The organism is Pseudomonas brassicacearum, assembly GCF_003732225.1.
In the GTDB taxonomy this organism is placed as follows: Bacteria; Pseudomonadota; Gammaproteobacteria; order Pseudomonadales; family Pseudomonadaceae; genus Aquipseudomonas; species Aquipseudomonas brassicacearum_E.
Genome location: NZ_MOBJ01000016.1, coordinates 57672 through 115342, shown reverse-complemented (window position 1 = coordinate 115342; position 57671 = coordinate 57672). Strand labels below are relative to the sequence as shown.

Here is a 57671-nt window from a genome sequence, read left to right as displayed (position 1 = left end):
ATCTGGCCGAATCCGAACTGTGGCGGGTTGCACCGGGTGCGACGGGGCGGTTTATCGCCGAGGACCCGATGCACCCGGCAGTGGCGGTCGAGCTGACGGAAGTCGACACCAATGGTGCGGCGGTGGTCGAACAGGAAGCGTTGACCTCCGACCACCACGGACCGATCGCCGTACGCCGCGATCAGAGCCAGCGCGCCGAGCCCGTGCAGGCGCAATACGCGGTGCGGCTCAAGGTGCTCGACGGCATTGTCACCCCGGTGCAGCCATTGCGCGGCGTGGTGGTATTGCAGGGGCGCAGTGAATCATTGCTGGGCACCGCCTGGCGCCGATTGGCGGCGTTGGGCGTGAGGGAGAGTGGTTTTTAGAGCAAGGAGAATCACGATGCTGAACAACAAAGCCAATACCGCCGACGGTTTGGTGGTGCGCCCGTCGCGGACGACTGACGGGCCGTTTCTGGAAAGCCTCTATCATGCGGCTCGCCCCGATCTGCAATGGATCGACGGCGAGCGCGAGCTGGTCGAGGAGGTCATCGCCCAGCAGTTTCAGGTGCAGGAGCAGGGCTCCGGGGAACGCTTCCCCAACGCGATGCACTATGTGGTCGAGAAGCTCGACACCCCGATTGGTGCCTTGAGCGCCGAGTTTGGCAGTAATGAAATTCGCGTCCTGTACCTGGCGTTCATTCCGGCGGCCCGAGGCAAGGGCTATGGCCGTACGGTGCTGCAAGGTGTGCAAAAAGCCGCCGAACAGGTGCGTTGCCCGGTGGCGACGGTGGTCTGGGCCAGCAACCCTCATGCGCGCCAGCATTATCTGGCGCTGGGGTTTCAGGTAGAAGAACAGAATCCGGCGGCCGAGCGGCTGGTCTGGTATCCCGGCCAGCCGCAGACCCTGGTCAGTTGAAGGTGATGTAGAAATACGCCCGACTTGCGTCGCGTCCCAGAGTCAGTGTGCGCGATACAAATATGCCTTCGATACGGCCCAGCTCTGGCAAGTCGATAGCACAGAGTCCATCGACGAACGAGGTGGGCTGCGCACTGCTCAAGGTCACGCCAAAAGGCATTCGGCTGTCCTCTGACAAGCGTGCCCTTGGTACGTCCTCTACCGATTCGACGATCACCGGCAGTTCGCTGCCATCCTCCAGATACAGCGCGCTGGGTTTTTCCACTAGCTGCCGGAAATGGTTGCTGTTGACCTGTTGCTGCATGGCCTGGCTCCAGAAAAGTAAAGGACCGGGGCCTTGGGCCCCGGTAGCACGTTCAGTTGCGAGACGGGAAAAGACCGTTGAGGCACATGCTGAAATTCAACACCAGGAACGGGTTCATCGTGTCCATGGGCACGCCGCCGCCGATGGGCGCTACGGAGACGGCGACGTTGACGGTGCCGCCAACGCTGGTGCTGACACCTTGCAGTGGCACGGGCGCAGTGCCCTGTGTGGTGGAGTAAATATTGGCCGTGCCCGGGCCGCCGCTGGAGGCACCGATAAAGGCATTGGCCGTTGAGGGTACGCTCAGGGGGGTGGCAGCAACACTGGCCAGGTTGACGGTGGTGGTGGCGGTCAGGTTAGGAGTGCCGACGGCCGTCGCCGTGGGCGTGTGGATGGGCAGGTTGCTCAGGGTGGCGGCGGTTTGTTCGGCGCCGGAGGCGGTGCCGATCACCCGTGGAGTGAGGTTCAGGCCCAAACCCTGGCACAGAGGCAGGCGACCGCGCAGGTCCGGCAGCATGAAGTTTGTCGAGCCGTTGCCGCCGTAATTGGTGCCGAGCAAGGCGAACAGCGCCTGGAACTGGCCGACTTGCATGGTCTGCCCGTTGCACAACGCCCAGCCACTGGGTGGATAGTTGAAAGCGAAGGTCTGGATGGTTCCGGTAAACACTTCCATGGTTGTTATCCCTGTGTTTTTTGGAGGAGGCCGGCTTGTCCGCCGACCACCGATCAGCGTAGCCGCTAAGACGAATGCCGCTACATTGCGTGCGTGCAGGGAATGGGGCAGCATCCACACCCAGTTCAAGGTCCAAGCCTTATAGGGCCTTTCGATCACCCAGGGGGATAGATGGAATACCGTAGAGAAACAGAGCTTGCCGGCAAGCCTGATGAGCGCTCTGCGCGCACTCGGCTGACGGCCTCGGCGCGTCTGTTTCAGTGGCTGACCGAGTATGGGATCTGGCCAATTCTGGCGCTGGCGACGTTTGTGCGGTTTTACGACCTGACGGCGGCGGCGATTTGGGGCGATGAAGGCTCCAGCCTGCTGATGAGCCAGTACGATCTGGCCGGGATCTGGTTCCATGCAGCCCGTGATGTGCATCCACCGCTCTACTTCATGGTGCTACACGGTTGGATCGAGCTGTTCGGCGACGGCATTCTCTCGATTCGCAGCCTGAGTGCGCTGCCGGGAATCGCCACGGTGGCACTGGGCATCTGGCTGGTACGGTTGATCGCCAATCCACGGGTGGCGTTGCTGGCGGGGTTGCTGTTGGCGCTATTCCCTTCGGCGGTGCGTTACAGCCAGGAAGTGCGGATGTATTCGCTGCTGGGCGTGTTGTTGCTTGGCGCGACGATTGCGCTGGTGTATTGGATCAAACAGCCCCAGCGCGCACGGTATCTGGTGATCTATGCACTACTGATGGCCGCCGCGTTTTACACCCACTATTTCACAGCGCTGTGCGTGATTGCCCACTGGTTGTACTTGCTGGTGCTGCGTGTGCAGCCGGGCAACCCAACGCGGCACATCAGCCGCCCGGGTTGGTGGCTGACCAACGCGGCGATCGTGCTGCTGTTTCTGCCGTGGGTCCCGCAGCTGCTGAATCTGGTTCAGCACATGCCGGAACTCAAGGCCAGCGGCGATGTGGGCTGGGAGGATCCGGTCATCCTCAGCTCCCTGCCGTCCATGGTCTGGACTTTCATGATCCAGGGCGATGATGACTTCCTGCCCAGGCTGGTGTTTTTCGCACTGCCGGTGCTGTTGCTGGGCGTCATCGTGTGGACGGTGCTGCGTGACCGGAGCGCCTACCGCTGGAGTGCCTTGCTGGCGATTTACACGGTGGTGCCGCTGGTCCTGGTTTTCCTGGTGTCGTTCATTTCACCGGTATTCATCGAACGCTACGTGACAGCCTTCGCGTTAGGCCTGCCACTGATCATTGCGCTGAGTGTCAATGGCCTGAAAAAAGGCTTCCGAGTACTGGCCCTGGGATTACTCCTGCTGTTTGTCGGTGTTGAAGGGGTAGGCCTGAAAAACAACGCGACCGTCGATCCGAATGACCAGATCAACGTGACGGTCGAATTCATCAATCAGCATTACGAGCCAGGTGATCAGGTCGTCATCAGCGATCTGCTCTGGTACATGCCGTACGTTTACTACGATCGCACCGTCGTCCAGCCGCGGCTCTTTACCCCGGTCTTGGCCAACGGCACGTCCAGTCGGCCGAATGCCTATGGTTTCGGTACTCTGGTTGAAGAGGCAGCCGACAAGATCTACCTCGATCACCTCACCGATCTGCCGCCCGGCACGAGCCGTGTGTGGCTGTTCAGCACCGCTGACCAGCCTGATGAGTTCGCGCCTCTGCCCGCCGGTTGGCAGGAAATCACAGAAAAAGTCGCAGGCAATGCGCGGGCGCGGTTGTTTGTTATCAACAGTCCCAAAAAATAAGGTGTAGGGGTACGGCGAAGAACTTCGGTACCCGCAAATCGGAAGATCAAAAGATCGCAGGCTACGCCAGCTCCTACGATGGATTTGTGTCGAACCCAATCGGGTGATCGACCCAAATCCGAGCTGCCGTAGGCTGCGATCTTTTGACGTTCAAGGCATCAAATGAAGGTATCTATCAGCTTAAACGTTTCACTTCGCCCGCTTTTGTTACAACCGTACCTTTCGCAGGGTTTTTGCTCCGATTTGATATCAAAACACCACTAGTCGGATCCAAGTTCGTAGGCTACGCTTTGTCCTACAAAGGACTGACGACTACGGTGAAGGGATTGCAGAAGTTCCACTTTATCTCCGGCTTGCCGCGCTCAGGCTCGACCCTGCTTTCTGCGATCCTGTTGCAGAACCCGCGGTTTCACGCCGGTATGACCAGCCCCGTCGGATCGCTGTTCTCCAGTGTCCTGGAGCAATGCAGTGCCGGCAGCGAATTTGGCGCGGTGATCGACACTCCGCTACGCCGTCGTCTATTGCGCGGTCTGTTCGACTCCTTCTATGCCGATCAGGCAGATACACCCGTTATCTTCGATACCAATCGCCAATGGTGCTCGCGTCAGCCTGCGCTACGGGAACTGTTTCCCAAGGCCAAAACCATTGCCTGTGTGCGCAATGTCGCCTGGGTGATGGACAGCCTTGAGCGTCTGTACCGCGCTAACCCCTTCGAGAACACCAAACTGTTCAACGACGAAATCGAGCGCAATACCGTTTACAGCCGTTGCGAAACCCTGGCGCAGCGCAATCGTCTGGTGGGGTTTGCCTGGACGGCGTTGAAAGAGGCTTATTACGGCGAAAACGCCGACTCGCTGCTGATCGTCGATTACGACCTGCTGAGCCAGGCCCCTGACCGGGTCATGCGGTTGATCTACGATTTCATCGGCGAACCCTGGTTCGAGCACGATTTCAACAACCTCGCCTATGACGCGCCGGAATTCGATCAGGCGCTTGGGGTATCGGGGCTGCACAAGGTCAAACGCTCGGTCGCACTGGAGCCTCGGCGCACGATCCTGCCGCCGGACCTGTTCGACAAATACGCAGAGTTGTCCTTTTGGCACGATGGCTCAGCCAGTGCTGCCAATGTTATCCGTATGAAAGCCGACGCCGCGATCAGTTGATCGCGGCGTTTTTTATTTGCGCAGTCATAAAAGTTCGAGTCCGGGTGAGCCGCATGTGGTGGAGCAAAGGCAAGTCGCAGGTCACGGAGGGCGCACGCGTCCTGGCATCGCCAATGATCATGTCCCTGGAACCGCGAATGCTGTTCGACGGTGCAGTGGCGGCCACGGTTGCCGATACCGCCGCCCAAGCTGACAGCCACGCCACGGCGGACGCTGCCAAGGCACCGGTTGCCGACCACCCGGTGGCCAGCAAGGACACCCACGGCCAGACGGACAACACGTCAGCGGCTACGCCCGCGCCTGCTGCGACGCCCACCGCCGTACCCGGCCAGAGCGTGGTGTTCGTCGACTCGCGCATCAAGGACGCCGATAGCCTGCTCAAAGGCGTGGCACCCGGCACCGAGGTGGTCCAGCTCGACCCGACCAAGGATGGTTTGCAGCAAATCGCTGATTATCTGGATACCCATCACGGCGTGAGTACCGTGGAAATCATCGCCCACGGCAATAGCGGCGACTTGTGGCTGGGCGACACTTACCTGTCGGCCGATAACGTGGCGGCTCGCAGCGCGGTGCTGGCGCGCATCGGCAATGACATGAACGTCGGCGGTGACATTCTGATCTACGCCTGCAACACCGCCGCAGGTGACAAGGGCATCAGCTTTGTCGACTCGCTGGCGCAACTTACCGGGCGCGATATCGCCGCGTCGAACAACCGTACCGGTGTGAGCGGTGACTGGGATCTGGAAATCGCCACCGGCACCATCGAGAGCCATAACGTGCTGTCGGCCCAGTCCATGGCTGCGTATCAGTACAGCCTGGCGACCCTGACGGTCACCAACAACGGTGACAGCGGGGTCGGCTCATTGCGTCAGGCGCTGAGCGATGCCGTGGTGGGTGACACGGTGACGTTCAGCACCACCATGACGGTCAATCTGAACGCGCAACTGACCATTACCAAGAACGTCACTGTGGAAGGTGACCTGAACCACGACGGCATTGCCGATGTGACCCTCAACGGTCAGTACAAGACCCGGGTGCTTCAGGTCGCTTCCGGGGTCACTGCGACCCTCGACGGGCTGATCATCAAACAAGGCCTGGTGGCCGGCAATGGTGCTGCCGCCGGTACGGACGGCACGGCGGCCATGGGCGGCGGTATTTTCAACGCCGGCAACCTGACCCTCAAGAACGTCACCGTGACCAGCAACGCCGCTTCGGGTGGCGGTGGCGGTGGCGGGGTTACCTCACCTTACGTCGGTGGCGCGGTCGGCGGCGGCGGCGGCGGTGGCGGTGCATTGGGCGGGCAAGCCGGCGGTCATGGTGGCACCTCCGGTTTCGGAACGGGTGTGTACGGCGGTACGAGCGGTAGTGCCAACACGGGCGGTAACGGTGGCGGGTACAACCCCAACTACATGGGCGGTCGCGGCGGTAGCAGCAGCGGTGGCGCGGGCGGCGCGGGGGCTGCCAACTACAGCAGCGGTGGCGCGGGCGGTACGGCGAACAACGGCACGATTTCCATCGGCGGTGGCGGTGGCGGCTCCGGTTGGGATAAGCCCGGCAGGGCCGGGGCGTCGGCTGCCGGTGGTATTTACAACGCCAGTAGCGGCACCCTGACAGTCATTGGCACCTCGGTGATTTCCGGCAACATCGCCGCCGGTGGTGGCGGTGGTGGCGGTGGTGGCCTGGGCGGTTCCGCCGACTCCGGTGGTGCGGCCGGTAAAGGCGTCGGTGCGATCTGGAACAAAGGCACGGTATTGATGACCGCCGCCAACTTCGCGGCGCTGTCCGGTAACGTCGGTGGCAGTGGCTCCGGCGGTCCGGCGCAGGGCGGCGGTAGTACCGGTGCCAGCGTGGCGGCCGTGAACAATATCTTCAACGACGGCGGCACCGTGAACACCGCCTATGCACCGGCACCGAGCGCTACCATCGCGGTGGCGAACAGCGCCCTGCACATTGGCCAGACTTCGCTGGTGACCATTACCTTCACTGAGGCGGTGACCGGTTTCACCAACGCCGACCTGACGATTGCCAACGGCACGCTGAGCGCGGTGAGCAGCAGCGATGGCGGGGTGACCTGGACGGCGACGCTCACCCCGGCCAGCGCCATTACTGACACCACTAACCTGATCACCCTGGATAACACCGGGGTCCAGAGTGTGTCGCTGGGCACAGCCGGGGTTGGCACCAGCACGTCCAACAATTACACCATCGACACCGTACGGCCGACGGCGACCATCGTGTTCACCGATACCGCACTGAAAATCGGCGACACCTCACTGGTCACCTTCACGTTCTCTGAAGCTGTGAGCGGTTTCACCAACGCCGACCTGACGATTGCCAACGGCACGTTGACGGCGGTCAGCAGCAGTAATGGCGGGATCACCTGGACCGGGACATTCACCCCGACCGCGAGCATCACCGACACCACCAACCTGATCACCCTGGACAACACCGGGATCGCCGACCTGGCCGGTAATGCGGGCACCGGCACCACCGATTCGAACAACTATGCCATCGATACGGTGCGCCCGACCGCGACCATTGTGGTGGCTGACAGTACCCTTACGGCCGGCGAAACCTCGCTGGTGACCATTACCTTTTCCGAAGCGGTGAGTGGTTTTACCAACGCCGACCTGAGCATCGCCAATGGCACGTTGAGTCCGGTGACAAGCAGCGACGGCGGTATCACCTGGACCGCCACGTTCACCCCGACTGACGGGGTGTCGGATGCCACCAACCTGATCACTCTGGCCAATAACGGTGTCAGTGACCTGGCGGGCAACGCAGGCAGCGGCACCACCGATTCGGGCAATTACGTGATCAACACCGCGCACCCGACCGCGACCATTGTGGTCGCCGACAACGCTTTGACCATCGGTGAAACCTCGCTGGTGACCATCACCTTCAGCGAGGCAGTGACTGGCTTCACCAACGCCGACCTGACGATTGCCAACGGCACGCTGACTGCGGTCAGCAGCAGCGATGGCGGTATCACCTGGACGGCAACCTTCACCCCGACCAACGCCATCACCGATGCGACGAATCTGATCACCCTGGACAATACCGGTGTACAAAACGCGGTGGGCAATATCGGCCTGGGTACGTCCAGCTCCAATAACTACGCCATCGACACTGTTCGGCCGACGGCCACCATCGTGGTCGCGGATAACGCACTGAAGATCGGTGACACCTCTCTGGTGACCATCACCTTTAGCGAGGCGGTGACCGGCTTCACCAACGCCGACCTGACGATTGCCAACGGAACGCTGACCGCGGTCAGCAGCAGCGATGGCGGCATTACCTGGACCGCGACCTTTACGCCGAGCGCCAGCACCACGGATGCGACCAACCTGATCACCCTGGACAACACCGGCGTGTCCGACCTGGCTGGCAACGCCGGGAGCGGCAGTATCGACTCGAACAACTTCGCCATCGACACTCAGCGCCCGACCGCCACGATTGTGCTGGCCGACTCGACGCTGGCCGCCGGTGAAACCTCGCTGGTGACCATCACCTTCAGCGAGGCGGTGACCGGCTTCACCAACGCCGACCTGACGATTCCCAACGGCACGCTGACCGCTGTGAGCAGCAGTGATGGCGGTATCACCTGGACGGCGACTTTTACCCCGACCGCGGGCATCAACGATACGACCAACCTGATCACCCTGGCCAACGCCGGCGTGGCTGACCTGGTCGGCAATGCGGGCAGCGGCACCACCAACTCCGGTAACTTCACCATCGATACCGTGCGGCCGACCGCGACCATCGTCGTTGCCGACAACGCGCTGAAGATCGGCGACACCTCACTGGTCACCATCACCTTCAGCCAGGCAGTGACCGGTTTCACCAACGCCGACCTGACGATTGCCAACGGCACGCTAACGGCTGTGAGCAGCAGCGATGGCGGTGTGACCTGGACAGCGACCTTTACCCCGAGCAACGCCATTACTGACGCCACCAACCTGATCACCCTGGACAACACCGGCGTGCAGAACGGTTCCGGCAACGTCGGCAGCGGCACCACCAACTCGAACAACTACGCCATCGACACCCAGCGTCCGACGGCCACCATCGTGGTGACGGACACTGCGTTGGGGATCGGTCAGACTTCGTTGGTGACCATCACCTTCAGTGAAGCGGTGACCGGTTTTACCAACGCCGATCTGACAATCGACAACGGTACGCTGAGCGCGGTGAGCAGCAGCGATGGCGGCGTGACCTGGACCGCCACACTGACTCCGGTGAATGGCGTCACTCACAGCGGCAATGTGATCACTCTGGACAATACCGGGATTGCCGACCTGTCCGGCAACGCCGGTACCGCGACCACCGATTCCAATACTTACGCTATCGATAGTCAGCGCCCGACCGCCACCATCGTGCTGGCCGACTCGACGCTGGCCGCCGGTGAAACCTCGCTGGTGACCATCACCTTCAGCGAGGCGGTGACCGGCTTCACCAACGCCGACCTGACGATTCCCAACGGCACGCTGACCGCTGTGAGCAGCAGTGATGGCGGGATCACCTGGACCGCCACGTTCACCCCGAGCGCAGGCATCAACGACACGACTAACCTGATCACCCTGGCCAACGCCGGCGTGGCTGACCTGGCCGGTAACGCGGGCAGCGGCACCACCAGTTCCGGCAACTTCACCATCGATACCGTGCGTCCGACCGCGACCATTGTGGTCGCCGACAACGCCTTGAAAATCGGTGATACCTCGCTGGTGACCATCACCTTCAGCGAGGCGGTGAGCGGTTTCAGCAACGCTGACCTGACGATTGCCAACGGCACCCTAACGGCTGTGAGCAGCAGTGATGGCGGTGTGACCTGGACGGCGACTTTTACCCCGACCAACGCCATTACCGACGCCACCAACCTGATCACCCTGGACAATACCGGCGTGCAGAACGGTTCCGGAAACGTCGGCAGCGGCAGCACCGATTCGAACAACTACGCGATCGACACCGTGCGCCCGACGGCGACCATCGTGGTGACGGACACTGCGTTGGGGATCGGTGACACCTCGCTGGTGACCATCACCTTCTCCGAGGCGGTGACCGGTTTTACCAACGCCGACCTGACGATTGCCAACGGCACGCTGACCGCCGTGAGCAGCAGTGATGGCGGTATCACCTGGACTGCGACCTTCACTCCGAGCGCCAGCACCACCGATGCGGCGAACCTGATCACCCTGGACAACACCGGCGTGGCCGACCTGTCCGGCAACGCCGGGAGCGGCAGCACCGATTCCAACAACTTCGCCATCGATACTGTGCGCCCGACCGCCACGATCGTACTGGCCGATTCGACGCTGGCAGCCGGTGAAACCTCGCTGGTGACCATCACCTTCTCCGAGGCGGTGACCGGTTTCACCAACGCCGACCTGACGATCCCCAACGGCACGCTGACAGCGGTCAGCAGCAGTGATGGCGGCATTACCTGGACGGCCACCTTCACGCCAACCAACGGCATAAAAGACACCACCAACCTGATCACCCTGGCCAACACCGGCGTGGCTGACCTGATTGGCAACGCCGGGACCGGCACCACCGACTCGGGCAACTTCACCATCGACACCCAGCGCCCGACCGCGACAATCGTGGTGGCCGACAACGCACTCAAGGTGGGCGAGACGTCGTCGGTGACCATCACCTTCTCCGAGGCAGTCAGCGGTTTTACCAACGCCGACCTGACCATCGCCAACGGCACACTGACGAGCGTCAGCTCCAGCGATGGTGGCATCACCTGGACCGCGACCTTTACCCCGTCCGCGAATATCACCGACACCACCAACCTGATCACCCTGGACAACAGCGGGGTGCAGAACGCCTCTGGCAATGCCGGTGTGGGCACCACCGACTCGAACAACTACGCCATCGACACGCAACGTCCAACCGCAACCATTGTGGTGGCCAATCCGCTGCTGGGTATTGGCCAGACTTCATTGGTGACTATCACCTTCAGTGAGACGGTCAGTGGCTTCACGCTGTCCGACCTCAGCGTGGCCAATGGCACGCTGTCCAATCTGCTGAGCAGCGACGGCGGCAGGACCTGGACTGCGACCCTGACGCCGACCGCGAATATCAACGACGCCACCAACCAGATCATGCTCAACACCGCCAATGTGCTGGACAGCGCCGGTAACGCGGGCAGTACCGTTGCCCTGTCCAACAACTATGTGCTCGATGCCGACCGTCCCACCGGGACCATCGTCGTCGCCAAGCCGCTGTTGGGCATCGGCCAGACTTCACTGGTGACCATCACCTTCAGCGAAGCGGTGAGCGGTTTTGACCTGTCCGATCTGAGCGTGACCAACGGCACGTTGTCCAACCTGGCCAGCAGTGACGGAGGCAAGACCTGGACCGCGAAGTTCACGCCGACGGCGAACGTGACCGACCCCACCAACCTGATTGTGCTCGACAGCAGTAATGTCAACGACGCTGCAGGCAATGCCGGAACGGGACTGGCCATCTCCAACAACTATGCCCTGGACAGTGATCGCCCCACCGCGACCATCGTCATCGACAACCCGAACCTGGGCGTTGGCCAGACCTCGCAGGTGACCTTCACCTTCAGCGAAGCGGTGAAGCATTTCGATTTGTCCGACATCAGTGTGGCCAATGGCACCCTCACCAACCTGAGCAGCAGCAACGGCGGCAAGACCTGGACCGCTACCCTGACCCCGACGGCCAATATCAACGATGCGACCAACTTCATCGGGCTGGACAGCAGTAATGTGACCGACCGCGCCGGTAACACCGGCACTGGGGTCGCGATCTCCAACAATTTTGCAATCAACACGGTGCCGGTGGTGACACCTCCGACCGTCGTGGTCTCGGTCGGCGATCCGCAGTTCCGGGGCCGCGATCCGGCACCCCCGCAAACTGCGCCAGACCTGCCGTTGCAACCGATTGTCTTCACGCCGCCGACCGGCAATCTCGGTTCACCGCTGACCTTTGCACCGCTGTTCGAACAACGGGTACTGGGCGATGGCATCCGCCCACTGGGGGATATTTTCATCAATCGTGGTGCACTGAGCCCAAGCTATATCGCTCAGGTGTTCACCAGCAGCGACAGCGGCGGGAATGGTTCCAGTCACGGCTTCCTGGGCTTTGGCGGTGGTGATGGCGGGGTGTTTGGCAGCAGCACGCTGTCGAGCCTGTTCAGCCATCAATCGAACAGTGGCGACAGTTCGTTCAACGCGTTCGGCGACAGGTCGATCCAGCACGGCGGCGATGCATCACAGGGCCTGCACGGCGTATACGGTGCGCTGACCTTGGGCGAACAACTTCAACAACTTGAAAACACCGAGAAGCAGCAGATTCAGGCATTGGCTGCAGCTCTGAAACAGGTCGGCATCAGCGAAATGCAGGCCTGAATAAAAACCTGAAATTATGCAGTACCCGGGGGCAAACCAAGGATGAGAACAAGTCAGAAGCTATTCGGCGCCAGCCTGCTGGCGCTGGCCGTCAGCGGATGTGCAGTCACCAGTGAACCGATTGAACGCAGCGTCAGCGAGCAGCGCGCCAAAAGCGATTTGGCGAGCATGTACAAGGATCAGGAACCCCTTAGCGGCCCGCTGACGCTGCATCAGGCCATGGCCCGTGCAGTGAAGTACAACCTCGAAGGCCGGTTGAAAATCATGGAAGAGGCGTTGGCCAAGCGCCAACTCGACCTCGCCAGCTTCGACATGCTGCCGCGCATGGCCCTGGACGCCGGTTATGTAGGGCGCAACAACACCAGCGGCGCCAGCAGCCAGAGCGTGCGCACTGGCACCCAGTCCCTCGAACCCTCGACCTCTCAGGACCGCGACCGCAGAGTCGCCGACCTGACCATGGTGTGGAACGTCCTCGACTTCGGCGTCAGCTACATCAACGCCAAGCAGCAGGGCGATCAACGGCTGATCGTTCAGGAGCGCCGGCGCAAGGTCATCAACACCATCGTTCAGGACGTGCGCTCGGCTTATTGGCGGGCGGTGGCCGCCGAACGCCTGCTCAAGCAAATCGACAGCCTGATGGCGCGGGTCGATGCCGCGCGCAACAACAGTCAAAGCATGAGCGAGCAGCGCATCGGCGACCCGGTGCAGGCCTTGGGGTACCAGCGTTCGCTGATCGAAGCCACGCGCCAACTGGAAGAACAGCGGCGCGCACTGTCGTTGGCGAAAACCGAACTGGCGACCCTGATCAACCTGCCGATGGGCACCGAATTGACGTTGGCGACGCCGGAGGATTACCCGATTCCAGAGCTCAAGGTCGGCATGGCCAGCCTTGAGCAGGAAGCTCTGGCCAGCCGTCCGGAACTGCGCGAGCAGGATTATCAGACACGCATCAGCGCCGCCGAAACCCGTAAAGCCATGCTGCGGCTGCTGCCGGGGCTGGAGTTTTCCGCTGGCGGGCATTACGACAGCAACTCGTTTTTGGTCAACGACAAGTGGGCCGACTACGGGGTCAAAGTCACCTGGAACCTGTTCAACGTGATCTCCGCCCCGGCGGCCATCGACGTCGCCAAGGCCGGTGAAGAAGTGGCCAAGGCACGCCGTCAGGCGATGTCGATCGCGGTGCTGGCGCAGCTCTATGTGGCCAACGCCAACTACCGCGAAGCACTGCGCCAGTTCGAGACCAACCAGCAACTGTCGGATATCGACGGGCAGATTCTAGGCCAGTTGCGTAACCGCCATCAGGCAGCAGGTATCGGTGAGCTGGAGCTGATCCAGGGCGAACTGAACACCCTGCAAGCCGACTTGCGCCGCGACCTGTCGTACGCCGATTTGCGCAACGCTTACGGACAGATCTTCGCCAGCGCCGGGCTCGACCCGCTGCCGGACCAGGTGCAATCGACGCAAGTGCAGTCGATCGCCACGGCACTGGCCAGCCGCGAGGACGCGTGGGCCGCCGGCAACATCACCGTGCCGCCAGCCCATGCCCAGACCCAGTAATCTGCTGGCACCCACGGCCAGCATCAGCCGGGCACAACGCGAAGACCGCCACGGCCATCGCGGAGCGGCGATCCTGCTGACCGGTTTACCGGCCGCTGGCAAGTCGACCCTGGCCCAGGCGCTGCACGCCGCGTTGTTCGAGCGCGGCGTGCAAAGTCTGGTACTCGATGGCGATGGACTGCGGGTCGGGCTCAATCGCGACCTGGGGTTCGCCGACAAGGATCGCCAGGAAAACATCCGCCGCGCCAGTGAGGTCGCAGCGTTGCTGGTGGAAAACGGGCAAATCGTGATTCTGGCGATGATTGCGCCGCTGGTTGAGCTGCGAGAAATCTTCGCCCAACGCTTGGGTGAGGACTACCGCGAAGTCTGGTGCAGTGCTTCGCTCAACGTTTGCGAGCAGCGTGATCCGAAAGGTCATTACGCCCGTGCGCGCAGCGGTGAACTGCCGGGCTTCACCGGTATTTCCGCACCTTACGAGCCACCGGCCTCGGCCGCGTTGGTGCTCGACACCGGCGTGCTATCGGTGGACGCCTGCCTTGATCGCGTACTGACCTGGCTCGGCGAGTGCGCGGTGCTGCCGAACCGATGACTCGACCGGCGTTTTCCCGACTGCCGGTGACGGTGCCTCTGCCGGTGCTGTTGCAGGCGTTGGCGCAGATCAACGACAGCGACTGGCATAGTCATTTCAACCGCGACTATTACACGGGCGTCTGGAGCGGCGTAGCGCTGGTCAGCGCGGTCGACACGCTGACGGAACTCTCTCCCGGCCGTGGCGAACCGGTATTGCGTGCGCCATGGCTGCAAGACAGTCGCTGGCAACGCGCCTTGCAGGATTTACCGTTGGACATGGTCTCGGCAAGGCTGCTGAAGCTGGGCCCCGGCAGTCGCATTCACGAGCACCGCGACTACGACCTTGAGGGGCCAGCGGCCGATCTGCGGCTGCACATTCCGCTGCTCAGCCCGCCCAACGTCGACTTTCTGCTCGACGGTTTGCGTATTCCGATGAATGCCGGCGAATGCTGGTTTCTCGACCTGTCGCGACCCCACAGCGTCGACAACCGCGACAGCCGCGAGCGGGTGCATCTGGTGATCGATTGCAGGCCCGGCCCTTGGTTGGAACAGGCGATTGTCGAGGGCGTTTCAACCACGCCGGCGCCTGGCGTCGGTCATGCAGCGCAAGCGCTGGCACAGTTTCAACGGCTGCTGGAAAGCGATCCGCAGCTTTGCCGGATCTTGCAGGGCATGACTGACAACGAAGCCTTTATTGCCACCACCCTGAAGCTGGCTGCCGAGCGTGGTCTGGCGTTCTCCCGTGAGGAGTTGCGTGCGGCGATGCGCAATGGCCGTCACCAATGGAACGAACAATGGAGCGCCTGAACCTCGACGGCTGGTTGCCGATCCGCGTCTGGAAGCAGGACGGGGAGTGGCGGGTCGATTGGTGCTGGTTTGGTGATCAGCCGTTGCGTCAGCCGTTTTTTCGCGATGCAGTGGAGGAGGCGCTGCGCCTGCCATTCAACCAGGCCTTCCGGCGCCAGACTTCATTGAAAACGCTGAGTGATTGGCAGACAACCAGCCCGGGGCTGGCGCCGAGTGCATTCATTTTTCACGCCTCGCGCTGCGGCTCGACACTGATCAGCCAGATGCTGGCGCAACTCGACAACCACATCGTCATTTCCGAACCTCCGCCACTGGATGCCTTACTGCGTAGCGCACTGCCGCCGATTGAGCGCAACGCGGCCATTCGCGGATTGCTCTCGGCCTACGGTCAGTCGCGCCGAGGGATGGAACAACGGCTGGTGATCAAACTGGATGCCTGGAACATCGGTGAGCTGAAGCAGTTGCACGAGTGTTTTCCTGAAACACCCTGGCTATTTGTCTACCGCGACCCGTTGGAAATCGCCGTCTCCCACCTGCGCCGCCCGGGCATGCACATGGTGCCGGGGATGATTGGCGCCAGCGCGCTGGACGATGGGGCTGCGTTCGAGGGACAAGAAGACTTCATCGCCCGACGCGTGGGTCGGTTGCTGCACTTGGGCGCTGAATATTGCCGCGAATTTACCGGGCTGGCGGTCAATTACCGTGAGTTGCCGGGCGCCATGGACGGACGTTTGGCCAGGTTTTTTGCGTTGAATACCGAGCAGCAGACGCGGGTGTTCGGCGCCGTAAGCCAGCACGCCAAGCAACCGGCCGAGACGTTCGTGGTCGACGGCGAAGACAAGCAACGAGAAGCTTCGGCGTTGCTCAGGGCGCGGGTGAGGTACTGGGCGCGAGGGCCTTACGAGACGCTGGAGAAATCAAGGCTCGCCGCCTATCCCCTGTAGCAGCTGCCACAGGCTGCGTTCGGCCGCGCAGCGGTTGTAAACGTTCGTTCAGGTAGACCGAGTACATCGAATTGCGAGCGCTACGCACTCGAACGCAGCCTGCGGCAGCTGCTACAGGGATCAGTGTGGTTTGCCTTTAGCGCTAACACCTCAACCTTTCGACGACAAATCCGCCATGCCCTTGAGCAACTCGATCGGCAGCGGGAAGACAATGGTCGAGCTCTTGTCGCCGGCAATTGAACTCAGGGTCTGCATATAACGCAACTGCATGGCACCGGGCTGACGGCCGAGCATTTCGGCGGCTTGCATGAGTTTTTCCGAGGCCTGCAATTCGCCTTCGGCATGGATCACTTTCGCCCGTCGTTCGCGTTCGGCTTCGGCCTGTTTGGCAATGGCGCGGATCATCGACTCGTTGAGGTCGACGTGTTTGATTTCGACGTTGGCGACCTTGATCCCCCAGGCATCCGTCTGGGCGTCCAGCACCTGCTGGACGTCGAAGTTCAAGCGCTCGCGTTCGGCCAGCAGCTCATCCAATTCATGTTTACCGAGCACCGCCCGCAAGGTGGTTTGTGCCAGTTGGCTGGTGGCCATGAGGAAGTCTTCGACCTGGATGATCGCTTTCTGCGGGTCGAGCACACGGAAGTACAGCACCGCGTTGACCTTCACCGAGACGTTGTCGCGGGTGATCACGTCTTGCGGCGGTACGTCGAGCACCACCGTACGCAGATCGACCCGAACCATTTGCTGCACCACCGGAATCAACAGGATCAGCCCCGGGCCCTTGACCTGCCAAAAGCGTCCGAGCTGGAACACCACGCCGCGCTCGTATTCGCGCAGGATGCGGAAGGTCGATCCTGCCAGTGCAATCAGCAGCACCAACAGCGCGGCAAAACCCAGTTGCAGACCCATGATCATTCTCCCTGTGGCGCCGCGTCAGTCGCGGCCACTTCCAGCAGCGTTCCCTTGCGCGCCACCACCCGTACCAGTTGCCCCGGTTGCAACGGTGTGGCACTCAGTACCCGCCAACGTTCGCCTTGCAAATGCACCCAGCCGTTACAGGCACTGCCGGCCTGCAACGCCGTCACCGGCGTCACACTGCCGACTAACCCGGAATCGCCACTGACCGTTTCGCGCGGTCGGGTTTTCAGGGCATGGATCAGCAGGGCGATCAACAACAGGGCGCTGATCAGCGCAAGGCCGATAATGAGCGGCGTGGGAACATCGGTATTGCTCAGAATCACCGCACCGATCACAAACATCATAATGCCGCCCAGCCCGACCACGCCGTAGTTGGGCAGCAGCGCCTCGGCCACGATGAACGCAATACCAAATATCATCAGCCAGACGCCGAGCGGGTTGGGGACGATCAGCACGACCGTGTCCGCCGCGAAAACCGATCCGCTCAACCCCAACAACAGCGCCACTAAACAACACCAGCGAGTGTTCACTAGACCCTCCAGGAGAGTCATCCGTCTGCCAGCCACACAGTGGCCCTGTTTATAGTCTAGTTGAGCCTTTGGCTGGATGAATTTTGATCAATTTCTGGAAGTTTCCAGTGGGCAGATTTATCACCGGGTTCTGGCAGCAGGCCTATCCTTTAGAGGAGACGCCAACCTGTTTAATCATCGTCCGTCCGCCTTGCGACGGACACCGAGGTGCATCATGCGTATGGCAAGAACCGTGCAGCGCAGCCTGGAAGAGGCGCGCTGCGAATTTGACGTTGTCTCTCACCCGCACTCCGCCAGCAGCCTGGAAACCGCCCGGGTGGCGGGGATTCCTGCTGAGCGCGTGGCGAAATCGGTGATCCTCGACGACCACCACGGCCACTACCTGATGGCCGTGTTGCCGGCCAGCCGGCATCTGGACCTGACCAAAGTGCGTGGCAGTGGCGAATGGCAAGTCACCCGCGAAAGCACCCTGGCCCACCTGTTCAACGACTGTGAACGCGGCGCCGTTCCGGCCCTGGGCGAATCCTATGGCCTGGACATGGTCATCGACCCGATGCTGACCCGTCAGAAAGAGATCTACGTCGAAGCCGGCAACCACAACAACCTCGTGCACTTGAGCATGGACCAGTACCTGAAAATGGTGCCCCATGCCGAGGTTTGCGAGCTGAGTCAGTAGCCATATTGGCGGTGAATGCACCGCCGCCATCGCGGGCAAGCCACGCTCCCACAGGAACCGCCGTGTGTGGGAGCGCGGCTCGCCTGCGATGGACTGCGCGGCAGTCCCCGACCCTCTCACCAAAACCAGGAGCCCAGCCCCATGGAATCACCTACCCACAGCCTCCCCAACCTGTTCAAACAACTCGGCCTGCCCGACGACGCCGAAAGCATCGACAAATTCATCGCCACCCACTCACCCCTCAAACCCGAGCTGCACCTGGCCGACGCGTTCTTCTGGACCCAATGCCAGGCGGATTTCCTGCGCGAAGACATCCTCGAGGATTCCGATTGGGCGGAAGTGGTGGATCAGTTGGATGTGCTGTTGAGGAAGGGGCGGGGGGTGTAAAAATCCGAGGAAAAACGGCAAATCGTGCAAAAAACTGATGTGCGATGAAAAAATCTGGATGAAATCGGTGTTTGTGAATTTTTTCTGGGGTTGTTTAACAAGGAGCGATAGACCAGATTATCGGCCTGAATTGAGGTCCTAATGATGCAACGTGTTCTGGCCGACAAGGCTGTCAGCGTTTCCGAATTGAAAAAGAATCCGTCTGCCGCACTCAATGGTGCATACGGTGGACCGGTGGCAGTGCTCTGTCGCAACCGGGTGATGGGCTATATGGTTCCCGCCGAGGTGTTCGAGTCCATGGTGGAACGTTTGGACGACTTTGAGCTTGCCGAACTGGTTCGGGCTCGAAGCCATGAAACCCCGGTCTCGGTAACGCTGGATGACCTATAAGCTCGTTTCGGTGGTGGTTGTCGGCAAGCGTGAACTCAACGCCTGTGTACGAACGGGCTAAAAAACGCTAGGAAAAGTCCGTAACGGTTTTGCTCGGTTGCGAACCCTGAAACACCCCCCTATAGTTCGTTTCGTCGCCGCACATCGGCGACAGGATTTGGCGATCCTATTTATCTACGAAGCGTTAATAGCGCCCAGACTTCGTGCTTTCACCTTTTGGTGACGGCATGCTGTTCTATGGCGGCTGTACGCGGGAGACCTTCGGGTCTGCCGGTTTCGTAGATAGCCGGTTCGCCAACCTGCGTGCAGTTGCCACCCTTATTCGTTTGGCGACGGATGGGGTGGTTTCAAAAACTATCTACGAGGTATTTCAAATGCACCCATATCGACCACTGAGCACCAACCCAACCCCCGTCTGCGTTCTGGCCTACAACATCCTCGCACCAACCCATTTTCTCCACGAAACCGCCTGTAGCCGTATCCGTATCGGCACCGACCTACTGGAAACCCTCACCTCGATCACCCTTCGCGATCTCAATGACAAAGACTTCTATCGCCTGATCAACGCCGCGTATGTGTCATTGCGCGACGGGCTGGATTTGATGGAAGAGCTGCAACACCGCTTGGCTGCACAGGCGGCACAAGCGACCTAATGCGGTAACGATGCTCCGCGTCGATTCAAACTGAACGTGGAGCATCCGACGTTGAAATGCGATCCAGGGCTACTCCCGTAGCAGCTGCCGAGCCCGCGAGGCTGCGTTCGGCTGCGAAGCAGTCGTCGAATCAGGCAACGCATTCCTCCAGGTAAACCGAGGGCTCAGGATTTGCGAGGACTTCGTCCTCGAACGCAGCCTCGCGGGCTCGGCAGCTGCTACTGATCAACGCCGCGTACGTGTCATTGCGCGATGGGCTGGATTTGATGGAAGAGCTGCAACACCGTTTGGCCGCACAGGCGGCGCAAGCGACCTGATGCGATAACGATGCTCCGCGTCAGATTCACACTGAACGTGAAGCATCCGACGTTGAAATGCGTTTCGGGGCTACTCCCGTAGCAGCTGCCGAGCCCGCGAGGCTGCGTTCGGCTGCGAAGCAGTCGTCGAATCAGGCAACGCGTTCCTCCAGACAAACCGAGGGCTCAGGATTTGCGAGGACTTCGTCCTCGAACGCAGCCTCGCGGGCTCGGCAGCTGCTACGAGGTGATCCGTCAGCGCTCTTTAATTTGAGCTGCTTGAGTCCGCCGAGCAGCGAATTCAGCTTCAACTTCATCATTGCTCAGACCAATTCCGTCTCGCACCGAGCTACGTGCCACGTCGACTTTTCTTTGCAGGAAGTCGTGGTACTGCGTGGAGTCTGCGTTGTTGTGGCTATGCTCGCTTTTTGAGTCAGGGCGTTCGGTCATCGTTGATCCCTCCGTTCGATTGACGAAACCCTACAGAGATTTTCAGCATGGCAGCGGTTTTGGCGTGGCCTGCGAGATGGGTTTGATCACCAATTTGTTTCAAAACTTGACTGAATTTCCCCTCCAGTGCGATATTGATAGTTAGCAAACTAACAGTGTGCGAATTCTCCTGTGTCCCAGACCCTCGACGCCCTTCAGATGAACATCAGCAGTGCCATGGTGGTGGCCGCGCGGCATTGGCGGAAAATCTGCCAGACCACGCTGGTCAACTACGGCATTTCCGAAGCCTGCGCGGTCCCGTTGTTGATGATCGGGCGTCTGGGCGAGGGTGTGCGGCAGGTGACGGTGGCGCAGGCGGCGGGGATGGAGAGTCCGTCGCTGGTGCGTCTACTCGATCAGTTGTGCCAGGCCGGGTATGTCTGCCGCACTGAAGATCCCCTTGATCGTCGCGCCAAGTGCCTGAGCCTGACCGATACCGGCCGTGAATTGGTACAGGCGGTGGAAGTCGAGTTGGTGCGCTTGCGCCGTGTGGTGCTCGAAGGCATCGATCCGGCGGATCTGGAGGCGGCGTTGCGGGTGATTCGAGCGTTCGAGACGGCAGAGCAGCAGTTACCGGTGACCCCCTCGTGAACGGATTTTTTAGCGGCATACCGCCGGCTCGCGACTGGTTTTACGGCGTACGCACCTTCGCTGCGTCGATGATTGCGTTGTACATCGCCATGCTGATGCAAATGCCGCGTCCGTATTGGGCGATGGCCACGGTGTACATCGTTTCCAGCCCGTTCGTCGGGCCAACCAGTTCCAAGGCGTTGTACCGCGCCATCGGCACCTTGACCGGTGCGGCAGCGGCGCTGCTGTTTGTGCCGATGTTCGTCCAGAGCCCGTATGTGCTGGTGCTGGTCATCGCGCTGTGGACCGGCATCCTGCTGTTTCTGTCGATGCATTTGCGCACGGCCAATAACTACGCACTGATGCTCGCCGGTTACACCTTGCCGCTGATTTCCCTGCCGGTGGTGGATAACCCATTGGCGATATGGGATGTGGCGGAAGCGCGGACCGAAGAGATTTTTCTCGGCATCGTTTGCGCGGCGGTGGTCGGCAGTATGTTCTGGCCACGGCGGCTGGCGCCGGTGTTCGATGACGCGGTGAGCAAGTGGTTCAGCGATGCGGTGACCTACAGCCAGCGATTCCTGACCCGCAATGTGCAGCCCGACGAGGTCAGCTCACTGCGTGCGTCGATGGTTGCGACCTTCAACTCCCTCGAATTGATGATCGGCCAGTTGCCCCACGAAGGTGCGCGGCCGCAAACCGTGCGCAACACCAAGGAACTGCGCGGGCGGATGATTCACCTGCTGCCGGTGGTGGATGCGCTGGACGATGCGCTGTATGCCTTGCAGCGACGCACTCCCGAACTTGTGGATAAGTTCGCGCCGCTGCTGGCCGCGACCATTGATTGGCTTGACCGTACAGACGCTTCGGTCGAGCACTGGCAAGCGCTACGCCATCAGCTCGAAGCCCTGCAACCGAGTGCCGAAGCGCTGGACGATCGTAAGCAATTGCTGTTTTCCAACGCGCTGTATCGCCTCGGTGAATGGATCGATTTGTGGCAAGACCTGCGCAGCCTGCAAGAGGCGATTCGCTGCGAAAGCCAGGACAACTGGCGTGCGGTCTACCGCCATTGGCGGCTGGGTCGGCTGACACCTTTTCTTGATCGTGGCCTGATGCTGTATTCGGCGGCGTCGACGGTGCTGGCGATCATTGTCGCCTCGGTATTGTGGATTCTGCTCGGCTGGACCGACGGCGGCAGCGCGGTGATTCTGGCGGCGGTGGCGTGCAGCTTTTTCGCCGCGATGGACGACCCGGCACCGCAGATTTACCGGTTCTTTTTCTGGACCGCGATGTCGGTGCTGTTCGCCAGCCTTTATCTGTTTTTGATCCTGCCGAATTTGCATGACTTCCCGATGCTGGTGCTCGCATTCGCCGTGCCGTTTATCTGCGTCGGCACCCTGACCGTAAACCCGCGGTTTTACCTCGGCATGCTGCTGACCATCGTCAACACCTCGTCCTTTATCAGCATCCAGGGCGCCTACGACGCGGACTTTTTGAGCTTCGCCAATTCCAACCTCGCCGGCCCCATCGGCTTGTTGTTTGCCTTCATCTGGACCCTGGTGGCGCGCCCCTTCGGCTCGGAGCTGGCGGCCAAGCGCCTGACCCGTTTCAGCTGGCGCGACATCGTCGGCATGACCGAGCCGGCGAACCTCGCCGAACACCGACACCTGGGCGTACGGATGCTTGATCGGCTGATGCAGCATTTGCCGCGCTTGGCGATGACCGGTCAAGACACCGGAATCGCGCTGCGCGAAGTGCGCGTGGGGCTGAACCTGCTTGATTTGCTGGCGTACGCGCCACGGGTGTTGGGTGTGCCAAACGTCTTGCTGAGTCAGGTGGTGGCCGAGGTCGGCGAGTACTTCAAGGCGTGTTTGAAGGCTGGCGAGCGCTTGCCGGCCCCGGCCCCGTTGCTGATGACCATGGATCGCACCCGCCGCGCACTCAATGGCCAAGGCCTGCAAGGTGACGGTGAAACCCGCCTGCACCTGCTGCACGCCCTCGCCGGTCTGCGCCTGGCGTTGTTGCCGGGCGTGGAGTTCATCGGCAACGAGACCGATGAACCGTTTCCCCAAGGTATCGATGGAGCACCTTTATGATCGGTGATCTGGACATCAGCGGGGTGTTCCTGCCCACGTTGCTGGTGCTGATGGGTATTACGTACGTGCTGTACCTGGTGGTGCACGGGTTACTGACGCGCCTGCACTTTTATCGTCTGGTCTGGCACCGGGCATTGTTCAACGTTGGTCTTTACGCCTTGCTGCTCGGCGCCGTGGACTCACTCAGTCGATACCTGATGACATGAAAAAACCTATTTTGACCCTTGGCCGTGTGGTGTTGACCCTGTTGGTGGTGACCTTCGCGGTCGTCGTGGTCTGGCGCATGGTGATGTATTACATGTTCGCTCCGTGGACCCGCGACGGGCACATTCGCGCAGATATCGTGCAGATCGCCCCGGACGTTTCCGGTCTGATTCAGCAAGTGGAAGTGCGCGACAACCAGTTGGTGAAACGCGGCCAGGTGCTGTTCAGCATCGACCAGGACCGCTTCAAACTGGCGTTGCGCCAAGCCAAGGCGGCGGTTGCCGACCGTCAGGAAACCCTGGCTCAGGCGCAACGGGAAGCCAAGCGTAACCGTGGCCTGGGCAATCTGGTGCCGGGCGAGCAACTGGAAGAAAGCCAGTCCCGCGTTGCCCGCGCTGAAGTGGCGTTGTCCGAGGCTCAAGTGTCGGTGGACAGCGCCCAGCTCAACCTCGACCGCTCGGTGATCCGCAGCCCGGTGGACGGTTACGTCAACGACCGGGCGCCGCGTGCTCAGGAATTCGTCACCGCAGGGCGTCCGGTGTTGTCGGTGGTGGACAGCAATTCCTTCCACATCGACGGTTATTTCGAAGAAACCAAGCTCGACGGTATTCATGTCGGCCAAGGCGTTGATATCCGCGTGATTGGCGACCGTGCGCGGTTGCGTGGGCATGTCGAAAGTATCGTCGCCGGCATCGAAGACCGCGACCGTAGCAGCGGCTCCAACCTGTTGCCCAACGTTAACCCGGCGTTCAGTTGGGTGCGTCTGGCGCAGCGGATTCCGGTGCGGATTGCCTTTGATGACGTGCCGGCAGATTTCCGCATGATCGCCGGACGTACCGCGACCGTGTCGATCATCGGTGACAAGCCCGAGCAGGAGCCAGCGCAATGAAAGTGGCCGCCTGTTTAGCGACGGCCGGTCTCGGCTTGCTGCTGTCGGCCTGTCAGGTGGTCGGTCCGGATTATCAGTTGCCCAAAGAAGCAGCGGTGCACCGCGAGGACTTTCAGGGCGATCTGACCGCGCACGGCCAGAATGTGGTCTCGGCGCCAGTGCCGGGCGACTGGTGGCGGCTATACCAGGACCCGCGTCTGGATGAGCTGGTGCGCCAGGCCATGGCCACCAACACCGATTTGCGAGTGGCGGCGGCCAACCTGTCTCGCGCCCGTGCCCGAGTCGAACAAGCCGAGTCGGCGGGCGGCTGGAGCGGTGGCGTGAAGGTGGGTGCCCAGCGCTTGCAGGAGTCTGGCGAGGCGTTTCTGATACCGGAAAAGGTTCCAGTGGCCAACGTCGGTGACATCGGCATCACCACGTCCTATCAGTTCGACCTGTTTGGCACCTTGCAGCGCGGCATCGAAGCGGCGAAAGCCAATGCCGACGCGACGCAAGCCGCAGCCGATACTGCACGAATCACTCTGGTCGCCGATGTGGTGCGTGCGTATACCCAAGTCTGTGCGGCCAACGAAGAGCGCGAGATCGCCGAGCACTCACTGGACCTGCAAGGCCAGAGCACCGCGCTGATCCAGCGGCTGCGCGATGCCGGGCGCGGCGACGAAACCCAGGTCACCCGTTCGCAAACCCAGTTCAAGTCCTTGCGCGCCGATATGCCGCGCTATGAAGCCGCGCGTCAGGCCGGGCTGTTCCGTTTGTCGATGCTGTTGGCCAAACCGGTGGACCAGTTACCCGCGGGCACCAGCAACTGCCATGAACTGCCAAAGATTGCGCAATTGTTGCCGGTCGGTGACGGTGCCACCTTGCTCAAACGGCGACCGGACGTGCGTCAGGCCGAACGTCAACTGGCGGCCGCGACGGCAGACATCGGTGTCGCCACCGGTGCGCTTTACCCGGATATCAGCATCGGCGCGACCGTCGGCACCGTGGGTATTCTCGATCACCTTGGCCAACCGCAGACCAATCGCTGGGGCTTCGGCCCGTTGCTGACTTGGACGGTGCCGTCCAACGGCTCCCGGGCGCGGGTGCGCGAGGCCGAAGCGGCAACCCAAGGCGCGCTGGCGCACTTTGACGGTGTGGTATTGAACGCGATCCGCGAAACCCAGACCGGTCTGGCGCAGTATTCCGCGCTGTTACAGCGCCGCGACGCATTGGCCGATGCCGAACAATCGGCGCAGTTGGCGGCGGACCAGACGCACCGCTTCTTCCAGGCCGGCCGAGCGTCGTTCCTCGCCGATTTGCAGGCGACCCGAACCTACACCGACGTGCGTGCACAGGTGGCTGCGGCCAATACCCAGGTTGCCATGAGCCAGATCGATTTGTTCCTCGCGCTGGGCGGCGGTTGGGAAAGCGGACGAACGCAAGGTTCACAGCCGACGAAACCCTGAGGCCATTGCTATGCTTTTACATGTCGGGTCCGCGTGGGTGGATCCGGCAGTCAAGGCTCGCATTGGTCATGGGGATTCGAATAATGAAAAACCCTTATGCTCCCGGCTTCTGGTGCGCGATTGTCGCGCTGGTGCTGCTCTCGGCTACGTATTTTTATGGCGTGATGCTGGCGCACCAGCTCGATAAGGCTTTGATCTTTCTCGACAGTGCCAGTGCGCTGATCGGTGTGATGTCGATCGCGGTCGTCGCCTGGGCGTCGCTGCAAACCCAGCGGATCAAGAAAAAACAACTCGAACAAGGCAAGACCCTGGTGATGATCTGGGACACCAAGGTGGCGTTGCGTCGGGTTGAAACGGTGTTTGACCGGTATTTCTGGGGCAGTTACTGGCAGCCGGGGCGTACTTTTCAGGAAGTCATGGGCGAACTCACCGGCACCCCGCTGGAAAAGAGCCTCGAAGCCCTCAAAACCCAATGCCTGGCCCTCGACAAACAGATCACCGATGAAGGCTGGCACTGGCTGAACAATGCCCGCGAACTCTCCGACGTGGCCAACGCCATGGCCCGCGAGCGCTATCAACTGGATTTCTGCGACCCACGCTCGGAATCACCCAATGGCGCGGTGATCAATCGGGATTTTGAAGTGCTGGTCTACACATGGACCGCGCGGCTGAAAAGCTTTGATCATCAGCTGGATGAGATAGAAGTGCAGTATTCCTGATCCGATGTTGACAGGACTACCGCCATCGCGAGCAGGCTCGCTCCCACATTGGATCTGTGATCAACGCAAATCCCCTGTGGGAGCGAGCCTGCTCGCGATGGCGATCGAATGATCAACGAGAATCCCGTCCCCCGCGCTCCATAGACACTCTTTCACCTTTAATCATTGGGCCGCCCCTCGGCGCAAATGCTAATCTGCATCCCACTTTAGCGGAGTCGAGCCGCAACCCGTCGAGGGTTCAGGGAAGACGACCACATTTTCAACAACGGACATCGATCGGGTCATTCATGAATAAATCAGCAGGCGTGCTTCTGGGAATTGTCGTAGCCATCGGTGCAATCAGTGCCGGCGGTGCCTGGTACACCGGCACAAAACTGGAAGGGGTGCTGCAAACCTCGATCGCCGACGCCAACAAAGAGCTGCAAACGGCGATGGTCGGTTCCAAAGGCACGGCGACCCTGGAACTGGTGTCGCTGGATCGCCAGTTGTTCAGCAGCACCGCGCATTACCGGCTCAAAGGTCAGGGCGAAATGTTCGGCGAAAATCCTGAAGGCGTAGAGCTGCTGTTCGTTGACCACATCGAACACGGCCCGCTGCCATTCTCGCGTCTGGTTTCGCTGAAATGGCTGCCGGTCATGGCCACCAGTCACTACTCGCTGGAAAAGACCCCGCTGACTGAAAAATGGTTCGCTGCCACCAAGGACCTGTCCCCGCTCAAGGGTGTGGTCAACATCGGCTATGACCGTGCCACCAGCGGCAACATTGAACTACTGCCAGTCGACACGGCACTGGATGACAAATCCACGCTGAAGTTTTCCGGTCTGAACCTCGACGTGTCGGCCAGCGCCCAGGCACAGAAGGTCAAAGCTGACGGTTACATGGACAGCCTCACGCTGACCAGCGTTGCCGAAGATCAGTCTCCGGTGAAAGTCGAATTGAATGGCCTGACCCTGGCCAGCAACCTCAGCAAAAGCAGCTATGGCTACTACCTGGGGGAAAACGTCGTCGAGCTGACCAGCACCAAGACTACCTTTGGCGACAAACAGTCGGTGATGACCTTCAAGAACACTGAAATGAAGAGCTCCACCACTGAGTCCGGGACCAATGCGGCCGGTCGTGCTGATTACAAGATTGGCGAAATCGCCCTCAACGACAAGGCACTCGGCTCCGCGCAAATGGCCTGGAGCATGAAAAACCTCGATATCCCGTCGACGCTATCGCTGGTGCAGATCTACCAGAGCAAACTGCAACCGTACGAAGCGGCGGCCGCTGCTGCTGCCGCGGCAGGTGAACCGGCGCCCGAGTTGAACCTGACCGATGCCGAACAGGCGCAGGTCAAGGCGGGTCTGGAGACGCTGCTGGCCGCCCAGCCACAAGTCGCGCTGGAGAACTTTTCGTTCACCACCCCGAATGGCGTAAGCCGCACCAGCCTGGTAATTGACCTGACCAAGCCAACATCGATGGACCTGCCACCCGACCAGTTGGGCAAGCAAATGATTGCCCTGCTGGACTTCAATCTGAAGATCTCCAAGCCGATGATCACCGATCTGGTGAGTGTGCAGGCGCAGATGGAAGGCCAGACCGATGCCAAAGCCATTGCGGAGCAAGCCAGCGCGACCAGCGACATGGTCAGCAGCATGGCCGTCGGTACGCAACTGGCGACGCTGGATGGCAACGACATCGTTTCCAAGCTGCACTACACCAACAATCAGGTGGACTTCAACGGCCAGAAAATGACCGTCGAACAGTTCGTCGGTTTCGTGATGAGCAAGCTCAACACTGCTGGCGCACCCCAGTAAACGACCCACCGCTGGACTTAAGCGAACGCTCTAGACCGCAGGTTACAAGCTAGCGCCCGGCCCTCCGAACTTGCGGATTGGCTGGGCGTTTTGCTGTCTGGTGCCCGCAAATCAAGGCTGTAGGGTGCACGGGGGTTAAGCCGTTGTACTGAATCTGAATAAATGTTGTGTTCCTGATAGTGGTCTAACCTTGCGTGAAATACTGCGTTTGCAAAACTTTGTCGGGTGATTGCCCGACTTCCCGTTTCGAACCAGGCAAGGGGGGTATGAGACTCCGGCTCGCCATGTAAGGATGCTGACGAATGCCACGTATTGCTCGTCCTTTTATTGTTCTTGGCTTGCGCCCTCTGATTCGCGTGGCCTTGTGCAGCCAACTGCTTTGGCCGAGTCTGGCGTTCGCGGATACCGCCTACGACCAAATGATTCGCGATGCGCGTACTGGTAACTACGCACCGGTGTTGACGCTGTTACGCAACGTGCCTGCTAACCAGGTGACAACCGGCCAGGTCAGCGACCATTTGCAGATCGCCAGTTGGGCCGGTCTCGACGCCGAAGTGGTTCAGGTCTATGAAACCCAGGGGCGCAACCGGGTGCTGCCGATTCAGGCGCTGACCGCCACCGCTCGTGCCTACCGCAATCTCAAGCGCTGGGACTCTGCCACCGAGCTCTACCGCAAGGCACTGGCGCTCGAACCTGCGAATGCTGACCTGCAACTCGGCCTGGCCATGACCCAGGCTGATTCTGGAAACCCCGTCGAGGCCGTCAACCGTGCCAAGGCTCTCGTCGCGGCCAAACCTGACGATCCGGCCCGGCGCCTGGCGCTGGGCTACGCCTTGACCCGTTCCGGTGCGACCTATGACGCGTTGTTCGAATACGACCAGGCGTTCATCCGCGCCGGGAGCAAACCTGAAGTCGCCCGCGAATACGTTTTCGCCCTGCAACGCGCACGGCTGCCAGAGCCGGCTTTGCGTCTGGCCCGTCAACGTCCGGGGTTGATCGATCCGGTGACGCAGCGCCGCCTCGAAGGTGATGTGGCGGCAGAGCGCGTGCGGCTGGCGGAATTTGCCACGCGCAGTGAAAAAGAACGTTACGACATCGCCGATCGTGCCTTGAGCGACTACGACCAGTTGCTGGCGACCTGGACCCCGGATGCACAGGCTCACGACGACGTGGTTCGTTGGCGCATCGACCGCATGGGCGCACTCAAGGCCCGCGCGCGCACGGCTGAGGTCATCGGCGAATACCAGAAACTGCTCGCTGAAAACGTGAAAATTCCAACCTACGCCATGCGTTGGGTGGCGGCTTCCTATCTGGATCAACGTCAACCGGAAGTCGCCACAGACTTGTATCGTCAAGTGCTGGCCGCACCGGACGCCGACTCGGCTGACCGGGTCGAAGACACTACCGCGCTGTTCTACGCCTTGATGGAAAGCGACAAGCCGAAGGACGCACGCAGCGTCGCCGAAAACCTGGCCAAGACTCAAAACCCGCGGGTGGAGCTCAAAGGCTTGCCGATCGGCAATCCCAACGATTCATGGATGGACGCTCAACAACTGGCCGCCCAGGCGGGCATCTATAGCGGTAACTTGCCCGCTAGCCAGCAAGGCCTGGATGCCTTGGTCGAACAAGCACCGGGCAACGTCGGTTTGCGTCTGGCGCAGGCGAATGTCTACCTGGCGCGTGCCTGGCCACGCCGTGCAGAAAATCTGCTCAAGGAAACCGAGAGCATGGCGCCGCGCGATATCGGTCTGGAAGTCGCGCAGGGGCATACCGCGCAGGATTTGCAGGAGTGGCGCCAGCTCGATGCGTTGACCGATGACGTCGCTGCGCGATTCCCGGACAACCGTGCGGTGCAGCGTTTGGAGCGTCAGCGTGAGGTGCACGACATGGCCGAACTGCGCGTGTCGACCTATGGCGGCAAGAGTTACGGCGGTGGCAGCAACGGTGCCGGCGCAGTAGCTGGCAGCAAGGACTTTGGCATTGAGACCACGCTCTACAGTCCTCCCATCGATGAGGACTGGCGTGTGTTTGCAGGTGCCGGTTATGCCACCGGTGACTTCCAGGAAGGCACCGGTCGTGACCGCGTCGAACGGCTCGGTGTTGAGCGACGAACCCGCGACATGACGCTGGAAGCGGAAGTCTCCAATCACAACTTCGGCTATGGCAACAAACAGGGCGCGCGCCTGGCGATTGCCCGCGACATCAATGATGCCTGGCAGTACGGCGGCAGCCTCGACTACCTCTCGGCCAATACGCCGCTGCGGGCACTGAACAGTGACGTCACCGCCAACGGCGGCAGCGGTTTCCTGCGCTGGCGCGCCAACGAAAGCCGCGAGTGGAAACTGGCGGTCAGCCCGTCGCACTTCAGCGATGGCAACAATCGTCTCGAGGCGTTGCTGACCGGACGCGAAGGCGTGTACAGCGCGCCGGGGGTGCAGGTCGACCTCGGTCTGGAAGTTGGCACCAGCCACAACAGCAAAAATGAAGACGTTCCGTACTTCAACCCAAAGTCGGACTTCAGCGTCCTGCCGACGGTCAGCGTCAATCACGTTCTCTATCACCGCTACGAAACTTCGTGGAGTCAGCAGTTCCAGGTCGGTGCCGGTACCTACAGCCAGCGTGATTACTCCACTGGCGGTGTAGGCCTGCTCAGCTACGGCCAGCGCTTCAGCTGGAATGATGTGTTCGAGGTCGGTGCTGCGTTGAGCGCGATCAATAGGCCCTTCGACGGCGAGCGTGAAACCGATCTGCGCCTGCTCGTCGACCTTACCTACCGTTTCTAGAAGAGTTTGAAGATGCCTCTGATGACCCGTTGCATCCTTCTGCTGGGCGTATTGCTGATCAGCGCCTGCGCCCAGCAAGCCCCGGCCTTTGTGCCACCGGCACAGCGACCGCTGCCGTCCAATGAAGCGCCATGGCCGAAAAACCATGTGCTGGGAATTGCCTATCACGATGTCGAGGACCGTGACCCCGATCAGGCGGTGGTCGCGGTGCGCACCGAACGCATGATCGAGCAACTCGCGTGGCTGCGTGAGAACGGCTACAAGCCCGTCACCGTCGATCAGATCATCGCCGCGCGCAATGGTGGTCCCGAGCTGCCGGCCAAAGCCATTCTGTTGAGTTTCGACGATGGTTATTCGAGCTTTTACACCCGCGTGTTGCCGGTACTGCGGGCGTACAACTGGCACGCCTTGCTGGCGCCAGTCGGTGTCTGGATCGATACTCCGGCCAACCAGCGAGTGGACTTCGCCGGTGATATGCGGGTGCGTTCGGACTTCCTGACCTGGGCGCAGATCACTGAAATTTCCAGGTCCGGGCTGGTGGAAATCGCCGCTCACACCGACGCCAGCCACAAAGGCATCCTGGCCAATCCGCAAGGCAACCTGCAGCCGGCGGCGGCGACTCGTCGTTATGACGCGGCTACCGGGCGCTATGAATCGGAAGCGGATTTCCAGGCTCGTCTGCGCAAGGACGTGGTCACCATTACCGAGAAAATACGCAAGGCCACCGGTTATAATCCGCGTGTCTGGGTCTGGCCTTACGGCACCGCCGATGGCACCGCGCTGCAAGTGATCAGCTCCCAGGGTTACCAGATGGCCCTGACCCTGGATGACGGGCTCGATGCACTCGACAACCTGATGAGCAGTCCGCGTTTCCTGGTGGCCTCGGACCCGGATGGCGAACACTTTGCCAACAGCATCGTCGCGGTGCAGTCCAGCTCACCGATGCGCGTGGTGCATGTCGACCTGGACAACGTTTATGACCCGGACCCGGCCCAGCAGGAAGTCAATCTGGGCAAGCTGATCCAGCGCATGGCCGACATGGGCGCCAACACCGTGTTCCTGCAAGCCTTCGCCGATCCACAGGGCGACGGTCTGGTGCACTCGTTGTACTTCCCGAACCGCCACCTTCCGGTTCGCGCCGACATCTTCGACCGGGTCGCCTGGCAGCTGCGCACTCGCGCTCACGTCAAGGTTTTCGCCTGGATGCCGGTGCTCAGTTTCGCGCTTGATCCGAAACTGCCACGGGTCACCCGTTGGGACCCGGCCACCGGCCAGACCTCGGTTGACCCGGGGCAGTACCGGCGCCTGTCGCCGTTCGACCCGAACGTGCGGCGGATCATCGGTGAGATCTACGAGGACGTGGCGCGCCTGACCTCGGTCGACGGCATTCTCTATCACGACGACGCCGTGCTGTCGGACTTCGAAGACGCCAGTCCCGAGGCCTTGCGCACCTATGCGGCCAACGGCTTGCCGGGTTCGATGGCGGCCCTGCGCGATGATCCGGCGATGATGCAGCGCTGGACTCGGTTCAAGAGTCGCTACCTGATCGACTTCACCAAAGAGCTCACCGCCAAGGTTCGCGCCATTCGTGGGCCACAGGTGCTGACGGCGCGCAACATCTTCGCCGAACCGATGCTCAATCCGCCCAGCGAAGCCTGGTTCGCGCAGAACCTCGACGACTTCCTCGGCACCTACGACTGGACCGCACCGATGGCTATGCCGTTGATGGAAGGTAAACCCCTCAAGCAATCGGGTGAATGGCTCGAAGAGTTGGTGGCCACGGTCAAGGTCCGGCCGGGAGCACTGGAGCGCACGGTGTTCGAATTGCAGGCCCGGGACTGGACGAAGAAAAGCGGCGCCGACATCGATGGCGGGCAACTGACTGACTGGATGGGTCGCCTCAAACGCCAGGGAGCGACCAGTTTCGGTTACTACCCGGACAACTTCCTTGAGAACCAGCCGGACCTGAAAACCGTGCGTCCCGCGCTCTCCGACAAGTGGAATCCATAACATGCTGGATAGACTTCTAGCTCTGCTGGTCCTGGCGATCGTCCTGGGGATTCCCCTGGGGCTGATCTTTCTGGTCACCGGGCAATTCTTGATGGACTTCGTGTTTTTCTATCCGCTGTTCATGTCCGGACTGTGGATCGCCGGTGGCCTGTATTTCTGGCTGCACTGGGAGCGCCACTGGCCGTGGAAGGACGATACGCTGCCACCGCCGCTGGCGGGTGAGCCACTGATTTCGATCCTCATCCCTTGCTACAACGAGGGCGATAACGCGGCCGATACCATTCATGCCGCGCTGGGCCAGCATTACCCGAACATCGAAGTGATCGCCATCAACGACGGCTCCAAGGACAACACCGCCGCCGTCCTCGATGCTATCGCTGCCGAGGACCCGCGCCTGCGGGTGTTGCACCTGGCGGAAAACCAGGGCAAAGCGGTGGCCTTGCGCATGGGCGCCATTGCCGCGCGCAGTGAGTACCTGGTGTGTATTGACGGCGATGCCTTGCTCGCGCCGAACACGGCGGCCTATCTGGTGGCTCCTATGCTGGACAACGCCCGGCTTGGTGCGGTGACCGGCAACCCACGGATTCGAACCCGTTCAACGCTGGTCGGGCGGGTTCAGGTTGGCGAGTTCTCTTCGATCATCGGTTTGATCAAGCGCACCCAGCGGGTCTTCGGGCGGATTTTTACCGTGTCCGGGGTGATTGTGGCGTTCCGTCGTTCGGCGTTGCATCGGGTCGGCTATTGGAGCCCGGACATGATCACCGAAGACATCGACATCAGTTGGAAGCTGCAACTGGATCACTGGAGCATCTTCTACGAGCCACGCGCACTGTGCTGGATTCTGATGCCGGAAACCCTGTCCGGGTTGTGGAAGCAGCGTTTGCGCTGGGCCCAGGGCGGCGCCGAGGTGCTGTTCAAAAACATCCGCGGCATCTGGCAATACCGTCATCGCTACCTCTGGCCATTGTTGTTCGAATACTGCCTGTCCACCGGCTGGGCCTTTACCTTCTTGCTGTCGGTGATTTTCTGGGGCCTGGGCAAGTTCATCGAGATGCCGGACGCGATTGCCGTACACCACCTGATGCCGCCTGCCTTCACCGGGCTGTTGCTGGCGATGGTCTGCCTGCTGCAGTTCGCGGTCAGCATCCTGATCGACCGTCGCTATGAGCGCGGGCTGTGGAAAACCATGTTCTGGGTGGTCTGGTACCCGCTGGTGTTCTGGTTCATCAGCTTGCTCACCACTCTGGTCAGCTTTCCCAAAGTCCTGTTTGGCCAACATCAGAAGCGTGCGCGCTGGGTCAGCCCCGACCGTGGCATCAAGCCGCTGAACGATGACGATGATGAGGAGTTCACCAAATGAAAATCATCAGAACCCGTCAACGACCATTTCTGGTCGTAATCGATGCCTTTTTCACGGTGTTGGCCTGGATCGGCTTGCTGTACCTGCTGGTGCGCGGCCTCTGGCCATTGATTGATACCCATGAAGGGTTGCGTATCGAATCGACGATGCTCGACGCCCTTGGCACGCTGCAAATCTACTTGTGGGTGGCGCTGTTCAACGCGGTGGTCCTGATCTCCTGGGCGCGTTACCAGCACCGCAAGAGCAAAAGTTTCGCCCAGCGCCGCATGCCGGCGCCGGTGGTCGATGACAAAGGCTTGAGCATAAGCTTCAACCTGACCGAAGAGCATTTGGCTCAGCTGCGCGATCTGGGAACCATGGTGATCCACAACAACGAAGACGGCGACGTCAGCCACGTTGTCCCACGCTTCTTGCGCATCGATCCCGAGCTCCAGAAGCAGTTGCACCCGCCGGCCTCACTGGTGCAGCAGAAGGCGTTGGTGTTGGCGGCAAATGACGATCAGATGCCTGTGACGTGAGCTGCGGTAAGGTTTGACTGAAAGTTTTACAGGGCTATTGCGGTCTGAGTGTTCAGGGCATTGGCTTCGTTCGTTGAAAGCGAGCACTATCAAGTCAATTACTGGTGCGTTGGAGGCCAGCCGTGACACAACGAATCGACCGCATTGCCCAAATGCTCAACTGCCCGATCAAGGGCGAAGAAATGCGCCGGGCTATTACTGAAGCTCGCAAGGACTTTCTGCTCGACGACGATGAAGAGGATGACGACGAGGAGGCGTCTGCCGAGGTGGATATCGTGGATGAAAAGCCGTCGAAGGCGTGACTCTCTACCACCAACTGCGGTTGCTCTCTAATTCGCCCCTGCATTGCCTGAGTTGCCAGCCATAATCTTTCGCCTGTTGCTCGACCTTGCGCGCCACTTGCACCAACCAGGGCTTCTGTAGATAACTCTGGCGACTGAACCCGCCACGGCCCTCATGGTAGGCAAGGTACTGGCTGTAGGCATCCCACTTGGAAACACCCAACTGACGCTGAGTGCCGGCGACGTACCAGCCGACGAACATGATCGCGTCGTCAAAGTTGTCACGCGATCCGCCGTTGCCGGTCGCGCTCTTGTACTCGCCCCACACCGGATCCTGCGCCTGGGCATAGCCATACGCCGAGCTGACCCGTCCCCAGGGAATAACCCACAAAAAGTAGTAGCGTGGTGGAAGGGCATCGTGCACAAAGCTGCTTTCCTGCTTGATGATCGCCATCGCCACGTGGGGCGGCAGGCCCCAGGCTTTCTCCATCTTCAGCGAGTCTTCGTACCAGGCCGGGTATTGGCGGTAGATGCTGCAAAGGTTGCTTTGCTCTCTTGGCGGTGTGGTTGAGCAGCCTGCCAGCAGGATCAAGGCCGCGAGTACAACTGAAAAACGTCCGTGCAAAAATCACTCAATTGGCCGTCAGCCAATCCTTATCGGTTAAATAGGGTGCCCGATACAACGTCGCGTTTTTACTCCGGTGCGATGTGCAAATCGGTCCCTTGGTGTGGCTGGCAGTTGGTCAGAAGTGCGTTGACCCTTGCGCTATAAATCGAGCACTATCAGGTACCTTTTTAAGTACCTTGGAGCCTGCTCATGGAGCAACTACTCGCTAGCCGCTCAGTCAGCATCACGGAACTCAAGCGCAGCCCAAGCACCGTGATCGAGCAGGCGGGGTCTGAGCCCGTCGCAGTGCTCAATCATAACCGCCCAGCGGCCTATCTTTTACCCCAGGCGGCTTATCAACAGCTTCTGGATCGGTTACAAGCTGCTGAAATACGCGAAGCGATAGCCGCCAGCCGCAATGACCCACGTCCAGCGATAGACGCCGATACGGTATTTGCGGAGCTGGACACGCTCATTGATCAAGTCGCTGCCGAGCAAAATCGCTCGTGAGGCAGCTGTTGTTCTCTGCGATAGCGCGAGAGGACCTGCAGCACATAGCGCGTTACATCGCCCGGGACAATCCCGCGCGGGCCCGGACTTTTGTCGCCGAGTTGGGTCAGCGCTGCTTGTTATTGGTCGAGCAGCCTGATCTTGGCGTTGTTCGTGAAGACTGCGCTAAAGGCTTGCGTATGCTCAGTCACCGTCGGTATCTGATCTTTTATGGTTTGACCAAGAAAGACATCCTCATAGAGCGAGTGCTGCATGGCGCACGCGATCTAGGGCGTCTATTTGAGTCTGGAAGCCAAGATCAATAACTTCCTGCGCTTTGCAACATTTTCCCATCACCCACAAAAAAGCCCCAGTCCTTGCGGACTGAAGCTTTCTCGTTTTGCGTAGGGTGCCGCTCGCGGGATTCGAGCCTACGGAGGGCATTTCACTGACGAAACTGGATGCCGCGTTTTGAGCGGATTCGGTAGCCGACCGCGAGAATCAGCGGCGGGCTAAAGTATTTGACGTTGCAAGGTTTGTTATCGGCGGCAGTTGTTCGGTAAAGCCGAACAACTGAATTTTTCGCGAGTTCGCCCTCGGCGAAGAGGTGGCTGACATGTTCGCTGATAGCCGACTATTGTTCTCAAGAGCCCGATAGGTGAGCCTCTTTCCTGGCATCTAAAACAAATTCGGAACTCAAGACCCGGACGATATCGAGTGTGCTTTTTTCTCTTGCTTGATATCGCCTTGCTGCACACGTTTTGGCGAACGAACCAGCGGCCAGAACAGCTCTTGCTGCCACGTCACCGGATGCAGATCCTCTATGCCATAGGTTGAGGGACGACGCCGAGTGATCTTTGCCGTACCGAACAGCACGTCCCAGAAGAACAGCAGGTTGCCGAAGTTTCCCTTGTAGTGGGTCACGCCATCATTGGCGTTCAAACCATGATGGGCCGCATGGGTGGCGGGGGTCGAAATGGTTCGTTCGAGGACCCACATCAGTGGACGCAAGGCCGGAATGCGGTAGAGTTTTTCATCCCAGGCGACGCTGCTGTGTGCGGCGAAGATCACCGTCATTTTGACGATCAGGTAACCGTAGTAAACCGGTGCCAGGCCCAGGTAGATGAGTGCTCCGGACAGCCAGATGCCTGGCATCAGCAGGTAGTAAAAGCTGTTGTTTCGGTAAACGATGCGAATGCTCATGTAGGGCGCCGAATGGTGAGCGCGATGCAGGGCATAGAGAAACGGCAGCCGATGGGTCAGGCGATGCCACCAGTACTGGGTCAAGTCATCGAACACCAGAAACAACCCAAGGCCCGCCACCCAGTGAATGTTGGCCAGGCTGTTCTTGAGTTGAGGGGCCAGACCGCCGAGCAACAGGTTGCTGAGGAACATCACCAATGGAAAGGTGACTCCCAGCAGGAGCGACGAACCGATGACCTCGATCAGCGTATCGCGGCGCTGACCTTTGGGTTGGCGGAAGCAGGCGCACGCAATTTCCAGCAGGATGAAACCCAGAAAAATCCCGGCGACGACCAGAATTGGATTGTTGGCGAGCATTATTGTATTCATGGCAATCTCGAGTCAGGCCCGACTTGGGCATTGCCTGAGCAATAAGAAACCATGAGCCTTCCGGACAACATGTGCGAAATGGACAAAATCACTCGAGAAGAGGCCAATCAGCCAGCCCATCGCTTTCATCGGGGTCAGCTCGGGCAAGTTCTGGAACGTGTACTGCATAAGCAGACACGCAGTAACCGGCGCGATTACAGCCTGCTTGAACTCGAGCAATTGTGGACGGCGGCAGCACAACAAGATCCCGCCATTGGCCTGCACCTGTTCGCCGAGTTTTCCCCGCAGGACTGCCACGAGCTGACGTACATCTGTATGTATTGCCCGGACGTCAGCGGCGCTATCCAGTGCTGGGGTGACTATGCAGGGCTGGCGTCGGACATGGACAGCGTCAAGCTGATCAGCGATGCCCATGGTCTGGGTGTAGAGCTGCGTATCGACGCACCCGCCAAACTGGCCCGCTACGTGGTGGAACATTACTGCGTGATGGCCGTGACCCAACTGCGCAAAGCCACGGGCGAACCGGTCCGGCCGGTGCTGGCTCACTTCGCTCATCCGCGGCCGATCTACCACGCCGAATACACCCGATGGTTCGGGGATAACATCGCGTTCGAGTGCGCGCATAACTGCCTGTATTACGACCAGGCCGTCTTGCGGCTACCCCTGCTGACGCGACACGACGGGATGGCGGGGTTGTTGCGCAGTGAAATGGACCGACGGATCGCTCGGCATCTCCAACTCAATGGCTGGACCGGAAAAATCGCGGCCGGTATGCGACAAAGCCTGGCGCGCGGCGTGGTACCCAGCCTGGAAAATCAGGCAGAGGCTCTACACCAGAGCCCGCGTACCCTGCGCCGGCGCATGGAAGAGCAAGGCATGACGTTCCGCCTGCTGCTGGACCTGGTGAGGGCCGAGCTGGAACAGCATCTTGAATTTCTGGGTGAGAACCGCGCACAAATTGCCAGTCAACTGGGTTACGGGGACCTGGCTGCCTATCTGCATGCGCGTAAACGATGGCGGCGTGAGTCATTTGACGATCGCATTCGCGATGTCGAGGCGGGTAGGTAACGTAGAGGAAGTGAAACGACTGGTGCGGGTGGAAGCTCGGTTCACAGCAGTCAATGAGCAGCGCCAAGCTCTTGGCGGGCTTGCGGCTGTAATGCATTGACCATCACCAAAACGGCAGCAATCGGCCTACGGCGGTCAACCTGCTTCAATCGAAGGCCCCCCCTTTTTACATCGCTTTGGCCAAGGCGCTGGTGGATGATGCCGAGCTAGGGATGATGCACTTCAGCCAACCTCCACAAACCGGCGCCTGGTCACGAACAGCCCCGCGCCCACCGGCACGGCAAGGACCGACATCAATCCCAGGTCAAAGCCCAGCAACTGGGCCTGGCTCACTGCAACGCAGCCGATTGCGCCAGCCAACACCAGCGTCACCCCTAGCCACTTGCGCAGCGGGTACGGCTTAAGAAACCGATCAAGTAGAAAGGCCAGCGCCACGACGATGACCGTCTGGGTAATTTCGGACATGTGCAGCCCCACTCAGGTCTTGATGATCAGGGATTCGGAAGAGCGCTGTGGGCCAATCCCACCATTGACCTGCGCCTGGATACTGACGATTACGTCGCCAGCATGGTAGGTGGGCAGAGTGTCATTGACGTACGAGCGCACACCCGCCGTTACAACAGTACCTGCGGCGAAACTGCCTACAGGCCCGGCTAAACCGCCCACAGTACCGGCAGTGCCGCCGAAGGCGGAGGCGGCCAGGTTGGCGAGTTTGGTGCGTTGGGTATCCAGGGCGTCGGCCTGTTGCCGGGTCAGCGGCTTGGAGATGCCGATCATCATCACGCACGGCAGGTTCTTGGCCTGCATCTTGTCGTACACCTCTACGACCTTGCTGTTGACCTGATAGTGGGCGCTTTTCGCTTCGCCAAAATGAAGCTCGCGCAGGCGGCCGCGCTCGCTGTCGGTGAGGGTGATCTGTGAGACGTTGAAGACGATCCCGTGCGGGGTCATGTATTGGAAAGTCCCTTCGGCCTTCATTGCGAGCATCCTTTCGAGCAAAAGGGGGATTCTCTATAAACAGCGCCTAAGATGCAAACCACCACTTTGCTGGCAGGTCGCGGCCTGATGGAAGAAAACCCGCAATTGATCTGGGTCTCGCACTATCTGAATACTGAATCGCCCCGGCTTTCCTGGACACCTTTGAGCGTCTGCGATTGGCTGCAGACTCAACCGGTAACCGTGACGAGCGATCTCGCAGATGTAACGATCAATGAGTTGATGAAAGGCAGTGCGTTCAGCCTCGACGCGAGAGACAAAGATGCCCCGGTCGATTTCGCTTTCGATCATGCGTGCCCAGGCTTGGGCATCGGCTTTGGTTTCGAAGGTTTTTCGTTGGGCTGGATAGCCCTTACGGCGGATTTGCGCTTCCCACTGATACTCGCCGCGATTCCTGATTGTTGCCATTTCGACCATTCCTGCCACGTTCAAGTGTGGCAAATTTGTGGCAAAAACGACTTTCAGGACTAGGACAGGTTTCTGTCAGGAGCGCTATTCCCTTGTCATACAAGGGAAAGAAGATGGTGCACCAGGCGGGATTCGAACCCACGACCCCTGCCTTCGGAGGGCAGTACTCTATCCAGCTGAGCTACTGGTGCAGCGCGGGCGCCATGATACTCATATGCGCTGCGGGCGTCCATGCTGCTGAATAGCCTGATGTTTCGCGCCCGCCGAGTGGGTGTTTGCTACGTTGATCAGAAAAATAGTGCAAATGCGGCGTTTTCGTTCTTTTTTTCGAACAGCCTATTGTCCTTTACCCCCTTTGATCCTAGGATTCGTTTGAGATTTCAAACGCTCTTGTCTGGGTGCTGAACCGCACGAGCTTCAATAGTGCGCTATTTATGTGCTTCAGCCCGGTGAATGATTTCCCTGACGGCAGCCTTCAAGGCGCCTTTCTACAATCATAATTTGCTCCGCGCGTGCGCGGTGCTGTTAAGGAAAGCCGACATGCAGCTTAAAGACACCCTGTTGTTCCGCCAGCAAGCCTTCATTGATGGCGCTTGGGTCGATGCGGACAGTGGTCAGACGATCAACGTCACCAACCCGGCAACGGGCGAAATTCTGGGCACCGTGCCGAAAATGGGCGCTGCCGAAACCCGCCGTGCAATCGAAGCCGCTGACAAAGCGCTGCCGGCCTGGCGTGCACTGACCGCCAAGGACCGCGCGAACAAGCTGCGTCGCTGGTTCGAGCTGATCATTGAGAATCAGGACGACCTGGCTCGCCTGATGACCCTGGAACAGGGCAAGCCATTGGCTGAAGCCAAGGGCGAAATCGTCTACGCCGCGTCCTTCATCGAATGGTTCGCCGAAGAAGCCAAGCGCATCTACGGTGACGTGATTCCGGGCCACCAGCCAGACAAGCGCCTGATCGTGATCAAGCAGCCAATCGGCGTGACCGCTGCGATCACTCCGTGGAACTTCCCGGCTGCGATGATCACCCGTAAAGCCGGCCCGGCCCTGGCCGCCGGCTGCACCATGGTGCTCAAACCTGCTTCGCAAACGCCTTACTCTGCCTTCGCCCTGGCTGAACTGGCCCAGCGTGCCGGTATCCCGAAAGGCGTGCTGAGCGTGGTGACCGGCAGCGCCGGCGACATCGGCAGCGAGCTGACCAGCAACCCGATCGTGCGCAAGCTGTCCTTCACCGGCTCGACCGAAATCGGTCGTCAGCTGATGGCCGAATGCGCCAAGGACATCAAGAAAGTCTCCCTGGAACTGGGCGGTAATGCGCCGTTCATCGTGTTCGACGACGCGGACCTGGATAAGGCCGTCGAAGGCGCGATCATTTCCAAGTACCGCAACAACGGCCAGACCTGCGTCTGCGCCAACCGTCTGTACATTCAGGATTCGGTGTACGACGCGTTCGCTGAAAAACTCAAAGTGGCCGTGGCCAAACTCAAGATCGGCAACGGTCTGGAAGAAGGCACTACCACCGGCCCGTTGATCGACGGCAAGGCCGTGGCCAAGGTTCAGGAACACATTGCCGATGCCCTGAGCAAAGGCGCAACCCTGCTGGCGGGTGGCAAGGTGATGGAAGGCAACTTCTTCGAACCGACCATCCTGACCAACGTGCCGAAAAGCGCTGCTGTGGCCAAGGAAGAAACCTTCGGTCCATTGGCGCCACTGTTCCGCTTCAAAGACGAAGCCGAAGTGATCGCGATGTCCAACGACACCGAGTTCGGTCTGGCCTCGTACTTCTATGCGCGTGACCTGGGTCGTGTGTTCCGTGTGGCTGAAGCCCTGGAATACGGTATGGTCGGCGTCAACACCGGGTTGATCTCCAACGAAGTCGCGCCGTTCGGCGGCATCAAGGCCTCGGGCCTGGGCCGTGAAGGCTCCAAGTACGGCATCGAAGATTACCTGGAAATCAAATACCTCTGCCTGGGCATCTGATCAGGTAAGGAATTAAACGCAAAGGGCACGAGAGCGCTGTCCCTTTGCGGGCTTCAAACGTTATTTCTTGGTGGCCGGGAAAGCTGTGGCAGTCGATCATCGCATGCTGCCGTAGTTGCCTCCCCGCCACGTATTCCTTGGACCACGCCGCCCGATGAGCGGTGAATGAGGACTTTATGAGCAAGACCAACGCATCCCTGATGAAACGCCGCGAAGCCGCTGTACCACGCGGTGTTGGCCAGATTCACCCGATCTTCGCCGACTCGGCGAAGAACGCCACCGTGACCGACGTAGAAGGTCGCGAGTTCATCGACTTCGCCGGCGGTATCGCCGTGCTGAACACCGGTCACCTGCACCCGAAAATCATCGCCGCCGTGACCGCGCAGCTGAACAAGCTGACTCACACCTGCTTCCAGGTACTGGCTTACGAACCGTACGTAGAACTGTGCGAGAAAGTGAACGCCAAGGTTCCAGGTGATTTCGCCAAGAAAACCCTGCTGGTGACCACCGGCTCTGAAGCCGTGGAAAACTCCATCAAGATCGCTCGTGCCGCTACTGGCCGTGCCGGCGTGATCGCCTTCACCGGTGCTTATCACGGCCGTACCATGATGACCCTGGGCCTGACCGGTAAAGTCGTGCCTTACTCGGCCGGCATGGGCCTGATGCCAGGCGGCATCTTCCGCGCGCTGTACCCGAACGAACTGCATGGCGTGAGCATCGACGATTCGATCGCCAGCATCGAGCGCATCTTCAAGAACGACGCCGAGCCGCGTGACATCGCTGCCATCATCATCGAGCCGGTTCAGGGCGAAGGTGGTTTCTACGTCGCGCCTAAAGAGTTCATGAAGCGTCTGCGCGCGCTGTGCGACCAGCACGGCATTCTGTTGATCGCTGACGAAGTACAAACTGGCGCTGGTCGTACCGGCACCTTCTTCGCCATGGAACAGATGGGCGTTGCTGCCGACCTGACCACCTTCGCCAAATCCATCGCTGGCGGCTTCCCGCTGGCCGGTGTGTGCGGCAAGGCTGAATACATGGACGCCATCGCTCCAGGCGGCCTGGGCGGCACTTACGCCGGTAGCCCGATCGCTTGCGCCGCTGCGCTGGCGGTGATGGAAGTGTTCGAAGAAGAGCACCTGCTGGATCGCTGCAAAGCGGTTGGCGAGCGTTTGGTGACTGGCCTCAAGGCCATCCAGGCCAAGTACCCGGTGATCGGTGAAGTGCGTGCCCTGGGCGCGATGATCGCGGTTGAGCTGTTCGAAAACGGCGACAGCCACAAGCCTAACGCCGCCGCCGTCGCCCAAGTTGTGGCCAAGGCGCGCGACAAGGGTCTGATCCTGCTGTCGTGCGGTACTTACGGCAACGTGTTGCGCGTACTGGTGCCGCTGACTTCGCCGGACGAGCAACTGGACAAAGGTCTGGCGATCATCGAAGAGTGCTTCTCCGAGCTCTGATTGCCCAGTGTGACCTGATCGACAAAAAACCCGCTTCGGCGGGTTTTTTTTGTCTCTTGAAACACATCGGCGACTTTTACGCTGTATCGAATTGCCAGCATTGTCTAAGGTGCAGGCATTGCCTCGGAGTGAACTGATGACCGCTGTTGATTTACCTGCTGTGCCGCGAGTACTGATCGCCGAGGCTGACCCTTGGTCTCGAGACCTGCTCGAGCAGGTGTTGTTGCACGTGCGCTGTGACGCACGGCTCGACCTGTGCGCCGATGGCCGGCAAGCGCTGGAGTTGCTGAGCGAACATCCCTACGACCTGGTGATCGCCGATTGGGAGCTTCCCGGTGTCGATGGCCTGGGCTTGCTGCGTAGCGTGCGTCAGCGGTGGCGTAACCCGGTGTTGCCGTTCATTTTGATGAGCAGCCGCAACGACAGCGCCAGCGTGCGCGAGGCGTTGCCGCTGGCGCCGACGGCCTATCTGACCAAACCCCTGAACATGGAAGGCCTGACGCAACGTCTGCAGGACTTGTTGCTGAGCGCGGGTCAGACAGTTTCCTGTGATGTCCCGGCGCTGGCGCCTGGCATGACCTTGTCGACTTTCCTTGAGCGTCGGCGTGAGCTGGCGGACGGTGCGCCGCTGCTTACCGACGTGCAACTGGCAGTCAAGCGCAGCCTGAATCCCAATGGCCTCGATCTGAAGCTGCTGGAAGAGGAAGTGCGCACCGACCCGCAGATCACCGCTGTGTTGATTGCCGCCGCCAACAGCGCCGCGCAACACCTTGGCGACACCGTGCAGACCGTGTCCCAGGCTTTGCATCGTCTGGGCACCGGGCAAAGCATGAACCTGATCCTTGGCCTGGCCCTCAAGCGTAGTGCGAAGCTGAGCGATCCGTGCCTGTCCGATTACGCCGAGCGCTACTGGCAGCTGTCACTGCACACTGCCGAGTACGGACGGACCCTGGCGCGCTTGCTCGATCTCGATCAGGAGCGTTGTTATTGCGCCGGCATGCTTCATCGCCTCGGCGATCTGGCGCTGCTGCGTTGCTTGCAGGAGTGGATGCAGGCGGGGGGCGAACTGGATGAGCTGGAGGAGGTTGGCGACGCGCTGGCTGAGTTTGGCGCGGCCTACGGTTCTGCGTTGCGCACCCGCTGGCGGCTTCCGCTGGAGCTGCGGGAGTTGATTGCAGCGGTCTATCAGCTCGGTGGCGGGGTTTACTCCCGGGAAGCGCTGGTGATGAACATGGCGGCGCAACTTGCACGACTGACCGAGCATGAAGGCGTTGAAGAGCTGGCGAAAAGCCGAACAGCGCGCCTGCTCAAGATCGGCCTGCCGGAATTGCTGCGCTTGCGCAAAAAGTAAGCTTTGCACAAACCCTGTGGGAGCGAGCTTGCTCGCGATGGCGGACTGTCTGCCAGCATCAATGGTGAATGTCAGCACCTCATCGTCGGATCGCCGCCCGGAGCAAGCTCGCTCCCACAGGGGGACGGTGTTGAGCCTGTCAGCCGCAGATGATCCGGTTCTTGCCCTGGCGTTTGGCTTCATACATCGCGGCGTCGGCGCGGGTGTAGAGGTTGTCGAGGGTTTCATCTTCGGCGGTGAGGCTGGTCAGGCCCTGGCTGACGGTGATGCCGAAGGTCTGGCCTTCATGGCTGAAGCTCAAGCGCTGAACTTCCTGTTGCAGACGCTCGGCGACGTGCCTTGCCATGTCCGGCGTACAACCGGGAAACACTGCTGCAAACTCTTCACCACCAATTCTCCCGAACAGGTCGCCACGGCGCAACGCAGCACGCCCGCATTCGGCGAGCTGTTGCAGCACATGGTCGCCTTGCGGGTGGCCGTATGTATCGTTGATGAGCTTGAAGTCATCGATATCCAGCAGCAGAAACGCCAGCGATGAACCTTGCAGCCGCGCTTGTTCGAACTCGCGGCTGGCGCACTCGAAGAAGTGTCGGCGGTTGCTGCTTTGGGTCAGCATATCGGTGGTAGCGAGGCGTTGCAGCTCGGTTTCCAGCTGCTTCTTTTCGGTAATGTCCTCGGCGAAACCGACCACGATCAGCGGTTGTCCGGGTTCGGCCTGACGATTGATAAAGCACTTGTCGCTGAGCCAGCGCACCTGGCCGTCGGCGGCGATGATTCGGTACTCGCGGTCTTCAACGGCGCCTTTTTCCAGCACTTGGGCCAGGCTGCGTTCGGCGTAGTCCAGGTCATCCGGGTAAATGCTGTCGCGCCATTGGTGATAGTCGGCCAGCAGCAGGCCGGCCGAACGACCGAAAATCCGTTCATAGGCCGGGCTGACATACAGCACCTGACGTGTTTCCCAGTTGAAAGCCCAGAGTATGGCGTTGACGCTGACCAGCAACGAACTGAACAACTGCTCACGCTCGCTCAGGCGCGCGACTTCACCCTGGGCATGCATCAAGGCCATCAGGGTTTGCGCAGCCTCGGGCCACTGAGGGAGGGACAGGTCTTCAGGATTCTTATTGACCATCGGCACATATCTCAAAGGGCGTGCCGCGAGTTCGACAGCGGCCACAACAAAGCCCGCCTGGGTGGCGAAGTGCTCTTTGAGATAGGGGATTTGAAGCTTAGTTCCGAAGGGTGCGCCCGCGAACGGGGCGCACCGATCAACGGTGTCAGGCGGGGCGCAGCGAGTAGGTTTTCAACTGGTTGGCGAAGTCGCGCAGCGATTGAATACCGCTGGCTTCGGCTTCATGGACCCAGTCCTTGATAGCCGCCAGCATGTCGTGGCCATTTGAGCTGGTCTTGATCCAGATCTGCTGCAAGGCCAGACGTTTCTCGTAAATTACCTTCAGCGCCTGGCTGTGCTCGAGCATGGTCTGGATGCGCACATGGTGTTTGTCATCCAGCAGGCTGGTTTCACGCGAGAGCAGGCGCTTGGCGCGATGGAATTGGTGGCGAACCGAATGGTCGACCTTTTCCAGCTCTTGCTTGACCAATGGGCCAATCACCAGCTTGCGGTATTGGGCCATGATCTGGAAACGGTTGTTGAGGATCGCCATGGCGGTGTCCATGTCCAGGCTGCCTTTGCCTTCGACACGGTGGGCGATCGGCGCAACCCGCTGAACCTTGGCCAGACGCAGGAAGCTGAAGACCTGGATCCACGCCCAGCCGAGGTCGAATTCCCACTTTTTCACCGACAGTTTTGCCGAGTTAGGGTAGGTGTGATGGTTGTTATGCAGTTCTTCACCACCGATCAGAATGCCCCAGGGCACCAGATTGGTCGCCGCATCACGGCATTCGAAGTTGCGGTAGCCAACGGCATGGCCCAGGCCATTGACCACGCCAGCGGCCCACACCGGGATCCACATCATCTGGATCGCCCAGACGGTGATGCCGATGGTGCCGAACAGCAGCAAATCGATGACGCCCATGATCGCCACGCCCAGCAGCGGATAACGGCTGTAGAGGTTGCGTTCGATCCAGTCTTCGGGGCAGTTCTTGCCGTAGATGCGCAAGGTTTCGGCGTTCTCCGCTTCGGCGCGGTATAGCTCGGCCCCTTTGCGCAAGACCGTGGACAGACCTTTGATCACCGGGCTGTGCGGGTCATCGACGGTTTCGCATTTGGCGTGGTGCTTGCGGTGGATAGCGGTCCACTCGCGGGTGTTCTGCGCCGTGGTCAGCCACAGCCAGAAGCGGAAAAAGTGTTTCAGGCCGGCATTGAGCTCAAGGGAGCGATGGGCTGAATAGCGATGCAGATAAACCGTGACGCCCACGATGGTGATGTGGGTCATTAACAGAGTGACTGCCACCAGTTGCCAGGGCGACAAGCCGAGTAAACCTTCGTACCACATAGGCTGTATGGCCCTCGATAAAGAAAAAACAGCAGGCGCATTATCACTCAGCACACAGATAAAACCAGTCGCCCTTTCAGATAAGAGTGGCTGGATGTTTCTTTAATCTATAATTCCAACCTTTTTTGTAGGGACATGGACCGTCGAATGTCTGCTTCTTATCGCGATGCTTTGCGTGCAGCGCTGCTCTACCTGGTGTTTTCTGTCGTTTGGCTGGAATTCACTGGTTATTTATTAACCAATTTATTCGATGAATCCGCTGATCTTCAGCGATGGCAACTGATCAACGGTTATGCCTGGGTGGTGCTGAGCGCCGGGTTTATCTTCATTGCCCGGGCACGGTTGCTGGGTTTTCTCGGGATCGGCGCCAAATTGCGCCACCGCAATGAAGATCGCGCACGATTGCGCCAGGCGCAGGCGGTGTTCGATTGCACGCGCGAAGGGGTGTTGGTCACTGACCGCGAGGGGTTGATCGTCCACGTCAATCGGGCCTTCATGGAAATCACCGGTTATCAGGCCGAAGAGGTGTTGGGCCATAGGCCCAGCCTGTTCAAGTCCGGCCACCATCCGCCAGATTTCTATCAAGAAATGTTCCAGAGTCTGAACTGCACCAGCGAATGGAGCGGCGAGATATGGAACCGGCGTAAAAGCGGTGAGATTTACCCGCAATGGCAGACCATCCGGGTCATTCACGATGACCACGGCCAGCCGAGCCACTACGTGGCGGTGTTTTCCGACATCAGCGCGATCAAGAATTCCGAGCACGAGCTCGCGCATCTGGCGCACCACGACCCGCTGACCGACCTGCCCAATCGTCTGCTGTTCAGCGATCGCGTCGAGCAGGCGCTTGCTTCGGCGCAGACCCACAAGCGTGGTTGCGCGTTGCTGATGATCGATCTGGACCATTTCAAGATGATCAATGACAGCCTCGGGCATAACGTCGGCGATCAGTTGCTGAAAGCCGTGGCGGTGCGCCTGCAAGGCATGTTCGGCCCCGGCATTACGCTGGCGCGCTTGGGTGGCGACGAGTTTGCCGTGCTGGCTGAGAACTGTCCGCAACTGGTGCAGGCGGCCGCGTTGGCGCAGCGGATCATCGATGGTTTGAAAGAGCCGTTCGTCATCGACGCTCACCCGTTGTTCATCAACGCCAGCGTCGGTATCAGCCTGTTTCCCAGCGACGCACTGAGCGCCGAACAATTGCTGCGCAACGCTGACTCGGCGCTGTTCAAGGCCAAGAACTCGGGGCGCGACGGCTATGCCTTGTACACCGAGGAACTGACGGCTCACGCCCAGCACCGGGTCGAGATGGCCTTTGAATTGCGTCGCGCGCTGGAGCAGCAGGAGTTGCGGGTTTACTACCAGCCGGTGCACGACCTCAAGACCAGCCGCTTGATTGGCGTTGAAGCGCTGGTTCGCTGGCAGCATCCGCAACGCGGGTTGGTGGCGCCGGGCGAGTTCATTCCGATTGCCGAGCGCACCGGGTTGATCGCCGAAATCGATGCCTGGGTAATGCAACAGGCCTGTCAGCAGATGTGTGCCTGGCAGAAGGCCGGGGTGGTGCTGTCGTTTATCGCGGTGAACGTCTCGACGCGGCTGTTTGCCCGACGCGAGCTGTTTGAACGGGTGGCTCAAGTGCTGCACGACACGGGGTTGGACCCGGCGTGTCTGGAACTGGAAGTGACCGAAAGCGCGGTGATGGAGGATCCGGAAGTCGCGCTGGAACAAATGCACCGCTTGCGCGAATTGGGTGTGCGCCTGGCTATCGATGACTTCGGCACCGGTTATTCGTCGCTGCTGCGGCTCAAGCGTCTGCCGGTGCAAAAGCTCAAGATCGACCAGGGCTTTGTCGCCGGCCTGCCGTGGGATGAGGATGACGCGGCGATCGTTCGAGTGATCATCGCCCTTGCGCAAAGCATGGGCATGCAGGTCCATGCCGAAGGCATCGAGCAGGTTGAGCAGGCGGCATTTTTGCTCGAGCAGGGTTGCGATCTGGGGCAAGGTTACTGGTTCGGTCGACCGATGCCGGCTCATGAGCTGGACTGGGCGCGGGCTCCGGTCATTCGTTAAACATCAAAAGATCGCGGCCTGCGGCAGTTCCTACACGCTGCGATCTTTTGATCTTCGGCGCTCAACCTCCGCGCAACCCCTTGCTCCGTCAAATAATGTCTTTCGGTTATATAAACATTCTTAAATAGTATTTTTAAGAATATCTGCGCCTATCTACTATTGCTCTCACGCCGCAAGCAGTGCCGCCACTGCCAGGCACATCTCATTGAAGGAGCAGCACCATGAGCGCATCTCTACGTAGCGTTGACGGCCAGGATGAAGCAACCATTTTGCGCGAGATCCAGAGCGCACTGCGCGATCTGCGCTTTGGGGCAGTGGAGATCACCGTGCATAACGCCCAGGTGGTTCAGATCGAACGCAAAGAGAAATTCCGTTTGCAGAACCCGGGCAGCAAGCCGAGCTGAAACAAAGATCAAAAGATCGCAGGCTTCGCCAGCTCCTACGGGGGGGATGGGTGTAGGAGCTGCCGAAGGCTGCGATCTTTTAAACAGGCAACCCGATTCCAGAACTCCATTAAGAACAGCCAACACAAAAGAATTCAGGAGCTGCACCATGTCGTCGATTCGCCGTTACGCTTTGGCCGCTCTGGCCAGCGCCATTTTTGCCGGTTCCGCGGTTGCCAAGGATTACGAACTGCTCAACGTGTCGTACGACCCGACCCGCGAGCTGTATCAGGACTACAACGCTGAGTTCATCAATTTCTGGAAGAAAGACCACGCTGGCGACAACCTGAAGATCCAGCAATCCCACGGTGGTTCGGGCAAACAGGGCCGGGCGGTGATTGATGGGCTGCGGGCCGACGTGGTGACTCTGGCACTGGCCGGTGACATCGACGAAATCGCCAAACTCGGCAAGACACTGCCGGCCGACTGGCAAAAACGCCTGCCGGACGCCAGCACGCCGTACACCTCGACCATCGTGTTCCTGGTGCGCAAGGGCAACCCCAAAGGCATCAAGGACTGGGGCGACCTGACCAAAAACGGCGTTGAAGTGATCACCCCGAACCCGAAAACCTCCGGCGGTGCGCGCTGGAACTTCCTTGCGGCCTGGGCCTATGGCCTGAAAGCCAACGGCGGTGACGAAGCCAAGGCCAAAGAGTACGTGCAAACGCTGTTCAAGCACGTTCCGGTGCTGGACACCGGCGCTCGCGGCTCGACCATTACCTTCGTCAACAACGGTCAGGGTGACGTGTTGCTGGCCTGGGAAAACGAAGCCTTCCTCGCACTGAAAGAACAGGGCGGCGCTGCCAAGTTCGACATCGTCGTGCCTTCGCTGTCGATCCTCGCCGAACCGCCAGTGGCGGTCGTCGACAAGAACGCCGAGAAGAAGGGCAATGAGCAGATCGCCGAAGCCTACCTCAAGCACCTGTACAGCCCGGCCGGTCAGGAGATCGCCGCGAAAAACTTCTATCGTCCTCGTGACAAGGATGTGGCTGCCAAGTACGCCAAACAGTTCCCGACCCTGGAGCTGGTGACCATCGACAAGGACTTCGGTGGTTGGAAATCCGCTCAACCGAAATTCTTCAATGACGGTGGCGTGTTCGACCAGATCTATCAGGCGCAGTAACCTGACTTGAGCCACACAACGAACCTTAAGCTTAGGCGCGTAACATGTGGGAGCGGGCTTGCTCGCGAAGGCGGAGTGTCAGACGACTTAAATGTTGACTGATACCCCCTCTTCGCGAGCAAGCCCGCTCCCACATGGATGCGCTTAGCTGATTGATTTTTTCAACCAGGGACTTTTATGTCGCGTCGTATCTCCCCCGTCATACCCGGCTTCGGGCTGACGCTGGGCTACACCTTGGTGTACCTCAGTCTGATTGTGCTCATTCCATTGGCGGCGATGTTCGTGCATGCCGCTCAACTCACCTGGGACCAGTTCTGGGCAATCATCTCGGCGCCACGCGTGCTGGCGGCGTTGAAGCTCAGTTTCGGCACCGCGCTGTGCGCCGCGATCATCAACGGCATCATCGGTACGTTGCTGGCCTGGGTGCTGGTGCGTTACACCTTCCCCGGACGCAAGATCATCGACGCGATGATCGACCTGCCGTTCGCACTGCCGACGGCCGTGGCCGGTATTGCGCTGACGGCGCTGTACACGCCGACCGGTCTGGTCGGGCAGTTCGCTGCGGACCTGGGTTTCAAGATCGCCTACACGCCGCTCGGTATCACCCTGGCGCTGACCTTCGTCACGTTGCCGTTCGTGGTGCGTACGGTGCAGCCGGTACTCGCTGACATCCCGCGAGAGATCGAAGAGGCCGCCGCGTGCCTGGGCGCCAAGCCGTTGCAGGTGTTCCGCTACATTCTGGTTCCCGCACTGCTGCCGGCCTGGCTGACCGGGTTTGCCCTGGCGTTTGCTCGGGGTGTTGGCGAGTACGGTTCGGTGATTTTCATTGCCGGCAACATGCCGATGAAAACCGAAATCCTGCCGCTGCTGATCATGGTCAAGCTCGACCAATACGACTACACCGGCGCTACCTCCATTGGCGTGCTGATGCTGGTGGTTTCCTTCGTCCTGTTGCTGCTGATCAACTTGTTGCAGCGGCGCATCGAAACCCCATAAGGAGGCGCGGAAAATGTCCCAATCGTCTATTGCTGCCGCGTCTTCGGCCAATGCTGCGCGCCGTGGCAGTGCCGTTTCACGGCGAATTCTGATCGGCCTTGGCTGGCTGATTTTTGCGCTGTTCCTGTTGTTGCCGCTGTTCATCGTGGTCTCCCAGGGCCTGAAGCTTGGCCTCGGCGCGTTCTTCACCGCGATCTTTGAGCCCGATGCCTTGTCGGCCCTGAAGCTGACGGTGATTGCGGTGCTGATTTCGGTGCCGTTGAACCTGGTGTTCGGCGTCAGCGCGGCCTGGTGCGTGAGTAAATACTCGTTCCGTGGCAAGAGCATGCTGGTGACCCTGATCGACTTGCCGTTCTCGGTGTCGCCGGTGATCGCCGGTCTGGTTTATGTGCTGATGTTCGGCGCTCAGGGGATTTTTGGTCCGTGGTTGCAGGACCACGATATCCAGATCGTCTTCGCCTTGCCGGGCATCGTGCTGGCGACAATTTTCGTCACCGTGCCGTTTGTGGCGCGTGAACTGATCCCGCTGATGCAGGAGCAGGGCACGCAAGAAGAGGAAGCCGCACGCTTGCTGGGTGCCAACGGCTGGCAGATGTTCTGGCATGTGACTGTGCCGAACATCAAGTGGGGCCTGATCTACGGCGTGGTGCTGTGTACCGCCCGGGCGATGGGTGAGTTCGGTGCGGTGTCGGTGGTTTCCGGGCACATTCGCGGGGTGACCAACACCCTGCCGCTGCACGTCGAGATCCTCTACAACGAATACAACCACGTCGCCGCGTTTGCCGTTGCGAGCCTGTTGCTGATCCTGGCGCTCTTCATCTTGCTGCTCAAGCAATGGAGCGAGTCCCGTATTAACCGCCTGCGCACCAGCGCCGCGGAGGAATAAGTCATGTCGATCGAAGTCCGTAATGTCAGCAAGAATTTCAATGCCTTCAAGGCGCTGAACAGCATCAACCTGGACATCCAGAGCGGCGAACTGGTGGCGTTGCTTGGCCCGTCCGGCTGTGGCAAAACCACACTGCTGCGGATCATCGCCGGTCTGGAAACCCCGGACGCCGGCAGTATCGTGTTCCACGGCGAAGACGTGTCCGGTCATGACGTGCGTGATCGCAACGTCGGCTTCGTGTTCCAGCACTACGCCTTGTTCCGCCACATGACAGTGTTCGACAACGTCGCGTTCGGCCTGCGTATGAAGCCGAAAAACCAGCGTCCGAGCGAAAGCCAGATCGCGGTCAAAGTCCACGAACTGCTGAACATGGTGCAACTGGATTGGCTGTCGGATCGCTACCCGGAACAACTCTCCGGCGGTCAGCGCCAGCGCATCGCGCTGGCCCGTGCCTTGGCGGTTGAGCCGAAAGTCTTGCTGCTCGACGAGCCCTTTGGCGCGCTGGATGCCAAGGTCCGTAAAGAGCTGCGTCGCTGGCTGGCGCGCTTGCATGAAGACATCAACCTGACCTCGGTGTTCGTGACCCACGACCAGGAAGAGGCGATGGAAGTGGCCGACCGCATCGTGGTGATGAACAAGGGCGTGATCGAGCAGATCGGTTCACCGGGCGACGTCTACGAAAACCCGGCCAGCGACTTCGTGTACCACTTCCTCGGCGATTCGAACCGTCTGCACCTGGGCGACGACAACCACGTGCTGTTCCGTCCTCACGAAGTATCGCTGTCGCGCACTGAGCTTGCGGATCACCACGCGGCGCAAGTGCGCGATATACGTCCGTTGGGTGCAACTACACGCATCACCTTGAAGGTCGAAGGCCAGAGTGAGCTGATTGAAGCGGAAGTGGTGAAAGACCACGACAGCCTGACCGGGCTGGCCAAGGGCGAGACGTTGTTCTTCAAACCCAAGGTCTGGCAGAAAGTCGCCAACCTTTAAAAGCATCGCGAGCAGGCTCGCTCCCACAGGGTTTTCGGTTGATCACAGAATTTGTGGTCAGCACCGTTCCATTGTGGGAGCGAGCTTGCTCGCGATGGCGTCCTACGCGGCTGCATTTTTGCGATTAATTCGCACCCCACCCGCCCGCGCTTCAATCTGCTCTTTGAGCTCATGCCGCAACCCCAGCAAAAACGTCAGTTCCGCCACCACAAACAGCGGCCCGATGATCAATCCCGTCACATCATCGACAAACGCCGGTTTGCGTCCTTCGTAGTGATGGCCGACAAACTGGATCGCCCAACCGACCACAAACATCGCAACACCGCTGCTCAACCAGAGCAGGGTGCTGTGCGCCGCGAGGATTTGGCCTAGCCAAACGGACAGTCCCAGCAGCACCGTCATCACCACGCCAAGACGTATTTCCAGACGCAAATAGAACGCTGCCGAAGCCAGCGCCAAGAGCCCGGCTGGAGACAGCCAGAGCCCGGCCACCGGCCATCCTGGCCGTGACAGCAGCACCGCGACGGCGACCACGATTAGCGGAATGCCAATGAAGTGGCTGGCGATATTGCGCGGGTCACGATGGTACGCGGCGTATTGACTGAGGTGGTCAACGAGGCTTTTCATTGTTATTCCTCCGGTAGGGATGTCGATCATGCCCTGCGGTCAGTCGTTACTCTGTCAGCCAGACGACAATCATCTTGGAGTTTTCATGGATATGCAGGCCCGGCGGTCACGCCTGATGAAGGGGCAGTGGTTCAGCCATTTGCCGCCCTTGTTACAGGATAGTCTGCTGTCCCTGGCCCGCATGCGGAGGCTGTCGCCGGGACAACGGCTGTTCAAGCGCGGTGATCCGCCGTGTGGTCTGTACGCGGTACTCGAAGGTGCGGTGCGCGTGGGCGCGGTGAGCGAGCAGGGCAAGGAGGCACTGCTGAGCCTGATCGAGCCGCCGCACTGGTTCGGCGAAATCAGTCTGTTCGACGGCCAGCCACGCACCCATGACGCCTATGGTGTGGGCCACTGCATTCTGTTGCACATCCCGCAGACGGCGTTGCTCGGCATGCTCGAAGAACATCCGCACTACTGGCGACAGTTGGCTTTGCTGATGAGCCATAAACTGCGCCTGACCTTCATCAATCTCGAGCATTTGACCTTGCTGCCAGCCCCGGCCCGCGTGGCGCATCGCTTGCTGATGATTGCCGATGGCTACGGCGAGATCGAACCCGCACGGCGCATCCTGCAACTGCCGCAGGAGCAGTTGGCGTTGCTGCTTTCGCTGTCGCGTCAGACCACCAACCAGATCCTCAAAGACCTGGAGGGTCAGGGCATTCTCAACCTGAGTTATGGCGAGATCGAGATCCTCGACGCGGGTCGATTGCGGGCTTTGGCGAGCGTTTGAACCCGTCACCTCATCCGAAATAACCGTTAGTGATGGGCTTTGTGCGCCAAGGCGCCTAGCCTGTGGTGACGATTATCCGAGGTGTGCCATGCGTTTGCTGTTAGTGGAAGACGAACCCGAGACCGCGAAACTTCTGGCCCAGGGCCTGAGCGAAGCCAGTTATGGGGTGGATGTGGCGGACAACGGCATGGCCGGGCGACGTTTCATCGAAACGGGTGAGTACGATCTGATCATCCTCGATGTGATGCTGCCCGGCCTCAACGGTTGGCAGCTGTTGCAACAGATCCGCCAGCTCGGCGCAACGCCGGTTCTGTTCCTGACCACCGCGGATGGCATTGAAGACCGGCTGCGCGGGTTGGAGCTGCATGAGGATGACTACCTGCTCAAGCCGTTCGCCGTGAGTGAGCTGGTGGCGCGGGTGCGCAAGTTGCTGCGTCGTGATCGCGGGCGCTGAGCCGCCTGTGGTGTCTGGTAAATCGCTATCGCGAGCAAGCTCGCTCCCACATTAGACCTGAGTGAAACACCGATAACGTTCACGCCGAAGATCCACTGTGGGAGCGAGCTTGCTCGCGATGAGGCCGGCAAAACCGGCGCAAATCCCGACTTTTTACCGCAACCCATCCCGAAACTGCCCAGGCGTCATCCCGGTCCAGCGTTTGAACGCGCGGCTGAAGCTGCTGGTGTCGGCGAATCCGAGCAGATAGCTGATTTCGCTCAACGAGCACTGTGGGTCTCGCAAGTGCAGCAGTGCCAGATTCTCACGACACTCATTGAGCAGCGTGTCGAACCGGCAGCCTTCGTCCGCCAGATGCCGTTGCAAGCTGCGCAAACTCAAGTGCAAGGTCTCGGCGATGCGTTCGGCGCTGGGTTCGCCTTCGGGCAGTTGCGCTTCGATGGCATCGCGCACCTTGCGCTCCCAGGTCAGCAGGCGCAGCTGCGTCAGGGCGCGCTTGAGTACGGTTTCGTTGTGTTCGGCCAGCTCCGGGTTGGCGTCATCCAGGTGGCTTTCGAAGTCGTCGATGGAAAACTCCAGCCGGTCTTCGTCAGCAGCAAAGAAGATCGGTGCGCGGAACACCGCGTGCCATTGTTTCGGGTCGGCCGGTTCCGGTCGGCGCAAGTACACCGCCAGCGGTGCATAGTCCCGACCCAAACGGTTGCGACAGGTGCGCACGTAGATCGCGGCGAAGGCGTCGATCGCTTCCCGCGCTGGCGCCGGACTGCCTTCGGGGACCTTGAGGGTGAAGCAATAGCGATCTTCGCCACGGGTCAGTTCCAGCTCCAATGCGTCGCTGATCACCTGGTGATAACGCACGATGCGCTCGAACACCTCACGCAGACTGCCGCTGGCGACCAGCGCATATCCCAGTGCGTGGAAGGTGGTCGGGCTGACGAACCGCGAAACCCGCAAACCAATCGCCGGGTCGCCGCTGACCTCGACGGCCAGCTCCCACAGTCGAGTGGTGGCCGATAACGGGTAGCGGGCGTTGGGGTCGTCCATCAGTTGCGGGTCGAGCCCGGCTTGCAGGCACAGGGCGTTGCTGTCGAGGCCGAGGGCGTCGAGTTGTTTGCGCAAAGCGCGGGTCCAGCTGGCGAGGGAGGTGGGTTCAATCATGATGATTGGCGCTTCCGGTCAACAGGTTGGCGTTCACAGCTAACGCCCGAAGCGATCGTGCAGGGCAGGATGCGAACATCAATAACTAAAGGATGGAAGCATGTACGGTACTTCTGCAAGTCCTGAACGCCAGAATGCACAACAACGATCTGCGCATATTCGTGAAGTGGTGCTCGCCCACGGTGTCGAACTGCGTCAGCGCTACCCGATTCTCAACCATCAGGACGCCCTTGGCGTGGGCATTCTGGCCTTCGCCCTGGCCGGAATGATGGGGTCGGCGGCGCTCTACATGACCGGGCACATGGCCTGGTGGGCGTGTTTGCTGCTGAATGGGTTTTTTGCCTCGCTGACCCATGAACTGGAGCACGACCTGATTCACAGCCTGTATTTCCGTAAGCAACGCGTGCCGCACAACCTGATGATGGGCTTGGTCTGGCTGGCGCGGCCGAGCACGATCAACCCGTGGATCCGCCGCCATCTGCATCTTAATCACCACAAGGTATCTGGCAGCGAAACCGACATGGAAGAACGCGCCATCACCAACGGCGAACCCTGGGGAATCGCCCGTTTGCTGATGGTCGGCGACAACGTGATGTCGGCGTTCATCCGCATGCTGCGGGCCAAGACCTGGGCACACAAGTTCAGCATCATCAAGCGCACCCTGAAGGTTTACGCACCACTGGCGCTGGTGCACTGGGGT

Annotated in this window: 54 protein-coding genes, 1 tRNA gene and 1 pseudogene (2 of these 56 cut by a window edge); 41 read left to right on the top strand and 15 right to left on the bottom strand. The window is 60.2% G+C overall.

Annotated features, from left to right (window positions below; all coding sequences use genetic code 11):
- Together BK659_RS23035 and BK659_RS23030 are read left to right on the top strand one after the other, a co-directional pair.
- A protein-coding gene (locus BK659_RS23035; protein WP_123427365.1) for a site-2 protease family protein crosses the window boundary here: on the top strand, positions 1-365 show its 3' end. The gene continues 1732 nt to the left of window position 1, outside the view; the window shows 365 of its 2097 coding nt (coding positions 1733-2097); its start codon lies beyond the left edge, outside the window; it ends in the stop codon at positions 363-365.
- 16 nt (positions 366-381) lie between these two features.
- The gene (locus BK659_RS23030) at positions 382-897 is read left to right on the top strand and encodes a GNAT family N-acetyltransferase (protein ID WP_123427363.1); all 516 of its coding nucleotides are present in this window, start codon (positions 382-384) and stop codon (positions 895-897) included.
- On the opposite strand, the gene BK659_RS23025 is transcribed toward BK659_RS23030, so the two are convergent.
- Both BK659_RS23025 and BK659_RS23020 read right to left on the bottom strand, forming a co-directional pair.
- Positions 890-1201, bottom strand: a complete 312-nt coding sequence (locus BK659_RS23025; RefSeq protein ID WP_123427361.1) for a DUF6916 family protein — start codon at positions 1199-1201, stop codon at positions 890-892. The genes BK659_RS23030 and BK659_RS23025 overlap by 8 nt on opposite strands.
- A 52-nt stretch (positions 1202-1253) precedes the next feature.
- Positions 1254-1874 (bottom strand): phage tail protein, encoded by a 621-nt coding sequence (locus BK659_RS23020; RefSeq protein ID WP_123427360.1) that lies wholly within the window; start codon positions 1872-1874, stop codon positions 1254-1256.
- Between the two features lie 171 nt (positions 1875-2045).
- Here BK659_RS23020 and BK659_RS23015 point away from each other — a divergent pair, with 171 nt between their 5' ends.
- The 7 genes from BK659_RS23015 (at position 2046) to BK659_RS22985 (ending at position 16058) form a co-directional block, all read left to right on the top strand.
- Positions 2046-3638: a glycosyltransferase family 39 protein gene (locus BK659_RS23015; RefSeq protein ID WP_123427358.1), complete on the top strand. Its 1593-nt coding sequence runs from the start codon at positions 2046-2048 to the stop codon at positions 3636-3638.
- Positions 3639-3955: 317 nt separating this feature from the next.
- Positions 3956-4801, top strand: a complete 846-nt coding sequence (locus BK659_RS23010; RefSeq protein ID WP_123427356.1) for a sulfotransferase family protein — start codon at positions 3956-3958, stop codon at positions 4799-4801.
- A 113-nt stretch (positions 4802-4914) separates the two neighbouring features.
- On the top strand, positions 4915-12180 hold the full coding sequence (locus BK659_RS23005) for an Ig-like domain-containing protein (RefSeq protein WP_404942544.1): 7266 nt from the start codon (positions 4915-4917) through the stop codon (positions 12178-12180).
- Between the two features lie 42 nt (positions 12181-12222).
- A complete protein-coding gene (locus BK659_RS23000; RefSeq protein ID WP_123427352.1) occupies positions 12223-13737 on the top strand; it encodes a TolC family protein in 1515 nt (504 codons plus the stop codon).
- Positions 13721-14326 (top strand): adenylyl-sulfate kinase, encoded by a 606-nt coding sequence (gene cysC, locus BK659_RS22995; RefSeq protein WP_123427350.1) that lies wholly within the window; start codon positions 13721-13723, stop codon positions 14324-14326. Before BK659_RS23000 ends, cysC begins: the two co-directional genes overlap by 17 nt.
- Positions 14323-15114 (top strand): aspartyl/asparaginyl beta-hydroxylase domain-containing protein, encoded by a 792-nt coding sequence (locus BK659_RS22990; RefSeq protein ID WP_123427404.1) that lies wholly within the window; start codon positions 14323-14325, stop codon positions 15112-15114. Before cysC ends, BK659_RS22990 begins: the two co-directional genes overlap by 4 nt.
- Entirely contained in the window at positions 15102-16058 is a 957-nt protein-coding gene (locus BK659_RS22985; RefSeq protein WP_123427349.1) for a sulfotransferase family protein, read from the top strand. Before BK659_RS22990 ends, BK659_RS22985 begins: the two co-directional genes overlap by 13 nt.
- Before the next feature lie 150 nt (positions 16059-16208).
- Here the strand turns inward: BK659_RS22985 and BK659_RS22980 are convergent, their stop codons facing one another.
- Together BK659_RS22980 and BK659_RS22975 are read right to left on the bottom strand one after the other, a co-directional pair.
- Positions 16209-16967 (bottom strand): slipin family protein, encoded by a 759-nt coding sequence (locus BK659_RS22980; protein ID WP_123427347.1) that lies wholly within the window; start codon positions 16965-16967, stop codon positions 16209-16211.
- Positions 16968-16969: 2 nt separating this feature from the next.
- Entirely contained in the window at positions 16970-17506 is a 537-nt protein-coding gene (locus BK659_RS22975; RefSeq protein WP_123427345.1) for an NfeD family protein, read from the bottom strand.
- A 214-nt stretch (positions 17507-17720) separates the two neighbouring features.
- Between BK659_RS22975 and BK659_RS22970 the strand changes: the two genes are divergently transcribed.
- The 4 genes from BK659_RS22970 (at position 17721) to BK659_RS22955 (ending at position 19612) form a co-directional block, all read left to right on the top strand.
- Complete coding sequence (locus tag BK659_RS22970) at positions 17721-18182, top strand: aminoacyl-tRNA deacylase (RefSeq protein ID WP_123427343.1); 462 nt, start codon at positions 17721-17723, stop codon at positions 18180-18182.
- A 141-nt stretch (positions 18183-18323) separates the two neighbouring features.
- Positions 18324-18569: a DUF2789 domain-containing protein gene (locus BK659_RS22965; protein WP_123427341.1), complete on the top strand. Its 246-nt coding sequence runs from the start codon at positions 18324-18326 to the stop codon at positions 18567-18569.
- Between the two features lie 144 nt (positions 18570-18713).
- Complete coding sequence (locus BK659_RS22960; protein ID WP_123427402.1) at positions 18714-18959, top strand: type II toxin-antitoxin system Phd/YefM family antitoxin; 246 nt, start codon at positions 18714-18716, stop codon at positions 18957-18959.
- Between the two features lie 227 nt (positions 18960-19186).
- Positions 19187-19612 (top strand): hypothetical protein, encoded by a 426-nt coding sequence (locus tag BK659_RS22955; protein ID WP_259740299.1) that lies wholly within the window; start codon positions 19187-19189, stop codon positions 19610-19612.
- 551 nt (positions 19613-20163) lie between these two features.
- Here the strand turns inward: BK659_RS22955 and BK659_RS22950 are convergent.
- Positions 20164-20298: pseudogene (locus BK659_RS22950) on the bottom strand (antitoxin of toxin-antitoxin stability system); the annotation flags it as partial.
- Between the two features lie 258 nt (positions 20299-20556).
- On the opposite strand from BK659_RS22950, the gene BK659_RS22945 reads away from it, so the two are divergent.
- The 12 genes from BK659_RS22945 to BK659_RS22890 all read left to right on the top strand — a co-directional run bounded on the left by BK659_RS22945 (position 20557) and on the right by BK659_RS22890 (position 35092).
- Complete coding sequence (locus BK659_RS22945) at positions 20557-20988, top strand: MarR family winged helix-turn-helix transcriptional regulator (RefSeq protein WP_123427339.1); 432 nt, start codon at positions 20557-20559, stop codon at positions 20986-20988.
- A complete protein-coding gene (locus tag BK659_RS22940) occupies positions 20985-23063 on the top strand; it encodes an FUSC family protein (RefSeq protein ID WP_123427337.1) in 2079 nt (692 codons plus the stop codon). The genes BK659_RS22945 and BK659_RS22940 overlap by 4 nt, the downstream gene beginning before the upstream one ends.
- Positions 23060-23269, top strand: a complete 210-nt coding sequence (locus BK659_RS22935; RefSeq protein WP_017478036.1) for a DUF1656 domain-containing protein — start codon at positions 23060-23062, stop codon at positions 23267-23269. The genes BK659_RS22940 and BK659_RS22935 overlap by 4 nt, the downstream gene beginning before the upstream one ends.
- A complete protein-coding gene (locus BK659_RS22930; RefSeq protein WP_123427335.1) occupies positions 23266-24156 on the top strand; it encodes an efflux RND transporter periplasmic adaptor subunit in 891 nt (296 codons plus the stop codon). Before BK659_RS22935 ends, BK659_RS22930 begins: the two co-directional genes overlap by 4 nt.
- Complete coding sequence (locus BK659_RS22925) at positions 24153-25601, top strand: efflux transporter outer membrane subunit (RefSeq protein ID WP_123427333.1); 1449 nt, start codon at positions 24153-24155, stop codon at positions 25599-25601. The genes BK659_RS22930 and BK659_RS22925 overlap by 4 nt, the downstream gene beginning before the upstream one ends.
- An 83-nt stretch (positions 25602-25684) precedes the next feature.
- On the top strand, positions 25685-26320 hold the full coding sequence (locus BK659_RS22920; protein ID WP_123427331.1) for an NADH:ubiquinone oxidoreductase subunit N: 636 nt from the start codon (positions 25685-25687) through the stop codon (positions 26318-26320).
- Between the two features lie 287 nt (positions 26321-26607).
- Positions 26608-28119 (top strand): YdgA family protein, encoded by a 1512-nt coding sequence (locus BK659_RS22915; RefSeq protein ID WP_123427329.1) that lies wholly within the window; start codon positions 26608-26610, stop codon positions 28117-28119.
- Between the two features lie 302 nt (positions 28120-28421).
- A complete protein-coding gene (gene pgaA, locus BK659_RS22910) occupies positions 28422-30902 on the top strand; it encodes a poly-beta-1,6 N-acetyl-D-glucosamine export porin PgaA (RefSeq protein ID WP_123427327.1) in 2481 nt (826 codons plus the stop codon).
- A 12-nt stretch (positions 30903-30914) separates the two neighbouring features.
- Complete coding sequence (gene pgaB, locus BK659_RS22905; protein WP_123427325.1) at positions 30915-32912, top strand: poly-beta-1,6-N-acetyl-D-glucosamine N-deacetylase PgaB; 1998 nt, start codon at positions 30915-30917, stop codon at positions 32910-32912.
- Position 32913: 1 nt separating this feature from the next.
- The gene (gene pgaC / locus BK659_RS22900; protein WP_123427323.1) at positions 32914-34272 is read left to right on the top strand and encodes a poly-beta-1,6-N-acetyl-D-glucosamine synthase; all 1359 of its coding nucleotides are present in this window, start codon (positions 32914-32916) and stop codon (positions 34270-34272) included.
- Positions 34269-34790, top strand: coding sequence for a poly-beta-1,6-N-acetyl-D-glucosamine biosynthesis protein PgaD (gene pgaD, locus BK659_RS22895; protein ID WP_123427321.1), 522 nt, complete (start codon positions 34269-34271; stop codon positions 34788-34790). Before pgaC ends, pgaD begins: the two co-directional genes overlap by 4 nt.
- Positions 34791-34912: 122 nt before the next feature.
- A complete protein-coding gene (locus tag BK659_RS22890; RefSeq protein ID WP_123427320.1) occupies positions 34913-35092 on the top strand; it encodes a hypothetical protein in 180 nt (59 codons plus the stop codon).
- A gap of 4 nt (positions 35093-35096) precedes the next feature.
- On the opposite strand, the gene BK659_RS22885 is transcribed toward BK659_RS22890, so the two are convergent.
- On the bottom strand, positions 35097-35696 hold the full coding sequence (locus BK659_RS22885) for a transglycosylase SLT domain-containing protein (RefSeq protein ID WP_259740298.1): 600 nt from the start codon (positions 35694-35696) through the stop codon (positions 35097-35099).
- Positions 35697-35888: 192 nt separating this feature from the next.
- Between BK659_RS22885 and BK659_RS22880 the strand changes: the two genes are divergently transcribed.
- A complete protein-coding gene (locus BK659_RS22880; RefSeq protein WP_123427318.1) occupies positions 35889-36188 on the top strand; it encodes a type II toxin-antitoxin system prevent-host-death family antitoxin in 300 nt (99 codons plus the stop codon).
- The gene (locus BK659_RS22875; protein WP_123427316.1) at positions 36185-36493 is read left to right on the top strand and encodes a type II toxin-antitoxin system RelE/ParE family toxin; all 309 of its coding nucleotides are present in this window, start codon (positions 36185-36187) and stop codon (positions 36491-36493) included. Before BK659_RS22880 ends, BK659_RS22875 begins: the two co-directional genes overlap by 4 nt.
- A gap of 119 nt (positions 36494-36612) precedes the next feature.
- Here BK659_RS22875 and rhuM read toward each other — a convergent pair whose 3' ends face one another.
- Complete coding sequence (gene rhuM, locus BK659_RS28465) at positions 36613-36795, bottom strand: RhuM family protein (RefSeq protein ID WP_475848144.1); 183 nt, start codon at positions 36793-36795, stop codon at positions 36613-36615.
- A 68-nt stretch (positions 36796-36863) separates the two neighbouring features.
- Positions 36864-37739, bottom strand: coding sequence for a sterol desaturase family protein (locus BK659_RS22865; RefSeq protein ID WP_123427314.1), 876 nt, complete (start codon positions 37737-37739; stop codon positions 36864-36866).
- A 69-nt stretch (positions 37740-37808) separates the two neighbouring features.
- Between BK659_RS22865 and BK659_RS22860 the strand changes: the two genes are divergently transcribed.
- The gene (locus tag BK659_RS22860; RefSeq protein WP_123427312.1) at positions 37809-38807 is read left to right on the top strand and encodes an AraC family transcriptional regulator ligand-binding domain-containing protein; all 999 of its coding nucleotides are present in this window, start codon (positions 37809-37811) and stop codon (positions 38805-38807) included.
- Positions 38808-39029: 222 nt separating this feature from the next.
- Here the strand turns inward: BK659_RS22860 and BK659_RS22855 are convergent, their stop codons facing one another.
- Together BK659_RS22855 and BK659_RS22850 are read right to left on the bottom strand one after the other, a co-directional pair.
- Positions 39030-39272 carry a hypothetical protein gene (locus BK659_RS22855; protein ID WP_123427310.1) on the bottom strand — a complete coding sequence of 81 codons (243 nt, stop codon included), beginning with the start codon at positions 39270-39272 and terminating at the stop codon, positions 39030-39032.
- A gap of 12 nt (positions 39273-39284) precedes the next feature.
- Entirely contained in the window at positions 39285-39785 is a 501-nt protein-coding gene (locus BK659_RS22850; protein WP_103319461.1) for a hypothetical protein, read from the bottom strand.
- Between the two features lie 51 nt (positions 39786-39836).
- Between BK659_RS22850 and BK659_RS27795 the strand changes: the two genes are divergently transcribed.
- Entirely contained in the window at positions 39837-40274 is a 438-nt protein-coding gene (locus BK659_RS27795) for a hypothetical protein (protein WP_185015447.1), read from the top strand.
- 51 nt (positions 40275-40325) lie between these two features.
- Here the strand turns inward: BK659_RS27795 and BK659_RS22840 are convergent.
- Positions 40326-40402, bottom strand: a tRNA-Arg gene (locus tag BK659_RS22840).
- Between the two features lie 349 nt (positions 40403-40751).
- On the opposite strand from BK659_RS22840, the gene gabD reads away from it, so the two are divergent.
- From gabD to BK659_RS22825, 3 genes are all read left to right on the top strand, one after another.
- Positions 40752-42194, top strand: a complete 1443-nt coding sequence (gene gabD / locus BK659_RS22835; RefSeq protein WP_123427308.1) for an NADP-dependent succinate-semialdehyde dehydrogenase — start codon at positions 40752-40754, stop codon at positions 42192-42194.
- 176 nt (positions 42195-42370) lie between these two features.
- The gene (gabT, locus tag BK659_RS22830; RefSeq protein WP_123427306.1) at positions 42371-43648 is read left to right on the top strand and encodes a 4-aminobutyrate--2-oxoglutarate transaminase; all 1278 of its coding nucleotides are present in this window, start codon (positions 42371-42373) and stop codon (positions 43646-43648) included.
- 136 nt (positions 43649-43784) lie between these two features.
- Positions 43785-44999, top strand: coding sequence for a response regulator (locus tag BK659_RS22825; protein ID WP_123427304.1), 1215 nt, complete (start codon positions 43785-43787; stop codon positions 44997-44999).
- A 139-nt stretch (positions 45000-45138) separates the two neighbouring features.
- Here BK659_RS22825 and BK659_RS22820 read toward each other — a convergent pair whose 3' ends face one another.
- Both BK659_RS22820 and desA read right to left on the bottom strand, forming a co-directional pair.
- A complete protein-coding gene (locus BK659_RS22820) occupies positions 45139-46128 on the bottom strand; it encodes a GGDEF domain-containing protein (RefSeq protein ID WP_123427302.1) in 990 nt (329 codons plus the stop codon).
- Between the two features lie 145 nt (positions 46129-46273).
- The gene (gene desA / locus BK659_RS22815; RefSeq protein ID WP_123427300.1) at positions 46274-47452 is read right to left on the bottom strand and encodes a delta-9 fatty acid desaturase DesA; all 1179 of its coding nucleotides are present in this window, start codon (positions 47450-47452) and stop codon (positions 46274-46276) included.
- Between the two features lie 147 nt (positions 47453-47599).
- On the opposite strand from desA, the gene dibA reads away from it, so the two are divergent.
- The 6 genes from dibA to BK659_RS22785 all read left to right on the top strand — a co-directional run bounded on the left by dibA (position 47600) and on the right by BK659_RS22785 (position 53960).
- Positions 47600-49519 carry a phosphodiesterase DibA gene (dibA, locus tag BK659_RS22810; protein WP_123427298.1) on the top strand — a complete coding sequence of 640 codons (1920 nt, stop codon included), beginning with the start codon at positions 47600-47602 and terminating at the stop codon, positions 49517-49519.
- A gap of 221 nt (positions 49520-49740) precedes the next feature.
- Entirely contained in the window at positions 49741-49923 is a 183-nt protein-coding gene (oscA, locus tag BK659_RS22805) for a sulfur starvation response protein OscA (protein ID WP_040071968.1), read from the top strand.
- A gap of 148 nt (positions 49924-50071) precedes the next feature.
- A complete protein-coding gene (locus tag BK659_RS22800; RefSeq protein ID WP_123427296.1) occupies positions 50072-51085 on the top strand; it encodes a sulfate ABC transporter substrate-binding protein in 1014 nt (337 codons plus the stop codon).
- Positions 51086-51262: 177 nt separating this feature from the next.
- On the top strand, positions 51263-52081 hold the full coding sequence (cysT, locus tag BK659_RS22795) for a sulfate ABC transporter permease subunit CysT (RefSeq protein WP_123427294.1): 819 nt from the start codon (positions 51263-51265) through the stop codon (positions 52079-52081).
- A 13-nt stretch (positions 52082-52094) separates the two neighbouring features.
- A complete protein-coding gene (gene cysW / locus BK659_RS22790; protein ID WP_123427293.1) occupies positions 52095-52967 on the top strand; it encodes a sulfate ABC transporter permease subunit CysW in 873 nt (290 codons plus the stop codon).
- Between the two features lie 3 nt (positions 52968-52970).
- A complete protein-coding gene (locus BK659_RS22785; protein WP_054595059.1) occupies positions 52971-53960 on the top strand; it encodes a sulfate/molybdate ABC transporter ATP-binding protein in 990 nt (329 codons plus the stop codon).
- A gap of 102 nt (positions 53961-54062) precedes the next feature.
- Here BK659_RS22785 and BK659_RS22780 read toward each other — a convergent pair whose 3' ends face one another.
- A complete protein-coding gene (locus BK659_RS22780; RefSeq protein ID WP_123427291.1) occupies positions 54063-54587 on the bottom strand; it encodes an Mpo1 family 2-hydroxy fatty acid dioxygenase in 525 nt (174 codons plus the stop codon).
- A gap of 85 nt (positions 54588-54672) precedes the next feature.
- On the opposite strand from BK659_RS22780, the gene BK659_RS22775 reads away from it, so the two are divergent.
- Both BK659_RS22775 and BK659_RS22770 read left to right on the top strand, forming a co-directional pair.
- Positions 54673-55359, top strand: coding sequence for a Crp/Fnr family transcriptional regulator (locus tag BK659_RS22775; RefSeq protein WP_123427289.1), 687 nt, complete (start codon positions 54673-54675; stop codon positions 55357-55359).
- Between the two features lie 88 nt (positions 55360-55447).
- Entirely contained in the window at positions 55448-55813 is a 366-nt protein-coding gene (locus BK659_RS22770; RefSeq protein ID WP_123427287.1) for a response regulator, read from the top strand.
- A 153-nt stretch (positions 55814-55966) separates the two neighbouring features.
- Here the strand turns inward: BK659_RS22770 and BK659_RS22765 are convergent, their stop codons facing one another.
- Positions 55967-56971: an AraC family transcriptional regulator gene (locus BK659_RS22765; protein WP_123427285.1), complete on the bottom strand. Its 1005-nt coding sequence runs from the start codon at positions 56969-56971 to the stop codon at positions 55967-55969.
- Positions 56972-57071: 100 nt separating this feature from the next.
- On the opposite strand from BK659_RS22765, the gene BK659_RS22760 reads away from it, so the two are divergent.
- Positions 57072-57671, top strand: the 5' portion of a protein-coding gene (locus tag BK659_RS22760) for a fatty acid desaturase (protein WP_123427283.1). 474 nt of this gene lie beyond the right edge of the window; 600 of the gene's 1074 nt are visible here — the first part of the coding sequence; its start codon is at positions 57072-57074; the stop codon falls past the right edge of the window.

Coding starts and splice junctions, on each gene's coding strand:
- BK659_RS22800 (WP_123427296.1), top strand. CDS start 50,072: ATGTCGTCGATTCGCCGTTACGCTTTGGCCGCTCTGGCCAGCGCCATT.
- BK659_RS22990 (WP_123427404.1), top strand. CDS start 14,323: ATGACTCGACCGGCGTTTTCCCGACTGCCGGTGACGGTGCCTCTGCCG.
- BK659_RS23030 (WP_123427363.1), top strand. CDS start 382: ATGCTGAACAACAAAGCCAATACCGCCGACGGTTTGGTGGTGCGCCCG.
- BK659_RS22860 (WP_123427312.1), top strand. CDS start 37,809: ATGTGCGAAATGGACAAAATCACTCGAGAAGAGGCCAATCAGCCAGCC.
- pgaC (WP_123427323.1), top strand. CDS start 32,914: ATGCTGGATAGACTTCTAGCTCTGCTGGTCCTGGCGATCGTCCTGGGG.
- cysW (WP_123427293.1), top strand. CDS start 52,095: ATGTCCCAATCGTCTATTGCTGCCGCGTCTTCGGCCAATGCTGCGCGC.
- BK659_RS23020 (WP_123427360.1), bottom strand. CDS start 1,874: ATGGAAGTGTTTACCGGAACCATCCAGACCTTCGCTTTCAACTATCCA.
- BK659_RS22915 (WP_123427329.1), top strand. CDS start 26,608: ATGAATAAATCAGCAGGCGTGCTTCTGGGAATTGTCGTAGCCATCGGT.
- BK659_RS23000 (WP_123427352.1), top strand. CDS start 12,223: ATGAGAACAAGTCAGAAGCTATTCGGCGCCAGCCTGCTGGCGCTGGCC.
- BK659_RS22920 (WP_123427331.1), top strand. CDS start 25,685: ATGAAAAACCCTTATGCTCCCGGCTTCTGGTGCGCGATTGTCGCGCTG.
- BK659_RS22820 (WP_123427302.1), bottom strand. CDS start 46,128: ATGGTCAATAAGAATCCTGAAGACCTGTCCCTCCCTCAGTGGCCCGAG.
- BK659_RS22865 (WP_123427314.1), bottom strand. CDS start 37,739: ATGAATACAATAATGCTCGCCAACAATCCAATTCTGGTCGTCGCCGGG.
- dibA (WP_123427298.1), top strand. CDS start 47,600: ATGTCTGCTTCTTATCGCGATGCTTTGCGTGCAGCGCTGCTCTACCTG.
- BK659_RS22825 (WP_123427304.1), top strand. CDS start 43,785: ATGACCGCTGTTGATTTACCTGCTGTGCCGCGAGTACTGATCGCCGAG.
- pgaB (WP_123427325.1), top strand. CDS start 30,915: ATGCCTCTGATGACCCGTTGCATCCTTCTGCTGGGCGTATTGCTGATC.
- BK659_RS27795 (WP_185015447.1), top strand. CDS start 39,837: ATGCAAACCACCACTTTGCTGGCAGGTCGCGGCCTGATGGAAGAAAAC.
- BK659_RS22850 (WP_103319461.1), bottom strand. CDS start 39,785: ATGAAGGCCGAAGGGACTTTCCAATACATGACCCCGCACGGGATCGTC.
- BK659_RS22765 (WP_123427285.1), bottom strand. CDS start 56,971: ATGATTGAACCCACCTCCCTCGCCAGCTGGACCCGCGCTTTGCGCAAA.
- BK659_RS22930 (WP_123427335.1), top strand. CDS start 23,266: ATGAAAAAACCTATTTTGACCCTTGGCCGTGTGGTGTTGACCCTGTTG.
- BK659_RS22925 (WP_123427333.1), top strand. CDS start 24,153: ATGAAAGTGGCCGCCTGTTTAGCGACGGCCGGTCTCGGCTTGCTGCTG.
- BK659_RS22965 (WP_123427341.1), top strand. CDS start 18,324: ATGGAATCACCTACCCACAGCCTCCCCAACCTGTTCAAACAACTCGGC.
- oscA (WP_040071968.1), top strand. CDS start 49,741: ATGAGCGCATCTCTACGTAGCGTTGACGGCCAGGATGAAGCAACCATT.
- BK659_RS22960 (WP_123427402.1), top strand. CDS start 18,714: ATGCAACGTGTTCTGGCCGACAAGGCTGTCAGCGTTTCCGAATTGAAA.
- BK659_RS22855 (WP_123427310.1), bottom strand. CDS start 39,272: ATGTCCGAAATTACCCAGACGGTCATCGTCGTGGCGCTGGCCTTTCTA.
- BK659_RS22945 (WP_123427339.1), top strand. CDS start 20,557: ATGAACATCAGCAGTGCCATGGTGGTGGCCGCGCGGCATTGGCGGAAA.
- gabT (WP_123427306.1), top strand. CDS start 42,371: ATGAGCAAGACCAACGCATCCCTGATGAAACGCCGCGAAGCCGCTGTA.
- gabD (WP_123427308.1), top strand. CDS start 40,752: ATGCAGCTTAAAGACACCCTGTTGTTCCGCCAGCAAGCCTTCATTGAT.
- BK659_RS23025 (WP_123427361.1), bottom strand. CDS start 1,201: ATGCAGCAACAGGTCAACAGCAACCATTTCCGGCAGCTAGTGGAAAAA.
- BK659_RS22780 (WP_123427291.1), bottom strand. CDS start 54,587: ATGAAAAGCCTCGTTGACCACCTCAGTCAATACGCCGCGTACCATCGT.
- BK659_RS22935 (WP_017478036.1), top strand. CDS start 23,060: ATGATCGGTGATCTGGACATCAGCGGGGTGTTCCTGCCCACGTTGCTG.
- desA (WP_123427300.1), bottom strand. CDS start 47,452: ATGTGGTACGAAGGTTTACTCGGCTTGTCGCCCTGGCAACTGGTGGCA.
- cysC (WP_123427350.1), top strand. CDS start 13,721: ATGCCCAGACCCAGTAATCTGCTGGCACCCACGGCCAGCATCAGCCGG.
- BK659_RS22970 (WP_123427343.1), top strand. CDS start 17,721: ATGCGTATGGCAAGAACCGTGCAGCGCAGCCTGGAAGAGGCGCGCTGC.
- pgaA (WP_123427327.1), top strand. CDS start 28,422: ATGCCACGTATTGCTCGTCCTTTTATTGTTCTTGGCTTGCGCCCTCTG.
- BK659_RS22775 (WP_123427289.1), top strand. CDS start 54,673: ATGGATATGCAGGCCCGGCGGTCACGCCTGATGAAGGGGCAGTGGTTC.
- BK659_RS23015 (WP_123427358.1), top strand. CDS start 2,046: ATGGAATACCGTAGAGAAACAGAGCTTGCCGGCAAGCCTGATGAGCGC.
- BK659_RS22880 (WP_123427318.1), top strand. CDS start 35,889: ATGGAGCAACTACTCGCTAGCCGCTCAGTCAGCATCACGGAACTCAAG.
- BK659_RS22985 (WP_123427349.1), top strand. CDS start 15,102: ATGGAGCGCCTGAACCTCGACGGCTGGTTGCCGATCCGCGTCTGGAAG.
- BK659_RS23005 (WP_404942544.1), top strand. CDS start 4,915: ATGATCATGTCCCTGGAACCGCGAATGCTGTTCGACGGTGCAGTGGCG.
- pgaD (WP_123427321.1), top strand. CDS start 34,269: ATGAAAATCATCAGAACCCGTCAACGACCATTTCTGGTCGTAATCGAT.
- BK659_RS22785 (WP_054595059.1), top strand. CDS start 52,971: ATGTCGATCGAAGTCCGTAATGTCAGCAAGAATTTCAATGCCTTCAAG.
- BK659_RS22980 (WP_123427347.1), bottom strand. CDS start 16,967: ATGGGTCTGCAACTGGGTTTTGCCGCGCTGTTGGTGCTGCTGATTGCA.
- BK659_RS22955 (WP_259740299.1), top strand. CDS start 19,187: ATGCTGTTCTATGGCGGCTGTACGCGGGAGACCTTCGGGTCTGCCGGT.
- BK659_RS22770 (WP_123427287.1), top strand. CDS start 55,448: ATGCGTTTGCTGTTAGTGGAAGACGAACCCGAGACCGCGAAACTTCTG.
- cysT (WP_123427294.1), top strand. CDS start 51,263: ATGTCGCGTCGTATCTCCCCCGTCATACCCGGCTTCGGGCTGACGCTG.